This window comes from Maritimimonas rapanae (assembly GCF_057837205.1).
On record NZ_JBYQFI010000002.1, the window covers coordinates 634,386 to 689,235 of the forward strand.

Consider the following 54,850-nt stretch of genomic DNA (forward strand, 5'->3'; position numbering starts at 1 on the left):
AGGGTCTACATTATTAAAAGTACCCTGATTAGATACTGTGCCTCCAGAAACTAAAGTTTGTATATTACTTAAATAAATTTGATGTAATGCCGGAGCCCTAAAACCTGTACTGTACGAACCTCTAATGGCTCCATTGTCACCAAGTTTGTAACGACCATTAACTTTCCAAGATGTATTATCTCCAAAGTCACTAAAATCTTCATATCTAACAGCACCGCCAATTAAAAATTCATCTGAAACATCCCATGTTAGGTCAACATAAGCACCAATACTGCTTCTACCTTCACTTAAAGCATTTGAAGGCTGAAGACCAGGAAAAGATTGTGCTCCTCCTCCGAAATAAGATTCAGACTGCCCAGCATCAACTGTAAAGTTTTCATTTCTTGCCTCAAAACCAAATGCCAAGCCTAAGTCACCAAAACTTCTATTGATATCTAAATTACCAATTAAATTTCTAAAACCATATCCACCTGCATTAAAACGAGTAGGACTATCAGCTCCTAAATCAACATTTAAGGTATTTCCAATCGTATAATCAACAGTATTTATTCCAAAAGTTCCGCTTACATCAAAATTAAATTCACCCAATTGAAATTTTACACCCAAACCATCAATATTATCTACGATATCTGTCTCAAAAGTTGGTTGAAACCCTTGATAGGTTGAGCCAGCTTCATGTAAAAGATTAAATGGATCTGAAACCCAATATGGAGCTCTATATAAAGCAAAACTTTTACCATCTCTAATTGTAATTCCTGCAAAGGCATAAAATTCTCCTTTTCCATTTTTAAATGGAACACCAGCGTTAACCATAAAATCTACTTTTTGAAGATCTGGTTGACCAACTGTCATCCCTAAATTAGGATTTTGGCTTAACCATGTTCCCCAAGTAGGATCATTTGCTTGTACGCCAAACAAGCCATCAAAGCCAGGTTCACCTGCTCTATTGGTATGCTCTTGCTTATAAAAACCCAAAGTGTAATTCAAAAACCCTCCACCTTCAATATCAATTGAAGAATTAAAGTCCGCGCCAAAATTAAATCCGTCACCTTCGGTTGTAACTCCTGAATTCACATTAATTGTTGAATTCTCAACACCCTTTTTTAAAACGATATTGATTACACCTGCTATAGCATCAGAACCATATTGTGCAGATGCTCCATCACGTAAAACTTCTACACGCTCAATGGCGGCAGTTGGAATACTTTTCATATCTGTTCCCACTTCACCTTTACCTGGAGTATCATTAATATAAACTAATGAACTTAAGTTTTTTCGTTTTCCATTTACTAAAACTAATGTTCTACTTGGACCTAAGTTTCTTAAATCTGCAGGGTCAAAGTGAGCAGTTGCATCAGAAATTGTTTGATTTGATGAATTATAAGACGGTATTTTATAAGTCAACATTTGATCAACGGTTACTTGTCCACTGCTAACCAACTCTTTTGCACTTACATTATCAATGGGTACTGGTGAGTCTAAAATAGTTCTAGGTTTAGCTCTGTTACCAACTATAACAACTTCATCTAAACCTACACCACCCTCATCTAAAGAAATACTAACTTTACTTTCAGAAGTGACATTAATTTCTTTAGTAGTAAAGCCAAGAGATGATACTACAATCGTTACTGGTAATTGATTAACGACTAAACTGAAATCACCATTTTGATCAGTTGTAGTTCCATTAGAAGTTCCTTTTTCTATAACATTTGCAAAAGGAATAGGGTTACCGTTAGCATCAGTTACTGTTCCACTAACTGTTTGCGCAATAATCCCTAAGGGAAGCATAAACAGCAAGAAAAAAATTGCTTTTTTAAATAGTAATGTTAGTTTCATATATTTAAATTAATTAGTTAGAAGTATAACAAAGATTGTAAAAAAAAGTTATAAATCAATTTTTCAAGTGCTTTTTAAAATATAAAGTATTTAAAAAGATAAGCTCTTTTAACCTATTTTTAACAACAAAAACAAGGGTTTAGCACTATGTTTGCTTTCCTGTAAAAAATAATTTAGTATTGCATAAATTTTTTTAAAAGTATGGAAGAAACAGCTACAAGCGTTGATATTAGAGCGATTAATGAAAAAATAGAAAAAGAAAGTGCTTTTGTAGATTTATTAAACCTTGAAATGAACAAGGTAATTGTTGGCCAAAAGCATATGGTTGAACGATTATTAATAGGTCTTTTGGGCAATGGGCATATACTTTTAGAAGGTGTTCCTGGCTTAGCAAAGACGCTAGCAATTAATACATTATCTAAGGCCGTGAAAGGTTCTTTTAGTAGAATACAATTTACGCCTGACTTACTACCTGCCGATGTTGTTGGTACCATGATTTATAATATGAAAGAGAATGATTTCTCAATTAAGAAAGGGCCAATTTTTGCAAATTTTGTATTAGCTGATGAGATCAACCGTGCTCCTGCTAAGGTTCAATCGGCATTGTTAGAAGCTATGCAAGAACATCAGGTGACTATTGGAGATACATCATTTCAATTAGATCAACCATTCTTAGTTATGGCCACACAGAATCCAATTGAACAAGAAGGAACGTATCCTCTACCTGAAGCACAGGTTGATAGGTTTATGTTAAAAACGGTTATTGATTACCCTAAGCATGCCGAAGAACAATTAATTATGCGAAACAACTTAAGAGGAAGTTTCGAAAAAGTAAATGCTGTAGTTGATCTTAAGCAAATTTTAAGTGCTAGAAATGCTGTTCAAGAAGTATATATGGATGAAAAAATAGAGAAATATATACTTGATATCATTTTTGCAACACGCTACCCCGAAGATTTTAGATTACCTGAGTTAAGTCCACTAATCGGTTTTGGTGCTTCACCTCGTGGTAGTATCAATTTGGCAATGGCTTCAAAATGTTATGCATTTATTAAGCGTAGAGGTTACGTAATACCAGAGGATGTACGTGCTGTTGTTCATGATGTTTTACGTCACAGAATAGGTGTTACTTACGAGGCCGAAGCTGAAAATGTAACTTCAGTAGATATTATCAATAAAATTGTTAATCAAGTAGAAGTACCTTAATCTTTACTGTCATTCCTGCCAAAGTATCAGGAACCCTTTTAACTACTCAAATTTAAGATTTCGTAGATTCGAAATGACAATTAAAGAAAATGGATACCAAAGAAATACTTAAGAAAGTTCGTAAAATAGAAATTAAGACACGTCGCTTGTCTGATCACATATTTTCGGGTGAATATCATAGCTCTTTTAAAGGACGAGGTATGACCTTTTCTGAAGTTCGTCAGTATCAATATGGTGACGATATTAGAAGTATTGATTGGAATGTTACTGCTCGCTATAATGAACCTTATGTGAAAGTTTTTGAGGAAGAGCGTGAGTTAACAATGGTATTAATGGTAGATGTAAGTAGTTCTGAGCTATTTGGTACCACACAGCAATTTAAACGAGAAACTATTACAGAAATAAGCGCAACACTAGCTTTTTCTGCCATACAAAATAATGATAAAGTTGGCTTATTATTATTTTCTGATGACATTGAATTATTTATACCTCCTAAAAAAGGTAAAACTCATGTTTTAAGGATTATTAGAGAATTAATTGAGTTTAAACCGAAAAGTAAGAAAACAAATATTGAACAGGCTCTAAGGTATTTATCGAATGTAATGAAAAAGAAGGCAATAGTTTTTGTACTGTCTGATTTTATGGATGAAGGTTACGATAACGCTTTAAAAATAGTTGGTAGAAAGCATGATGTAACAGGTATTAGAGTCTATGACAAATATGAAGAAGAGATTCCAAAATTAGGAATGGTACCAATGTTAGACGCAGAAACTGGCAAAACTATTTTAGTAAATACAAATTCTAAGCAAGTAAGAACAAATTATAAAGCTCATTATTTAAAAACTGTTGACTATTATCAAAATACATTTACTAGGAGCGGTTCAGGAACAATTAGCACGAGAATTGATGAAAGCTATGTTAAAAAATTACTCAGTTATTTTAAACGTAAAGGAGCTTAGTTTCGACGAAGATTAAATGAAAATATTTTTACTACATATAACCTTCTTTTTCAGCTTTATAAGCTTTGCACAAGATTTACCTAAAGTCAAAGCCGAAGTAGACACTACAAAAATTAGAATTGGCGAGAGTATCAATTATCAAATTACTGTAGAAAATGCGGATAAAGGAGTTGTATTTCCGGAATTACAATTAGATAGTTTAGGTAGAGTAGAAGTAGTTGAATCTTTACCAATAGATACTTTAAAAGAAAAATTAATTAAAAAATATGTACTAACTAGTTTTGATAGTGGTAGATATAAAATACCGGAACAACGTATATTAATTTGGACACAAGAATATTTAACAGATTCTCTAATTATAGAGGTTACAACTGTGGCTGTTGATACAACAAAACAGGCTATGTTTCCTATAAAGGCAATTCAAAATGAACCTTATACTTTTGAGGACTTTAAAAAATATTTATGGTGGTTATTAGGAGCTTTACTACTTATAGCAATTATCTTATATTTTGTTTTCAGAAAGAAAGAAACTATTGAGGAAATCGAAGCTCGAATACCACCATATCAATTGGCATTACAAAGGTTGAATGAATTAGATGGCAAACAGTTATGGCAGAAGAATAAGATCAAACAGTATTATGTAGAGCTTACTGATATTGTAAGAACATATATAGAACGCGAATTGAAGATTCCAGCCTTAGAATCAACAACCGATGAATTAATGGAAACTATTGGAGATTTCAATACTTCAAGTTCATTAAACATTCCAAAAGAGACAGTAGATAAATTAAATAATTTATTAAAAGATGCTGATTTAGTGAAGTTTGCCAAGTTTAAACCACTTGCAAACGATATTGAATTACATAGAAATAGTGCAGGTGAAATAATAGACGAGTTACATCCTAAAGTAAATGTAGATGAAGATGAAGCTGTGGAATAATTTAGAATTTACAAATCCAGAATTATTATGGCTGTTATTGTTAATACCAGCTTTAGCGATGTGGTATTTTTTTAGCCGTAAAAAAGATGCTGCCAGGTTAACAATGGCAAGCACAAAAGGGTTTGCCCAGCAATCAATAATAGCAAAACTAAAACCACTACTATATGTATTGCGCTTATTAGCTTTAACAGGATTGATTCTTGCACTAGCAAGACCAAGAAATGTAGAGGTAAGTAAACGAACTAAAACCACACGAGGTATTGATATTGTCATGGCAATAGATGTTTCGGCAAGTATGCTAGCAAAAGACCTAAAGCCAAATCGTCTCGAAGCTCTAAAAGATGTTGCTAATAATTTCATCAATAAGCGTCCAAATGATAGAATTGGCATCGTGGTTTATGCAGGTGAAAGTTTTACGCAAACACCAATTACAAGCGATAAACGTATTGTAAAAAATACTGTTCGTAAAATTAAATGGGGAGACCTTGAAGGCGGAACTGCCATTGGCATGGGATTGGGTTCTGCAGTAAATCGATTGAAAGAAAGTAAAGCAAAGAGCAAGGTTATTATTTTATTAACGGACGGAGTAAATAATGCTGGATTTGTTGACCCCAAAACAGCAACCGAATTGGCAAAAGAACTTGGGATTAAGGTTTATACAATTGGACTCGGAACCAATGGTACTGCTCTTTTTCCTTATGCACGTGATGCCTCTGGCGGATTACTTTTTAGAAACGCACCTGTTGAGATAGATGAAGGTTTACTAAAGTTTATTGCAAATGAGACTGAGGGCGAATATTTTAGAGCTACAGATAATAAGAAACTAGCATCTATCTATGATGAAATCAACAAATTAGAAAAAACAGAAATAGAAGAATTTAAGTATTATAATTATCAAGAACGTTATAGACCTTTAGTGTTATTGGCTGGTTTTTTAGTATTGTTTGAAATGGCATTGCGTTTTACAATATTTAGAAGTTTTATATAATGTATCAATTAGAAGAACAAAAATATTTTATCTATTTCGTAGCTATTGCTGCGCTACTAGTTGCATTTTTGCTAGTTGCTTTATGGAAACGGAATAAACAAAAGAAATTTGCTGATATTTCTTTGTTAGAAAGATTGAGCCCTGAGACTTCTGCTTTTAAATCTGTTTTAAAAATTTTAACGATAGCTGCTGCATTATCTTTTTTAATTATCGCACTTGTCAATCCCAAAATGGGGACAAAATTGAAAACGGTAAAGCGCCAAGGGGTTGATATTGTTTTTGCTTTAGATGTTTCGAGAAGTATGCTAGCAGAAGATATAGCACCCAATAGATTGGAAAAATCTAAACAGTTAATTTCTAAAATTGTAGATAAACTTGGTAGTGATCGTGTTGGTATTATCATTTATGCTGGTAATGCTTATCCTCTATTGCCCATTACTACAGATCATGCTGCGGCTAAGATGTTTCTTCAAAACGCGAACCCAGATATGGTGTCTTCGCAAGGAACAGCCATTAACGAAGCATTGAAATTAGCAAAAAGCTATTTTGATGATGATGAACAAACTAACCGTTATCTGTTTGTAATTTCTGATGGCGAAGATCATGAAGAAAATGTTAAATATATTGCAGATGAAACTACCGAGGAGGGAATTAAAATTTATACAATTGGTGTAGGTACTGCTAAGGGAGATCCTATTCCGCTTAGAAGAGATGGTGTATTTATAGGCCATAAAAAAGATAGAGAAGGAGAGGTGGTGATTACCCAATTGAACGATAAAACCCTAAAAACCATTGCATCAGATGGTAAAGGTGAATATCTTTACGGAAATAATACAGCTAAAACGGTTGATTATATAGATGAATTATTGTTAGCTGCTGATAAAAAAGAATTTGAAACGAAGCAGTTTTCAGATTTCAAAGATCAGTTTCAATGGTTTATAGGTTTAGGGATTTTATTTTTAGTATTAGATACTTTAATGTTTAATAAAAAGACAAAATGGATTCAGCAATTGAATTTATTTAATGATAAAAAAATAGAATAATGAGATTACTTGCTATAATTTTTATGTTGATTTCATCAATAGGCTTTGCTCAACAGAAGAATAAAAAACCAGCAACTGAACAACCTGAAAAGAAAATTTTTAGGGATGGCAACGATTTCTACAATCAGAATAATTTTGTAGATGCAGAAGTTCAATATAAAAAAGCTTTAGAGCTAAATCCTAATTACGAAAAAGCTAATTATAATTTGGGTAACGCAATTTATCAGCAAAATAGATTTAAAGAAGCGGTACCAATATATGACCTGGTTACTAAAACTACCGAAGATAAGTTGACTAAAGCTGAGAATTATCATAACATTGGTAATTCGATGATGAAAGAAAAGGATTATGATAAAGCCATAGAGGCCTATAAAAATGCGTTGCGGAATAACTCTAAAGATGATGAAACACGTTATAATTTAGCATTGGCTCAAAAACTAAGAAAAAAGGAAGCTGATAATAAAAAAGACGATAAAAATAATAAAGACAAGAACAACAAGGATAAAGAAGATAAAGACAAAAAGGATAATAAAGACCAAAATAAAGATAAGAACGACCAAGGAGATAAGGATAAAGACAAAAAAGGAGACGACAACAAAGATCAAAACAAGAACGAAGGAGAAAAGGATAAGAAAAAACAAGAACAGCAGCAGAAGCCACAGCAAAATAAATTGTCTCAACAACAAATTAAGCAGTTGTTAGAGGCAATGAATAATGAAGAGAATAAAACGCAAAAGAAGATCAATGCCAAAAAGGCTAAGGGGCGAAAAATAAAACAAGAAAAAGACTGGTAATGAATTTAAATCAGGTAACAATACCATCATTAGATGTGTATAAATCAACTGAGTTTTACAAAACCTTGGGGTTAAAACTTATAGTTGATGCGTTGCCGCGCTATGTTCGTTTTGAATGTCCAGATGGAGATTCAACCTTTTCGATTCATTTAGTTGAAAATTTGCCCAAAGGTGAAGGACCATCTATTTATTTTGAAGATGAAGACTTAGATAAAACAGTTGAAAATTTGGTAGTTAAAGGATTGCAATTTGACGAATTACCAAATGACAAACCATGGGGTTGGCGAGAAGCAAGATTAAAAGACGCTGATAATAATCAAATAATTATTTTTAACGGTGGTACATATCGAAAAAACCCACCTTGGCGTGTTTAAAAAGAATAGATAATGAAGAATGTTTATGCAGTAATACTACTATTATTTTTTACTCCACTTATTTTTGCGCAAGACGTGGAATTTAATGCAAAGGTGAGCAAAAATAGACTTGGTCTAAACGAACGCTTGCGTATTACGTTTTCTATTAATAAGCAAGGTGTAGATGATTTTAAACCGCCAAATTTTAAAAATTTTAAAGTAATTGCAGGCCCAATGACATCTACCAATTTTTCGTATGTAAATGGCAAACAATCCTTTGAACAATCTTATAGCTATACTTTAGAACCAAAAAAACAAGGAACATATACTATACAATCGGCTACTGCTAAATATAACGGTAAAACATTAGGAACAAATCCTGTAAAAGTTACAGTAACTAAAGCTGTCGAAATTCCTAAAGATCCTAATGATCCACGTTACGTAGCGTCGCAAAATATTCACCTAGTTGCTGAAGTTTCTAATTCCAACCCATTCGTTGGCGAAAGTATTTCTTTGGTTTATAAATTGTATGTAGATGTAAACAGTGTCTCCGTGCGTAATACACGAGAAATCGAGTCACCAACATTTAATGGTTTTTGGAATCAGAATATAGAAGTTAATGGGTTAGGAGCTAAAGATGGTAGATATCAAGGGAAACAAGTTCGTTATGTTATAGTTAAGAAAACAGTATTAATTCCTCAAAAATCTGGAAAATTGACCATTGATCCTATGGAGATGGAAATTGCTGCTGGAGTACCGATTGGTCGTAGAGATCTTTTTGGTAACATGATCACTAAAAACACAAATTATACTGTTTCTACGGGGAAAAGAACGATTAATGTTAAATCACTTCCTTTAGACGGAAAACCTATAGATTTTTCTGGCGCAGTTGGTGATTTCGACTTTATGGTTACAACTAGCAAGGATCTTTTAAGAGCTAATGAATCTGCTCAAATTAAGGTACAAGTTTCAGGCAAAGGAAACCTTAAACTCATTGATTTACCCAGTATTGAAACGCCAAACGGATTGGAACGTTATGAGCCTGAGCATAAAGAAAGTATTAGAACTAACCTTAACGGATTGAGCGGTAAAGTTTATGACCAATATACTGTTGTGCCACAATTTAGAGGTAAATATAAAATTCCGCCAGTTTCATTCTCTTATTTTAGTATAAAAGACAAAATTTATAAGACCATTACATCAGATGCGATTGTCTTAGATGTTCCACAGGGTAAAACTCCAACAGCTGAAGAAAATACGACTTCTGTTAAAAGAGATGTTGTTAGTTCTGGTAATGATATAAGGTACATTAGTAACAACGCTACTTTTGAGTCTACCAAGAAGAAAGATGATTTTTTTGGATCTAACCTCTTTTATGCGTTATTGATTTTACCACTGTTTTCGATTCCTTTAGGAATTTTTATAGGAAAGAAAAAACGAGAACGCGATAGCGATATAGTAGGAAATAAGCGAAGGAAAGCTGATCGCTTGGCTCGAAAATATTTGTTTGAAGCAAAAAAGCAATTAGGTAATAAAGAAGAATTTTATGTGGCTTTAGAAAAAGCACTGCATAATTACTTAAAGGCAAAATTACAGGTTGAAACAACAGATATTAGTCAGGATAAGATTTCAGAAATACTAAGAGATAGATCCGTCGATCAATCTACAATCATAGAATTTTTAAAAGTTTTAGATAATTGCGATTACGCACGTTACACACCAACAACAAATGTAATGATGCAAGAAGACTATAATAAAGCAAAAGGAGTAATCACTAAAATTGATAAACAGTTATAAAGAGTATCGTTAGTTTAATATGAAGAACATCTTAATCATAACATTTCTGATTTTTTCTAGCTTTCTAAATGGACAAGAAGTAGATAGTTTGTTTACCCAAGCTAACAAATTATATCAGCAAGAAAAATATAGTGAAGCCTTAACAGTTTATAAGCAAATTGAAGAGAAAGAATTACAATCAGATGATTTGTATTATAATATGGCAAATGCATATTATAAGATGAATCAAGTTGCTCCAGCTATTTATTACTACGAAAAAGTCTTGAAATTAAACCCTATAAACTCCGATGCTAAATATAATCTTGGTTTTGCTAAAAGAATGGCAATAGATAATATTGAAGCTTTACCTAAAACCATTGGGCAGCGATTTTCTGAGGGAATTATTCAAAAGTTAACTTATAATACTTGGGCTTGGATCGCTGTTGTTTTATCTATTTTATTTGCTGTTTTATTTTTATTATATCATTTTTCTTACAGTTCAAATTATAAACGCTTTTACTTTGTTTCAAGTATTGTGAGTGCAGTATTGGTTTTAATATTTGTTGTCTTTGCTTATAGTAATTATGATTATGTACAGCGAGACAAGTCAGCTATTATTTTTGTTCAACAAACTGAAGTGAGGAGCGCACCTGCGAATTCTAGTGAAGTAAGTTTTGAATTACACGAAGGTACCAAAGTACAATTGCTAGAAGATTTAGACGATTGGAGAAAAATTAAAATTGCCGATGGTAAAGTTGGTTGGATTCACTCAGATGATTTGAAAGAACTATAACGAACTTACTTGAGGCAAACTGGTAAAATCTCATTTTTCATCAAACGATACTTGTCAATTTCTTTTTCAGATAATTCTTTAGAATAATTTACCTCATTTACTTTAAACCCAACTGATCGTAATCGATCAAAGTAATCATCGCCATATACACGTACATGATCATATTGCCCAAAATGTTTTGCGCGTTCTTCAGGAGATGTAATACTAAAATCTTCGTAAGTAGTTTCTCTTGAATAATCTTGCGGAATTTGAAATATACCAAAACCACCCTTTTTTAATACTCTATAAAGCTCTTGCATAGCTTTAGTATCATCTTCAATATGTTCTAAAACATGATTACAAAAGATAATATCAAACTCATTATCCTTAAAAGGAAGGTGACATATATCTGCTTTTACATCAACAATAGGCGAATAGAGATCTGCTGTAATTAGATCAATATGATTTAACTTTTTAAAACGATCTAAAAAACATTGCTCTGGAGCCATGTGTAATACTTTCTTTGAGTTAGAAGTATCAAAAAAATCTGTTTCATTTTTAAGATAAAGCCAAAGTAAACGATGCCTTTCTAAAGAAAGTGTACTAGGTGATAATACATTTGGTCGTTGAGTAGCATATCCGTAGGGTAAAAATTTTCGAAAACTTTTACCATCTATAGGATCTGTATAGTTTGATCCTTTTAAGTAAAATGCTAATAATGGACGTACCCAGTAACTAATTTTAATTAAAAAAGGGCGCGGAATAGTATTGAGTATGTATTTAAATAGTTTCAAAGAATACTATTTATAATCTTCACGAACAGGACAAAAAGTATCAGCTATTTTGCAATCGGTTAAAGCTTTAGCACTATGCTTCGCATTGCTCGGAATGATTGCGATCATACCAGGTTTTAAAATGGTTGTTTCGCCTTCAATGGTCATTTCTAGTTCACCTTCCATCACTTGACTAGTCTGTTCGTGTATATGAGAATGTTCTGGTAATACAGCACCTTCATCAAGTGAGACAAAGCCTAAAGTAAAGTTTTCAGCATGTACAAAGCGAGCTCTAATTCCTTTAATTATTTCTTTAGACGATATTGTGGTTATATCTTTAAACATTTTATAGCGCTAATTCTGTTTGACGAAATTCTTTCTCTTCATCACTTTTAATACCTAAAGCTTCATAGATATAAGCAAATGTAGAAAGAAGTTCAGGCTTTCCATTAACAATGGCCACATCGTGTTCAAAATGCGCTGATGGTTTCCCGTCAAGGGTTAATATCGTCCAACCATCTTTGAGTTGTTTGATTTTATGAGTACCTTGATTGATCATAGGCTCTATAGCAACGACCATTCCTTCTTTAAATTTTTTACCTTGTCCTCGCCTGCCATAATTAGGCATTTCTGGATCTTCGTGCATTTTTCTACCTAATCCGTGACCAACTAATTCACGAACTACACCATAACCGTGAGCTTCACAATAATTTTGAATTGCAAAGCCTACATCACCAACGCGATTACCAGCTTTATATTCACGAATGCCAACATATAAACTTTCTTTGGTAATTCTAAGTAATTTTTTAGTTTCTTCATCCACTTCGCCTACTTCAAAAGTATAAGCATGATCACCATAGAAATTATTCTTAATTGTACCACAATCTATTGAGATTATGTCACCATTTTCTAGTGGCTTATTATTTGGAATACCGTGAACTACCTGTGCATTTGGGCTCATACAAAGTGTATTCGGAAAATCATATAATCCTAAAAAACCTGGTACAGCATCATGATCTCGAATGAATTCTTCAGCTAATTTATCTAACCGTAAAGTAGTAACGCCAGGTTGAACTTCTTTAGCGAGCATACCCAATGTTTTAGAAACTATTAGAGCACTTTCGCGCATTAATTCTATTTCTTCTCTAGTCTTTGTTTTGATCATATTAGCTAATTAAAAACGCCAAAAACCCTTCTTTTTTTTGTTAGCACTAGCTGGAGCTGGGCTCCCTTTAATTTTCTGATAAATTTCTCCCCAACTTAGCATGCCACCTATGTTTCGATCATCTATAAAGATATCTGCATTGATTTTTCTACTAACCTTTCCTTCAAAATTTTCTTCAGGATAATTCTTATTTACTGCATAAAATTCAATGCCATTTTTTTTACAAAAATCTACAGCCTCTTGTAATTTAGAACCATTTCTGTAAGTCCAAAGTATAAGACGGTGACCGTCTTTTTTTAATTCTTTTAATGTTTCAAATGCAAATATTTTCGGATCACCAATTTCTGGGTAAGCATCTTCTACAATAGTTCCGTCAAAATCTACCGCAATAATCAAATGATCTTTTGGCAACATATTCCTTCCTTTTTTAATTTTTGCAAATTTAGTATTTTAAAGTTTATTCTACGGCGTATGAATGACTGTATGATTTTCCACTAAAAATCTTAAGTAAATCTTTCTCTAAACTTTTTTTAGGTTTTTCGACATAACGAGCAATTTCTTTACCGCCTTTATAGAAGATTAGAGTAGGTGTTCTTTTAATATTAAAACCTTCTTGTAGATTATTTGGGGTTTTCTTTACTCTGTTTAATGCTACTATTTCTAAATTATTTTCGTCAAAATTAATTGCTTCTAATATTTTATAAAGTTGAGGAATTTCTCTATGACTATCGTGACACCAAACAGACATAAAAGCTTTTATCTTAATACCTTCTTTATGTTTTTCTAATTTTTCTATTATTTTTTTATCTAGGTTGTAGGTATTATAACTTTCATTAAACCATTTAACATGAGGTTCAGCTATAAAATCCTTTTTGGTTTTAACACCTATATGATTAGCTCTATTTTGAGTTATCGTTTCTTTTTCTTGAGCTGAAATTGCTAAAGGCAATAAGAATATTATTAATAATAGTTTTTTCATAATAAAGAATCTTCATTCATTATTTTTGGTTTTTCAACACCTATCAATTCTAGAATAGTAGGAGCAATGTTTGCCAAAATACCACTTTTTACTGATTTTATATTTTTATCTATCAAGATTATAGGCACTGGATTGGTCGTATGTGCTGTGTTTGGTGAACCGTCCCCATTAATCATTACATCACTATTGCCATGATCAGCAATGATTATGCCAGTGTAATCATTTTTTAGAGAGGAGTTTATAATTTTTTCTATGCAAGAATCAACAGTCTCAGCAGCAATAACTGCGGCATCAAAATCACCTGTATGACCAACCATATCTGTATTTGCAAAGTTGAGACAAATAAAATCAGCTTCTTGTTTTTCTAATTCAGGTAAAATAGACTCAGTAATATCATTTGCACTCATCTCTGGTTGCATATCGTAAGTTGCAACTTTTGGAGAAGGACAGAGTAAACGTTTTTCACCATCGAACTCTTTTTCTCGACCCCCTGAAAAGAAAAATGTTACATGCGGATATTTCTCTGTTTCAGCAATTCTAATTTGTTTTTTACCGTGCCTGGATAGTACTTCACCTAATGTGTCACTTAGATCTTCTTTAGGAAAGATAACCTTTATATTTTTAAAACTATCATCATAATTAGTCATGGTTACATAATGCAACTTGAGTTTATGCATATTTTGCTCATGAAAATTTTCTTGAGATAATGCTTCGGTTAATTGACGTCCTCTATCTGTTCTAAAGTTGAAGAAAATAACAACATCGTCTTTTTTTATGGTTGTATAATTACCATTATCATCTAAGACTAGAATAGGTTTAATAAATTCGTCGGTAACACCATCACCATAGCTTTCTTGAATTGCTTTTACAGGGTCTAAGGACTCTTTACCAATTCCATTTACCAATAAATCATAAGCTAGTTTTACGCGTTCCCAACGCTTGTCTCTATCCATGGCATAATAACGACCAATAACAGTAGCTAATTTACTTTTATGCTTGGGCAGAAAACTTTGCAAATCTTTGATAAACTCTTTGCCAGATTTTGGATCTACATCTCTTCCATCTGTAAACGCGTGAACACAACTTTGTAAACCAGCTGAATTCGCAGCTTCTATTAAACCTTTTAAATGATTTATATGTGAATGTACACCCCCGTCAGAAACCAGCCCTAAAAAGTGAACATTTTTATTATTCTTTTTAGCGTAATTAAAAGCATCTAGCAAGACTTTTTCTTTTGCTAGGCTACCATTTTTTGTAGCAAGATTAATTTTTGCAAGCTCTTGATAAACAATTCGACCAGCTCCAAGATTCATGTGCCCAACTTCGCTATTACCCATTTGCCCTTCAGGAAGTCCAACATGTAAACCATCTGTTCTTAAAATAGCGTTAGGATATTTTTTATACAAAGAATCAATAAAAGGAGTATTAGCTTTGTCTATAGCTGAAACTTCAGGGTTTTCTGCAATACCCCATCCGTCAAGAATAATTAGAATAACTTTTTTTTGCATTAAATAGAACTTCAAAATAGTTTCGGATGTAAAAGTACTAAAGTTAAAAATTGTTCTTAGTTCGTAGACTAATTTATCTTCAATAAATATTCTTCTTTAACATAATTAACAATTTGTTTTGTTAAGGTTAAAGTTGGGTTAAACAGTGTTAAATCACGTAACATAAGTAGTATTATTCTCGTCTTTTACTATATAAACTTAAACACCTAATTATTATGAAAAAACTAATTTTATCATCAGCGTTAGCCTTAGGGTTAGTAACCGCTGTAAACGCAGCTCCATTAACTACTACTAATGATTTTGTATCAATAGAAGAGGTAACAACTTCTTATAATACAGAAGTAAGTACTTTTTGTAAATTGATTACTAAGGGAGATTTTGAAGCTGTAAAAAGCATGGTTGTGGCTGGAACGGACATTAATAGAAAATCTAAAGGCATGACTCCTTTAATGTATGCAGCTCGCTACAATAGAACAGAAATTGTTGAATTATTGATTGCTAATGGTGCAGACCTTAAAATAAGATCTGACAAAGGTTACACAGCTTTAAAATATGCAAAGATTTCTAAGGCACATGACACCTATAAATTAATTTCTGAAGCATTAGATGCTAAGAAGAAAAAGAGAAAGAAAAGAAAGTAATATTTAGTGTTGTTTTGAACAAAGTGGAGATTTAAAAATAATCTTCACTTTGTTCATCATAGCACATTATTTACGATACTTACGAATAGCTTCTCTAATTTTCTCAATTCGATTTTCAGGATCGGGATGTGTACTTTGAAACTCAGGTACTCGATTTGGACCTGCAGCTGCTTTTAAGATTTGCATTACGCCGACCATTTCTTCAGGCTGATAGCCAGCATCTATCATAAATTTTACACCAAGGTCATCACTTTCTAGCTCGTCACCTCGGCCATACTTCATATTAACTACATTAGCAATCATTGCTGCCATTTGCCCAGTTTCACCGCCGCCGCCGACCATAACGCCTGATAAGATTCCCTGAGTTAACCCCTGTTTTGCCATTCTAGCTGCTGAATGACGACCAACTACATGGCCAATTTCATGACCAAGAACTCCGGCTAACTGATCTTCATTTTCTAATTTAGAAAAAAGAGCATAAGTTATAAATATCTGTCCACCAGGTAATGCAAAAGCATTAATAGCTTTCGGGTCACGTAGCAAATGGAAATCATAGCGATAAGGTGTCTGCCTAGCAATACTATTATTTACCAATTTTTGTCCAATTTTATCTACTAAATCTTGTGCTGCTTGATCTGGATATAATCCACCATGTTGCTGTGCCATTTGAGGAGCACTTTTTAACCCTAAAGCAATCTCTTGTTCCTCAGTAATGTTAATACTCTGTTTTGCTCCAGTATAAGGGTTTGTCGTTCTATTAGAATAATATTTAAAAAGGGAAAATAAGACAATACCAGCCCCAATGAGTAATCTAATCTTAAAACCGCCGCTTCTTCTCATGATTTCAATTTTTTGTAATTAATGAATGCTAAAGATAAGAATATTTTGATTTCTAAAACTGAAGATAGAATCCTACATAACAATATCATTCTTCCATTCGTAAGGTTTAGGTATATCAGTATCGTTTATAAGTTGGCGGATATCAATTTCAATACCTCTACTCATATCTGTTATTGGAATATCGTTAGGACCACCTTCAAAAGGATTCTCAGTATTTTCTCCAATAGCCTCCATAGTATGGAATACCCATCCAATCAATGCACTAAAAGGGATAGAAAACCAAACAAAGTGCCTTCCGATAAATAACTCTATTTTCTGAGAAATTTCAAAATAAGCTGGATTTTCAGTTAAATATTCTACTATTTCTAAACCTATAGCTTGAAATTCACTCATAATGGCATAAGGGACTAAGAGAACAAAAACCCACATAAAAATATAATTAAGTGTAGCGAATTGCCTCGGGTAAGGGAAATTTTTAATACGTTCACTTTTGCCTTGCAACGTGTAAAATTCAGTAAGCATACTATTCATTTCCATATGGCGAAAATCTTCAATGTAACCTTGTTGTTTTAGTTCACGTAAACGACGAGATTGAATACCTAATATTTGAGAGGCCTGATTGCCTTTAGCAAACAGTTCTTTATATTCTTTTTCAGAAATATAGTCTTTGATGACGTTTTCAATTGGAATTTCATCTTCACAAACGAGAAATTGTGATTCTCTAAATTCTTTATTGGATTTACTATTTTTTAAATGTGACTCCCAAGGTTTATCCTTTCTCAATTGATAACGTAAAGCTGTTAACCAGGCTACATGTCGGTGAACTAATTCTTTATGAATATTTTGTAATTCTAAATCTGATATTTTTTTCTCAGCATGATCATTTGTTATAAAATCTTTCACCATAATTGTCCAAGAACGAGACGCGTTAACAATACCTCCCCAGATTTTTCTAGCCTCCCATAAACGATCGTACGATGCATTATTTTTAAAAGAAACAATAAAAGCTACGGCTGTACCAAGTACACCAAGAGGTAACCAAGGAATATGGAGCCATTTCCAACGAAAAATTTCGAATAAAAAAACTGGAATTGTAGCTAATAAAAGGAATAACCAAATGTATCGTCGGGTCCATCTTATGACTCCTCTAATAGGAAATATTCGTTTTGTATACATATGTTGATTTTAAATCGAAATATACAAAAAACTAAAATCAAAAAATTAGTAATTCAGTAGCTCATCTAATTTTGTCCTTACCTTTTCGGTTGAAGGAATCATCGTTTCCTCTAGCGTTGAATTTAAAGGAATAGCGGGCATATTTTCACTACCAATGGTCATAACGGGTGCATCTAAATATTTGAAGCATTCCTCTTGAATTTTTCCCGCTAAGGCCATAGCAAAACTATTATTAGAAGGTTCTTCAGTAACGACTAAACATTTTCCTGTTTTTTTGACGGACTTGATTATGGTATCTTCGTCTAATGGAAATAGCGTACGTAAATCGATAATTTCTATTTGATCTCGCATGTCTCTGGTTGCATTATACGCCCAGTGCACTCCCATGCCATAAGTCACAATAGTTGCAGTTTCTATAGCTTCTTGTTGCCAAATTTCTTGCAATAACCATGCTTTGCCAAAAGGGAGTATATAATCTTCACTTGGTTCTAAAGAAGTAGCACCACTAGTGCCCTTAACTTTACTCCAATACAAACCTTTGTGTTCGAGAATTACTACTGGATTCGGATCATAATATGCCGCTTTCATTAAACCTTTTAAATCAGCTCCATTACTTGGGTAAGCTATTTTAATTCCGCGAATATTAGTTACTACACTTTCTACCGATGAAGAATGATAAGGTCCACCACTACCATAAGCACCAATAGGCACACGTAAGATCATCGAAACTGGCCATTTACCGTTTGAAAGATAGCAACTACGACTTACCTCGGTAAATAACTGATTCAAACCTGGCCAGATATAATCAGCAAATTGCACTTCTACAATAGGTTTTAATCCTACTGCGCTCATACCCACAGTAGAGCCTACAATAAATGCTTCTTGAATAGGTGTATTAAACACACGGTCGTCACCAAACTTTTGTGCTAAAGTTGCTGCTTCTCTGAAAACTCCACCTAACCTACCACCTACATCTTGTCCGTATAGTAGACATTCTTTGTGTTTCGCCATTAATTCTTCAATAGCAAATAACGCACAATCTACCATTACTATTTTTTCTCCTCCTTCAGGTGATCGTACACCAACTTCTTCTGTAATTGGAGTAGTAGCGAAGTCATGTGTAAATAAGTCCTCAGGTTTCGGATCTTCTGCTTTTAAGGCTTTTTTGTAGTCCGAAGCTACTTTCGCTTTAGCGGAAGCTACTATTTTTTCTAATTCTTTGGCTGAAAATCCATTCTCAATAAGTAACGCTTTTAATTTAGGATAAGGATCACGAGATCGGGCTTCATCAAGATCATCGCGATACCATTCCATGCGAACACCCGAAGTATGATGATTCAGTAATGGTACCTTAGCGTGAACTAAGAAAGGACGACGCTCTCTTCGTATTGTTTCAATAACTGATTGTAAAGTATTGTAACTTTCTTCAAAATCAGTTCCGTCTATAGAAATTGCTTCTAATCCATGAAAACCTGCTGCATATTCAGTGGCATTTTGAGCTCGGGTTTCTTCTTCGTTTGCAGAAATATCCCAACCATTATCTTGAACCAGATATAGAATAGGCATTTGCTTTAATGCTGCCATTTGAAATGCTTCTGCAATTTCGCCTTCAGTTACTGATGCATCTCCTAAAGAACAAACCGTAATTGGTAAATCATCTGATATTGAAGCACCTTCTAAAACAGAATTTTTTAAGCCTTGTTTTTCTAAATATTGCATGCCCATAGCAACACCAGTTGCGGGAATGGCTTGCATGCCAGTTGCAGAAGATTGATGCGGTATTTTTGGCTTATCAGCGTCCTTAAGACTCGGATGCGAATAATAAGTACGCCCTCCAGAAAACGGATCATCTCGTTTTGCCAAAATCTGCAACATCAAATCATAAGGCTGCATCCCAATCGATAATAAAATGGAATCGTCACGATAGTAAGGAAAAACATAATCTTGAGGGAGTAATTGCATTCCTAAGGCTATCTGAATAACTTCGTGCCCCCTAGAAGTTGCATGCACATACTTTGAGACTACTTTAAAATTCTCTTCGTACAATTCAGTCATTGCCTTTGCTGTACAAAGATGTGAAAAGGCTTGTTTTAGTATTTTTTTATTCATAGTTGTCATTCCTGCGGAAGCAGGAATCTATTTTCTGGATTCCGCATCAAGTGCGGAATGACAGTTAATTAAATTTTTCTATCAATAGCAAACTGCTCTAAATAATCTGCAACACGACGCACAAAACTTCCACCTAAGAAACCATCTACTACGCGATGATCGAATGACAAAGACAAATACATCATACTTCTAATAGCTATCTCATCACCTTTTTTGGTTTCAATAACTTCAGGTCTCTTCTTTATAATTCCTAAGGCAAGAATAGCTACTTCTGGTTGATTGATAATTGGTGTTCCCATAACACTTCCAAAAGTTCCTACATTAGAAATGGTGAATGTACTGGCCTGAATATCATCTGCTTTCAATTTATTTTCTCTTGCCTTTAAAGATAGTTTATTAACGTCTTTAGCTAGTTTTAATAAATCCTTTTGGTCAGCATTTCGCACTACTGGAACAATCAAATTTCCACTTGGTAAAGCAGTAGCCATACCAATATTGATGTCTTCTTTTATGATGATATTCTTACCATCTACTGAAGCGTTAATATTAGGAAAATCTTTAACTGCTTTTGCAACAGCTTCTACAAATAGTGGTGTAAATGTTAGTCGTTCACCATACTTTTCTTGAAATGCTTTTTTATTAGCATTACGCCATGCTACCAAATTAGTTAAATCAGCTTCTACATAAGCAGTAACATGTGGCGATGTGTGTTTAGAATAGACCATATGATCTGCAATCATTTGGCGCATTCTGTCCATTTCTACAATCTTACCTTTTCCTTTATCGAAAGTTAATTGAGGAATGCGATAAGCAGTAGGATCTTGAACAACTGGTAGTGCAAACTTATACGGCCTACCATCATCTATATATTGAAAAACATCACTTTTGCGTAACCGACCTTCATTTCCTGTTGCTGGAATTCGAGCTAATTCTTCAAAACTTATATGGTGCTCTTTAGCGATTTTTATAATTAATGGAGAAAAGAACGTGTTAGAATTTGAAACACTAAATTTCTCTGAAGATACAACTGAAATAGGCTTTGACTTTTTAGTTTTAACGGAAGGTTTTTCTACCTTCTTTTCAAACTTTTTAAGTTCTTTTTTAGTTGTTGAAGCTTCACCATTAGCTTTAATGATCGCAATAGTTTCACCTATTTTTATAACTTCATTAGCTTTAAATAAAATTTCTTCAACAACACCAGATACATTTGAAGGCACTTCAGAATCTACTTTGTCAGTAGCTACCTCCAAAAACATTTCGTCTTCTTCAATAGTATCGCCAACATTTTTAAACCATGTTATGATGGCAGCTTCGGTGATACTTTCACCCAATTTTGGCATTTTAAATTCAACTTTCGACATTTCTATTTTTTCATAAAATCTCTTATGGTGTTGTAAACACCTTTTTGTAACTTCATACTTTTCGGTACTTCTCTCAAAGGCTCAACTTCTCTTAAAGTCCCATTACATTCTTTTGGTAATTGCTGATATAATTGTGTGCCTTTTGTTTTCCATGCAATCATTTCGTCTGTTACTTCTTTCACAATTTTCGCCGGATTACCAACAACTAAACTTCGTTTTGGTATTGTGGTTTCTGCTTTTACAAAAGCCATTGCTCCAATAATACATTCATCACCAATTTCGGCATCATCCATAATAACAGTGTTCATTCCTATTAGGCAATTTCGACCCAAATTAGCTCCATGGATAATAGCACCATGACCAATATGTGCACTTTTTTTTAGTGTGATGGATTTTCCTGGAAACATATGAATTGTACAATTTTCTTGCACATTCACTCCATCCTCTAATATGATCTGTCCCCAATCACCTCGAATAGCAGCTCCAGGACCTATGTAACAATCTTTACCAATTATAACATTACCAGTTACCGCAGCTAATGGATGTACAAAACTGCTTTCGTGAACTACTGGTATATATCCTTGGAACTCGTAGATCATTTATTTAAACCGCTTCAAAGTTTCTTTAGTAAAATCACTCAACACCAAACGACCACTTATAGCGGCACGTTCTGCTAATAAAGTATCCCAATCTTCTGTGCCTTTCCAGAACATTTGTTTCATCTCTTTCATGGCTTCTGTATTGTAATTGCAAAGATTCTCTGCAAAAGTCTTTACAGCCTCATCTAATTCTTCAGTACTTTCATAAACATGTGTAAATAGACCTTTTTGTTTTGCCCATTCGGCCGGATAAAAACTATTCGCGTCTATTGCTATTTGCGACATTCCGCTTAGTCCTAATTTACGTTGTACTGCTGGACCAACTACAAAAGGACCAATGCCAACATTTAATTCACTGAGCTTAATCGCAGCAAATTTAGTAGCCATACAATAATCGGTTGCTGAAGCTAAACCTACACCACCACCAACGGTTTTTCCTTGAGCACGACCAACTATGAATTTAGGACATTTACGCATCGCATTAATTACATTGGCAAAACCTGAAAAGAATACTTTTCCGGTGGTTTCATCATTAATATTGATCAACTCCTTGAAACTCGCGCCTGCACAGAAAGTTCTTTCTCCGCCACTTTTTAAAACAATTACTTTAATATCGTTATTGCTTCCAGCATCAGTAATCGTTCGTGCTAATTCTGCTAATATATCTCCAGGTAAGGAGTTGTGTGCAGGATGAAAAAACTCAATGTATCCTACTTCGTTTTCTATTTCTAATTTTACATAAGGGTCACTCATATATTTTCTTTTGTCATTCCTGCGAAGGCAGGAATCTATTTTTACATTTTACTTTTCTAATGATTCCGCATCAAGTGCGGAATGACAAACTAAATCAATCCAAATTGTTCGAAATGATGGTTGTAATGCTTTCTATGGAACAAATTCCACTCATATTTATTAAGGTCGCCAAAAACAATGTTTTTTAATGTTGCCTCAGGATTCTTTTTGAAATAAACTTCAAAATCATCGTATGCTTCTAATAATTTTTGTTTAGCAGTTTCTAAACTGTCATACTTTAGCTCTTGCAGCTCCTTTTCTAAAACTTCGGGTGCTGCATGATTTCTAGGCATTGGATTATAATTGTACAGGGTATTATGAACTTTCTCCATAATTTTTTCTGGCGTAGAAAACTCAAAACCCTGTATCTCGCCCGAAGATATTCTTGTAGAATATTCTAAATGTTCGACCATATGTTGTGGTGTCATACTTCCCCAAAGAGGTTTAGTTTCTACCGTCAAATTATTTAAATAAGTTTTAATAGTTTGCCTATTAATATCAACAAAAGTCTCTTGCTTTTTCTGAACCATAGTTAATACAGTTGCTAGTGCTACCAATTCATCTTCAGCATCAAAAATTTCTGCAAACCATTTTACAATACCGCTTGGATGTTCTGCAGAAGCGACATCACGATCTATCTTTTGTTTACATGTCAATCGAACATAAATGGTATCATTATGATACAATGGTCGTAAGAAACGACATTCTTCTAAACCGTAATTTGCAGATACCGGTCCTTTATTCGGATACACAAATAATCCTGCTGCTGCTGATATAATAAAATATCCATGTGCAGTTCGTTTTTCAAAAATACTTCCATCTAAAGATGTGATATCTGTATGTGCATAGAAGTGATCCCAAGTCACATTAGCGAAACTGATAATATCCGCATCTGTAATGGTACGCTTATGCGTTTTCATTGACATTCCTGGCTCAATATCTTCCCAATGATATTTAAATGGATGCTGTTCTGCCTCTTTATAGTTGGCATTAGGCTGATAAATGCCTGTGATTTCTGTTAAGGTAGTTGGTGTGCCTTGAATTGCGGTTCGTTGTAAATAGTGCTTGATTCCACGCATACCTCCCATTTCTTCTCCGCCGCCAGCACGTCCCGGACCGCCATGTACCAAACTAGGCAAAGGCGAACCATGACCTGTACTTTCTTTGGCCATCTCACGATTTATCACCAAAATACGCCCATGATGACTAGCTGCATTCACTACATAATCTTTAGCAATTTTATCATCAAATGTTGCAATAGAAGACACTAAAGATCCTTTTCCCATTTGCGCTAATTGTACAGCTTCATCAAGGCTTTTATAAGGCATGATGGTACTTACTGGTCCGAAAGCTTCACGTTCATGAACAGCTGTACTTTTAAAAGGATTGTCAGCTCTCAATAAAATCGGGCTTATAAATGCACCTTTTGTAGCATCAGCGCCAATGGTATCTATTTTATCTAAATTACCGTAAACAATTTGAGCTTCTTTAGCAATATCTTGAACGGATTTTTTAACTTCATCAACTTGCTGTTTACTAATTAGTGAACCCATTCGCACTTCTTTCAATCGAGGATCACCAATGGTTACTTTATCCAAGGCTTTTCCTAAAGCGATTTGCACATCTTCGACTAAGCTTTCAGGAACAATAATTCTTCTAATGGCTGTACACTTCTGACCACATTTTACTGTCATTTCCTTGCGGACTTCTTTGATAAACAAGTCAAATTCTGGTGTTCCAGGTACTGCGTCTTCTCCTAAAATAGAAGCATTTAACGAATCAGCTTCCATGGTAAAAGGCACAGCTTCTTGTATAATTCTCGGATGTGCCTTTAATAAGCGACCTGTAGCAGCTGATCCTGTAAAGGTTACTACATCTTGAGATTCAACAGTATCCAAAATAGTTTTTACAGTACCGTTAATGATTTGCAAAGCCCCTTCTGGTATAATACCAGAATTAATAATCTCTTTTGCAACAACTTCTGCTAAATAAGATGATGATGGTGCTGGCAAAACAACTGCCGGAACGCCCGCCATCCAGTTAACTGCACATTTTTCTAACATTCCCCAAACGGGGAAATTAAAAGCGTTAATATGCACAGCAACACCTTTTTTAGGTACCATAATATGATGCGCCATGAAGCGACCGCCTCTTGATAAATCAATTGCGTCACCCTCAACATGAAAAGGTTGATTTGGGAATAGTTTTCTTAATGAAGCATTGGCAAAAAGATTACCAAAACCACCTTCAATATCGATCCAACTATCAATTTTGGTGGCTCCAGTTCTATAACTTAGCTCATAAAAGGCATCTTTTCTTTTTGTAAGGTATAATGCCAATTTTTTAAGCATATTACCACGCTCTTGATAGGTCATTTTTCGAAGTATTTCACCGCCCTTTGTCCTTCCATATTGAAGTATTTCTGGAATATCTAACCCTTCAATTGCTACACTAGTAAAAGGCTCGCCAGTAACAGCATCAAATACTGGAATGCCTTCTTCTTTACCTTCTGTCCAATTGCCTTGAACGTAATGTTGTATTTTTTTCATAATGTCTTTTTATGCCATTATTCGTAATATTCTTCCATTAATTTTTCCTTCTACACTTTTAACATACGCATCAACAATTTTACGCATAGGCACTGGTGTATTTCCAGGAAAATAATCTTTATATTTTTCGAAAGAGTCCTCAACCAAGTCAGAACACACTACGTTGACTCTTATTTTGTCTAACTCCAAAACAACCGCTTTTACAAAACTATGAATAGCACCATTAACCATTGCGGCACTTGTTGTCATATCTACAGGATCATCGGCTAATATTCCCGTCGATAAGGTTATTGAACCTCCCGGACTCAAATAGTTTCTACCAATTCTAACAGTATTGACTTGCCCCATTAATTTACTCTTAATACCTATATAGAAATCATCTTCAGAGAGATTTTTAAACTTATCCCACTTAGCATCACCGGCAATTGCAATTATAGCGTCCACTTTTCCAACCGTTTCAAACATGGATTTAATAGAGTTTGAATCAGAAAAGTCAACTTGTATATCGCCAGAATTTCTTCCAGCTATAAGCACTTCATGTTTTGCTGAAAGGCGTTCTGTAACTTTTTTACCTATGGTTCCGTTTCCTCCTATGATTAGTATCTTCATCTTTTAATTATTTATGGATTCCTGCCTACGCAGGAATGACGAATCGTTATAAATTTATATTTTCTATAATAGCCGCGTAACCTTGTCCAACTCCTACACACATTGTTATGAGAGCATACTTTTTGTTTTGTTCTTGTAATTCTAAAGCCGCTGAATAGGCTATTCTTGCTCCAGTAACACCTAACGGATGACCAATAGCAATTGATCCTCCATTTGGATTTAACCTTGAGTCGTGATCCGCTAATCCCCAAGCTCTTGTGCATGCTAAAGCTTGCGCTGCAAATGCTTCGTTAAGCTCAATAACATCCATATCGTCCATGGTCAGTCCGGCTTTAGCTAAAGCCTTGTTAGAGGCTTCAACCGGGCCAATACCCATAATTCTTGGCTCTACACCTACTACTGCAGAACTTACAATTCTTGCTAATGGATTTAGATTGTATTTTTTTACTGCATCTTCTGAAGCAACAATCGTTGCCGCAGCGCCATCATTGAGCCCTGATGAATTCCCTGCAGTGACGCTACCACCTTCTTTTTTAAAGGCAGCTCTTAATTTTGCTAACACTTCAATTGAAGTATTTGGCTTTACAAATTCATCTTTTGAAAAGATAATGGAATCTTTCTTGCGTTGAGGTATTTCAACAGTTACAATTTCTTTTGCTAAGCGTCCATTCTCTTGTGCTTTTGTTGCTTTCATTTGGCTCCAATGGGCAAATTTATCCTGATCTTCACGAGAAATATTGTATTTCTCTACCAAATTTTCTGCTGTATTCCCCATGCCGTCCGTGCCATATAATTCGTGCATTTTCGGGTTGATAAACCGCCACCCAAAACTCGAATCGTACATTTTAGAATCGTTACCAAAAGCACTTGATGGTTTTGCAATTACATATGGTCCGCGCGTCATATTCTCAACACCACCAGAAATAAAAAGATCACCATCACCAGCTTTAATCGCACGATTGGCATGTATAATTGCTGACAGTCCTGAACTACATAAACGATTCACTGTTTCACCTGGAACTGTAAAAGGTAAACCAGCCAGTAACGATGACATTCTAGCAACATTACGATTATCTTCACCAGCTTGATTGGCACAACCCATAAAGACATCATCATATGCCTCTTTAGGAATGTTAGAATTTCGCTCTACCAATTCCTTAATAACAATTGCTCCTAAGTCATCTGTACGAATAGCTGATAATGTGCCTTTATAATTTCCTATAGGTGTTCTAATTCCGTCTATTATATATGCTTCTTTCATATTAAAAATTGATTAATCAATTATTAATCATATTATCTATTTCTTTACTAATTTTAAGCCCAATGCTTCTCGCCTTAATGTATTTTTCGATAATGCTGCCATCTTGATGAGCCGCTTGACTTACAACATTTCTAAAAGCAACTGTATTATGTAGCTCTTCGAAAAACCTATTTATTTCTTCTTGACTTGTTTTTGTGTCTGCCAAAACCTGCCTATCTACAAATAAATTAGCTATCATTAAACTTCTATCTATATCGTAGGCCATTTTAGCTTCTAAAGTCTTTAAAAACTCATTATAACTTTTTTCATTCTCCTGTATCTGGTGAATTTTTCCGTAATAATTTATAAGAACTTTGTTTAATTTTGTACCGTTTAATTTTCCTAAATAAGGAGAACTCTTTAAAGCATCATATCCACTTGTATTTGGTTTAAAATAGAAATCGACGTATGCTGTTAACGCATAATTTGTGTCATAAAAATTATACTCCTTATTTAAGAAATTCAGTTGTTCTTTTTTACAATATTTTACTACTAATTCTCTTCTTTTCACCAAAGAATCTAGTACCACAATATCACTTTCTACATTCTCTTTTAAACTCAATAAATATTGATTTAACTCTGCTTTTCCTTTCTTTTCTTCGTTCCAGTTATTAATCTGTAAAGCAATGAGAATACCAATAACCACAAGGATAATTTCACCTATGGCATACTTGAGGTACTTACCTGTTTTGCCTTCAGAGAGCAATGATTTTCTAATATTTCGAAAGAACTTTAGCATTTATTCTTCCCAATCTTTTTGTGTTCTATAGACAACGCCTTTGAACAAGGCCACTAACTTATCGCCTCGTTTTACTTCAATAATATTAAACCCTAACTTGTTATTTACTTTTTCAATGATACTTTCAGCCACTAAATAATCGCCTTCCTCTAATGCTTCAATATGGTTGATACTAGTTTCTATAGAAACTGCATATTTACCATGTGTATTGGCTGCAAAACCGAATGCCGTATCTGCTAATGAATAGCTAATTCCACCATGAGCTTTGTTCATGCTATTTAACATCTCCTTTCTTATCGTCATAGCCACTTTACAGCGACCTATTTCGCATTCTAAAATCTCAATACCTAACCATTGGCTGAAAGCATCTTGACTTAACATCTTATATGGAATTTTAGTGCCTTCCATTAAAAGAACGTTTTATTTTCTCTATTCATTTTACGCAATAGTGGACTGCAACGATACCTGTCTTCATGGTACTCATCATATAATACATCTAATGTATTTACACACCAATCAATTCCTTTTTCGTCAGCCCAAGCCAATAAACCTTTTGGGTAATTAACCCCTTTAGTCATGGCGCTATCAATATCTTCTGCCGAAGCAATATTTAAGAACAATGCATCAGCAGCTTCATTGATTAACATTACCAACACACGATCAAAAATATATTGTGCTAATTCTTTGTCTTCTTTAGGATTTGGTTTCTCAGCATCTTCGGCATAATTATAATATCCTTTACCAGATTTTCGACCTAAGTAACCTGCTTCAGATAATCTTTTTTGGGTAAAGGATGGTTTATATCTTGGATCAAAATAGAATGCTGAAAATACAGTTTCGGTTACTGTGTAATTCACATCATTCCCTATAAAATCCATTAACTCAAAAGGACCCATTCTAAAACCTCCTAAGATTTTTAAACTCCAGTCAATCGTTGCAAAATCAGCTAAGCCTTCTTCATAAATTCGTAAGGACTCACCATAAAATGGTCGTGCCACACGATTCACAATAAATCCGGGAGTGTCTTTAGCTACAGCTACTACTTTTTTCCAATCATAAATGGTTGCCACAGATTTATCTAAAACTTCTTGAGAAGTTTGAATCGCAGGAATTACCTCTACCAATTTCATTAAAGGTGCTGGGTTGAAAAAGTGAATCCCAATACATCGCTCAGGTTTCTGTAATGATGAAGCAATGGATGCAATTGATAACGATGAGGTATTAGATGCAATAATGCAATCGACAGATACATAGCTTTCTAATTCTGAAAATACCTTTTGTTTAATCTCAAGATTTTCGATAATTGCTTCAATAGTCAAGTTGGAATCTGCTAGATCTTTTAATTTATCTACATAAGAAATATTGGACTGGATTCTGGTTTTTTCATCAGCATCAATTCTGCCCTTTTCAATAAGACGATTTAGTATTTTTTCAAGGCTAGTTTTAGCTTTGTCTAGAGCTACTTGGTTAGTATCATATAATTTTACCTGACATCCAGCGGTTGCTGCGACTTGTGCAATACCGCTTCCCATAGTTCCAGAACCAATAATTCCTACATTCATAATTATCTGCCTTTGAATTCTGGTTTGCGTTTTTGAATAAAAGCGGCTACTCCTTCAGCATAGTCTTCACTTTGTGCTGCTTCTATTTGATATTTTGATTCCATATCTAATTGTGCATCTAAAGTATTAGTCATTGATGCATTAAATAATTGTTTAATCATCCCCAAAGCTTTCGTGGGCATATTGGCCAATTTTATTGCTAATTCTTGAACTTCTTTTTCAAAATTTTCTAAAGAAGTAACTCTGTAGATCATCCCTATTCGTTCTGCTTCTTCAGCTGACACTTTATCACCTAACATCGCCAATGCTTGCGCTTTTTGAAATCCGATTAAACGTGGTAAAAAGAAGGTGCCAGCACTATCTGGAATCAGCCCTATTAAACTAAATGCCTGAATAAAACTCACTTTTTCATGAGCAATTACAATATCGCAAGCTAAGGCGATATTCGCTCCAGCCCCAGCTGCAACACCGTTTATGGCTCCAATAATTGGCTTTTTAATTGAACGGATTCTTTTGATGATTGGATTGTAATGCTCTTCTAAGATTTTTTTGAAACCAGGATTCAATTCTGGAGAAGTTACTTCTTTTAAATCCTGACCTGCGCAGAATGCTTTTCCATTTCCAGTAAGAACAATCGCTCGAACGTCATCATTTGTTTCACAATCATCAAAAACAGCTTGTAATCGTAAAGCCATTTCGCGATTGAAACTATTAAATACTTCTGGGCGGTTAAGCGTTATGTACGCTATTTTACTTTCAATTTTTAAATCAATTGAATTATTACTCATACCTATGTTTCATTTTGCCTATTTAAGGCATTTAAAATAATCAAATGGCTCTTGACAATCTTCGCACTGAAATTGCGCTTTACAAGCTGTTGACCCAAACTGACTTACCAATCGTGTATTTTGCGAACCGCAATTAGTGCATGTTACCAATCGCTTTCCTTCCAACAGCACACTTTTATCTGCTTCAGCATCTAAAGGTGCTGCAATACCATAATCCTCTAAAGCTTTTCTACCTTTCGGAGTTATCCAATCGGTTGTCCAAGCTGGAGCAAGAATTAATTCGACTTGCGAACTATAACCTACATCTTGTAATGCTTTTTTAATATCATCTCCTATAACATCCATAGCTGGGCAACCACTATACGTAGGTGTAATTTCTACTTTTACAATATCATTTTCAACAATAGCAGAACGTACAACTCCCATGTCCATAATTGATAATACAGGAATTTCTGGATCTGAAACCTGCTCTAAAATTGGAATCAATTTTTTATCGATATGTTGTTCTACTTTAATCATTATTTGAGATGCTTCGACAAGCTCAGCATGACATTTCGTTTTGTTTTATGAGATTCCTGCTTTTGCAGGAATTTTACCAGTCCATATTAGGATAGGTACGTTGCATATACTGCAAATCGGCCAATAAATATCCCAAATGCTCTGTGTGAACCCCTTGTTTACCACCTTTTTGAAACCATTTAGATTCAGGAATCTTTAAGTTAGCTTCTTCAAGTACTTCTGACACCTGATTGTAATAGGCTTCTTTTAGAGCCGTTACATCAACTCCAATATCTTCTGAAACCATAGCCTTATCTGCTTTAGTTTGATGAAATAATTCATCGGTATATGTCCATAAATCATCAATGGCTTCTTGCATTTTTTGATTACTTTCTTCAGTTCCATCTCCTAATCTCCTAATCCAATCTGAAGAAAAACGCACATGATAACTCACTTCTTTGATACATTTTTTTGCAATAGCAGAAAGTGTTAGGTCATTACTTCTCTGTAACTCCGTTAAGAATGCTAGATGGTAGATATCAAATAAAAACTGACGCCCAATTGTGTAGGCAAAATTTGTATTTGGTTGTTCAGCTAAGAGCACGTTTTTATACTCTCTTTCTTTGCGTAGCATTGCAATATCATCTTCAGCTCTTTCGTCTCTAGCTATTTTTGCTGCATACTGATAGTAGCTACGTACTTGTCCGAATAAATCTAAAGAGATATTTGTGCAAGCAATATCTGTTTCTAGGCTTGGACCATGACCACATAATTCTCCCATGCGTTGCCCAAGTATAAGACTATTGTCTGCGATACCAAGAATGTAGTTGTATAAATTTTCGTTTTTCATTCATTTACTGTTTTATGAGATCCTGAATCAAGTTCAGGATGACAGATCGATGTCACATATGTTTTACTTCGTCAGGTAAATCGTAAAATGTCGGATGACGATATACTTTGTCTTGAGCTGGCTCAAATAATTCTCCATTATTTTCTGGATTCGACGCAGTAATATGCTTTGATTCTACCACCCAAATACTCACACCTTCATTTCGCCTCGTATATACGTCACGAGCATTTTCTAAAGCCATTTCAGCATCAGCGGCATGGAGGCTACCAAAGTGTCTATGTTCTAATCCGTTTTTACTTCTTACGAAGATTTCCCAAAGTGGCCAATCTTTTGTTGCCATATTATCTCTTTTAAACTGCTTGTTTTCTTTTATTTTTCTTCTCTGCATAAGCCATGGCGGCGTCACGAACCCATTCGCCACGCTCCCATGCGCCAACTCTTGCTTTCATTCGTTCTTTATTCATTGGTCCATGACCTTTGACTACCTGCCAGAATTCATCCCAATTAATTTCTCCGAAATCATAACTACCGCGTTCTTCGTTCCATTTTAAATCTGGGTCAGGAATTGTTAATCCTATTAAATTTGCTTGAGGAACCGTTTGGTCAATGAACTGCTGACGTAATTCATCATTAGTTTTACGCTTTAATTTCCATTTCATGGATTGTGCCGTGTGAACAGATTTATCATCAGTTGGTCCGAGCATCATTAAACTTGGCCACCACCATCTGTTTAATGCATCTTGAGCCATTTCTTTTTGCTCAGGCGTGCCATTGGCCAACTTTATCATAATCTCATAGCCTTGACGTTGGTGAAAACTTTCTTCTTTACAAACACGAATCATTGCTCTTGCGTATGGTCCGTATGATGTGTTACATAATGGCACTTGGTTAATAATGGCAGCACCATCCACTAACCAGCCTATAGCTCCCATATCTGCCCATGTTAACGTTGGGTAATTAAAAATACTAGAGTATTTTGCTTTCCCAGTATGTAATTGTTCATAAAGCTCTTCTCTTGAAATCCCCAGGGTTTCTGTAGCAGAATATAAGTATAAACCATGACCGGCTTCATCTTGAACTTTTGCCAATAAAGCCACTTTACGGCGTAATGATGGAGCACGAGTAATCCAATTACCTTCAGGTAGCATCCCAATAATTTCTGAATGCGCATGTTGAGACATCTGCCTAATATGCGTTTTGCGATACTTTTCTGGCATCCAATCTTTAGGCTCAATTTTTTCATCACGTGCAATACGTGCTTCAAAATGTTCTTCTAAGGTTTTTATTTGTTCTTCACTCATAATATTGAGTTTTATTTTATACATCGAAATCGACTATTACTTTTTCTGAAGTTGGCACTGCTTGACAACTTAGCACAAAATTTTGAGCAACTTCTTTATCTTCAAGAGCATAGTTGATTTTCATTTCAACATCACCTTCCACAATCTGACATTTGCAAGTACTACAAACACCGCCTTTGCAAGCAAATGGTAAGTCAGCTCCAGCGCTTAAAGCTGCATCGAGAATATTATCATATTCCTTTGTCATTGTGAATTCAAACTCCTTTCCACCATCAACAATAGTAACTTCTACTCCTTCTATATTTTGTTTAGCTAGCCGCTCTGCTCTCTTTATATCTTCTTCAGAAAGCCCTGTGACAAATAGTTCGAAATGTACCAATTCTTTAGGTAAACCGTCATTAACTAAATACTCACTTACATAATTAACCATCTGTTCTGGACCGCAAAGAAAAACTTCACTCGTATCAGGAATGTCAATAAAGGTCTTTGTAAGAACTTTCATTTTTTCATCATCAAATCGTCCATTAAACAAATCAATATCTCTACGTTCTTTAGTTAAAAAGTAATAGATTTCTAGCCTACCGAAATACTTATTTCTTAATTGTTCTAACGCTTCTTTAAAGATAATGGATTTTGCTGTTTTATTGACATAAAACAATTTACATGTTGAATTAGGCTCAATGGCTAAGTGCGTTTTAATCATCGAAAGAATTGGTGTAATACCACTTCCCGCTGCAAAAAACAGATAATTTTTTGGTTTTTCTGGATTGCAGTTTACGCCAAATGTACCACTCGGAGCCATTACTTCTAGTTCATCACCAACTTTTAAATCTTGATTAACAAAAGTTGAAAATTTACCCCCTGGAATTTGTTTTACAGCTACTTTCCATTGATTGTCTATAGGGCTAGAGCATAAAGAGTAAGAGCGACGCACATCTTCTCCGTTAATATTTGTTTTGAGAGTTAGATGCTGCCCATGCCTAAACTTAAAATTTTCTTGTAATTTTAAAGGAATTTCGAAAGTAACCACAGAAGTATCCTCAGTTTCTTTATATATATCTGCAACTTTTAAGTTGTAAAATTCTGCCATATTTATCCTGTAAACATTAAACTAACATTTGTTAGTTTAATTGACAAATTTACGAAATATTTAGCAATTATTTGTTAATGCCGTTGATAAGGATTTGACTTAGGTTTTGCGCTAATTCTTCTGGGTTGAGGTCTTCTTTCTTGGGAATCCATAAATATAAAGACCTAAGTGTTGTTAGTATAGAAAACAGTATTGTTTCGGGGTTTTCATTTTTTAGATCACCCAATTCAATACCGTCCTTAATTATAGCTCTAAAATTATCTTCGTAATTATGACGAAGTTCTAAATAGTAATCTAGTTGTTCCTCTAAATGCATCCAATCGTTATTTAAAGATGCCATTCCAAAAGTATTATTAGAGGTAATATCAACATGTAGTTTAATAATTTGCTTTAGCTTTTCGATGCTACTTTTATCTGAATTTTTGATAACATCCATGCCTTTTGTAAATTCTTCTGCAATGGAAATGATAATACTTTTTAGAATATCTTGCTTCGAGTTAATATGATTGTAAAGGCTTGCCGCTTTAATGCCCATTTCACCTGCTAAATCACGCATAGTTACAGCGCTGTAGCCCTTTTCTTTAAACAAACTTGCAGCAGTTTGAATGATCTCTTGTTTGCGCGTTTCTATTTTCAAACTCAAGGTTTTATTTTTTCAAAATCAGAAATTTGATCAATTGTAGTTTCGTTATAGATTAGCTTCCATCCTAGAGAATTAGTGAGTATATAAAATTTTCCTAATTCACTAATAAGCCTGCTTTTTGCGTTTGTTTTTAGTGAAGAATTTTCTATTTTTTTGGAGAGGGATTTCTTTACAGTTTCCTTTATATCATTATAATCTTTTGCTTTAAAAGGGTTAAAAAAATCGGCCTGAACATCATAATATTCAAAATCAGGATTAATTTTTATTTCCTCCTCAGGAATTGACAAAATATGTAACACTTTATTTTCTTCGTCTAAGCGATAATCTATTTTGCCAAGATCATAAGATACTGTTACATCTGCATTAACAACAATTAGTGCTTTTTTTTCTGCAGTAAAATAATTACCAAATAAATCTTTAGAATTTTTATAATTAAAAACTTCACTAAAATGGCCTTCGGTAACAACAAGTTTTCCAACATTTTTGAGTTGCTGTTGTATTAAAGCTGAATTTTCTTTTAGGATTATTTTATCTTCATTTCTGTTTTCGCAGTATCTAAAAACAAAAAGAATAATTAAAGTAATTACAACTCCGAAAAGGACTTTACGCATATATTTGATTAAAATGTAAATTTAATCAATTTGACTTATACGTAATGTATTTACCATACCTTGTGCTTGTACAGGCATAGAAGTTAAATTAATTACGTAATCATTTTCTTTAGCATATCCTTTTTCTTTTGCAATTAAATTGATGTCTTCTACTGTATCATCAGTACTCACTAGCTTGTCATAATATAAAGCTTTAACACCCCAAAGTAAATTTAACATGGCTAATATTCTGCGGTTATTAGAAAATGCAAGAATATGAGTCTTTGGTCGCCATGCCGAAATTTGAAAAGCCGTATAACCACTGTTGGTCAATGTTGAAATAACTGTAGCACCTATTTGATCAGCCATCATTGCTGCTTGATGACAAACAGTTTTTGATATAAAGCGGTCATTAACACTTTGAATGAAAGATTCAGGTTTTATTATTAATGGTGAATCCTCAACACTTTCAATAATTCTTCTAATCTTTCTAATAACTTCAATTGGAAATTCACCAACTGAGGTTTCACCTGAAAGCATTACTGCATCTGCACCATCCATAATTGAATTAGCAACATCATTTACCTCAGCACGAGTTGGAACCTGACTTGTTATCATACTTTCCATCATTTGAGTTGCGATAATAACTGGTATTCTAGATTTTTTTGCTTGAAGCACTAATTTTTTCTGAATTAGCGGAACGCGTTCCATGTCAACTTCTACTCCTAAATCCCCTCGAGCCACCATTAAACCATCACAATGTGCTGTAATCTTTTTTATATTATCTATAGCTTCAGGTTTTTCAATTTTGGCTATTATAGGAATTTTATGATCTGAATGCTTATCTATTAACTCTCTTAGGTCGATAACATCTTGAGTGTTTCGTACAAAAGATAAAGCAATCCAATCAACCTCCATTTTAATTGCAAAAAGAGCATCTTTTACATCTTTTTCAGTCAATGCAGGAAGGGAAATGTTGGTATTAGGTAGATTAACACCTTTTTTAGATTTTAACTTTCCGCCTCGTAAAACTTTAGTTTTTACATTTTTTTCTCCATCTGTTTCTAAAACCTCAAATAATAATTTACCATCATCAACTAAAATTTGTTCACCCGGGTTTACATCATTAGGAAAATTTTGGTAAGTCATATAAGCTTTGTCTTTTGTTCCTTCACATTCTTCTGTAGTAAATGTAAAATCATCACCTTTTTTAAGCTTTATTTTTTCACCCATCACACCAACACGAAGTTTTGGCCCTTGTAAATCTGCTAATACAGCTACGTTATAACCTCTACGTTTATTGATTTCTCTTATTTCTTTTATTTTTTGCTCAACATTTTCATGAATAGCATGTGAAAAATTTATTCTAAAAACATTCACACCAACGGTCATCATTTCTTCCATGATATCCTTATCGTTACAGGCAGGACCTAGCGTGGCTACTATTTTTGTTTTTTTACGATTACGCATATTTAGAAAATTAAAAAATCTTTCGATTTTAAGGTTTGTGGGTTAATTGAATATGATGTAATAATGTTTTTAATGCTATTAATTTTTGAAATTATTTTTTCAAGTTGGAGATTATTCATATCTCCCTCAATTTTTAAAAAATAATCAACCTGCTTTTTTTCTTGGATTAATGATGATGTTTGATACCCATTTTCAAAAAGAGGATTTGTAGAAGTATTTTCTGATATAAAATCATGCTTATTTGAAATTAAAGACCAATAATTGAATGTTTGCTGACAATCAAATGTGTACAGTGAAAAAGAATTAGAATTCGAACCAAAATCTAGATCTTGATGATATCGTTCTAAACAAGTACTTAAAGAATTATTCAGAAAAAAAGCTAGTCTATAATCTTCTAAAGAAGTATGTATACCTATTAGGTTATAATCATGATCATCTTCATAATTTAATACTACTACTTTAGACATACTACTATTTTATGCTAAAATAAGTATTGTTTTTTTACGATCAGATAATTTTAACGAAAACGTTATAGCATCAATTAAGACAGAGAAATTATATTCTGTAGCTTATAATATGCTCGCTTAGAGGCAATTTCTTCAGCCTTTTTCTTTGAAGTTGCTCGCCCTTTTGAGACAACATCTTCGTCTAAATAAAGCTTTACGCTAAAATGCTTAAGAGAATCGTTACCGGTATCTTCATAAACATCATATTTTACACGTCTTTTTTGTTTCTGAGACCATTCGATTAATAAACTCTTGTAGCTGGTAATTTTCCCTTCGAGGCGTTCAATATCTACATAAGGTTCGATCACTACTCTGTAGATAAATCGTACAGCATATTTATAACCTTTATCAAGAAAAATAGCCCCTACAAGCGCTTCAAAGATATTACCATGAACATTGTCTCCAAAATTTTGTTTAGGTACATTACTAATAACAAACCTTATTAATCCAAGATCTCGTCCAATTTCGTTTAAGTGCTCTCTACTAACAATTTTTGAACGCATTTGTGTTAAATAGCCTTCAGTACCTTGAGGAATTTTTTTAAATAAGAAATGAGCAATTACAGCACCTAGTATAGCATCACCTAAAAATTCTAATCGTTCATAATTAAGAGGCTTGCCATCTGAGGCGGTTTTTTTTAATGAACTATGTGTAAAGGCCTTTTTGTAGTGGCGTAATTTATTAGGTTTAAAACCAATAATATTTTGAATTTCTGCAAAAAAAATCTCGTCTTGTTTAGAGCGAGATTGTATTATTTTTTTTATAAAATTCATTTATTAGTTCTATCCATCAATTTTTTTAAATAAAACACAAGCATTATGGCCTCCAAAACCAAAAGTATTACTCATAGCAATTTTTACATCGCGTTTTTGAGCTTTATTTAGCGTTAGATTTAATTCTGGATCAATGTTTTCATCTACAGTGGTGTGATTAATTGTTGGTGGAACAATTCCGTTTTCTATTGATAAAATAGAAGCAATAGCTTCAATAGCACCAGCAGCACCCAATAGATGACCTGTCATTGATTTTGTTGAATTGATATTGATGTTTTTAGCATGATCACCAAAAACTTCTTTGATTGCTTTTAATTCGGCTACGTCGCCAAGCGGGGTAGATGTACCATGTGTATTAATATGGTCTACTTCTTTTGGGCTTATACCAGCATTCTCTAAACAATTTCGCATTACAGCCATAACACCAATTCCTTCAGGATGCGGAGCTGTCATATGATAAGCATCTGAAGATAATCCGCCACCTAAAACTTCGGCATAAATTTTTGCACCTCGAGCTTTGGCATATTCATATTCCTCAAGAATAATTGCGCCAGCACCTTCACCTAAGACAAAACCATCTCTAGTAGCATCAAAAGGTCTCGATGCAGTTTCAGGACTTTCATTTCTTGTTGATAAAGCATGCATAGCATTAAACCCTCCCATGCCGGCAATAGTAACAGCGGCTTCGCTACCTCCAGTTACAACTACATCACAATGACCTAAACGAATATAATTTAGGGCATCTATCATAGAATTTGCTGAAGACGCACATGCCGAAACTGTTGTATAATTTGGCCCCATAAATCCATGTTTGATAGAGATATTACCAGGAGCAATATCTGCAATCATTTTAGGAATAAAGAAAGGATTAAATCTTGGGGTTCCGTCTCCTTTAGAATAATTTAAAACTTCATCTTGAAAAGTTTCGAGACCACCTATACCAGCGCCCCAAATTACCCCTACACGAAGTTTATTAATAGTATCTAAATCGAGACCAGCATCTTTAATAGCTTCGTCTGATGAAACCATGGCATACTGTGTGAATTTATCCATTTTACGAGCTTCTTTTCTATCAAGAAAGTCAGTAGCGGTAAAATTTTTGACCTCACAAGCAAAACGAGTTTTGAATTTTTCTGTATCGAAATAAGTAATTGGTGCAGCTCCGCTTTTTCCATTAATCAAGCTGTTCCAGTACTCTTCAATATTATTTCCTATTGGCGTTAAGGCTCCAAGCCCAGTTACAACCACTCGTTTTAATGCCATATTAAATATGTAAATTAGTTAGGTTAGTTGTTATAAAGAACTACGAGCATATCACCGTGGTGATGCTCGTAGTTTGATAAGTATCGTTAGATTACTTCTTAGCTTCTTCTATATAGCTTATTGCTTGACCAACAGTTCCAATATTTTCTGCTTGGTCATCTGGAATTTGAATATCGAATTCTTTTTCGAATTCCATAATTAACTCAACAGTGTCTAATGAATCTGCTCCTAAATCGTTCGTAAAGTTAGCTTCAGTAGTTACTTCATTTTCGTCAACTCCTAATTTATCAACGATAATCGCCTTTACTCTTGATGCAATGTCTGACATAATTTTCTAATTTTTAAATTTAAAATCGGGGCAAAAATATAAAACTTTGGTTTAATACAACCTTTTACCGCGAAAATATGAGGTCTAATTTATAAAAAAATGTTCAAATTTTTACTTTAATTAAACTTCAATTGTTAATAATAATTCTTTTTTTTGCGAAAACAATTTTATAGCACTTTTTTATGAAACGTATTGTGATTTTTGCTTCTGGTTCTGGCACTAATGCAGAGAACATCATAAAGCATTTTAAAGATAGTGCTATTGCAACCGTTGTTCGAGTGCTTTCTAACAATGAACATGCCAAAGTTTTGAAAAGAGCTAAAAATCATAATGTCAGTATATTAACATTTACAAAAGATGATTTTTTGTCAGAAAATTCTATATTAAACCTGTTGAAAGAAAAAGCAGATTTTATTATTCTTGCCGGATTCTTATGGCGTGTTCCAAAAAAGATCGTTGAAGCTTTTCCTAATAAAATCATTAATATTCATCCAGCTCTATTACCAAAATATGGTGGAAAAGGAATGTATGGGATGAATGTTCATAAAGCTGTAGTTGAAAATAATGAAGCTGAAACGGGTATTACAATACATTATGTGAATGAAAATTATGATGACGGAGCTATTATTTTTCAAGCATCTGTTAAGTTGGATGAAAATGACACACCAGAAAATGTAGCGAACAAAGTACATGAATTAGAATATGAGTATTTTCCTAAAATAATTGAAGAAGTTATAAAAAACACTAATGGCTAAGAATAAATTTTATGTGGTTTGGCGAGGCCATAAAACGGGTATATTTAAAACTTGGGTAGATTGTAAAGAGCAAATAGATGGCTTTAAAGGCGCGCAGTATAAGTCTTTTTTAAGTGAGTCAGAAGCTAAGGAGGCATTTAGCAGAAATTATGAGGATTATAAAGGAAAGAACACAAAAAAAGTAAAATTAACAGAAGCAGAAAAAAGAGCTTATGGTAATCCGATTTTAAATAGTATTTCTGTAGATGGCGCTTGTAATAAAAAAGGAGATTCAGAGTATCAAGGAGTTTATACTGATACAAAAACCGAACTTTTTTTAGAAGGCCCTTTTAAAAAAGGAAGTAATAATATCATGGAATTTTTAGCCTTGGTTCATGCATTAGCCTATTGTAAAAAACATCGTTTAGACCTTCCAATTTACTCAGATAGTAAGATTGCAATAAACTGGGTTCAGAAAAAATATATTAATACTAAGGTTGAAAAAAATAAAGAGAATAAAAAGTTGTTTGAATTAATTGATAGAGCTTTAAAATGGTTAAAATCAAACTCGTATAATAATAAGATATTAAAATGGCAAACCAAGGCATGGGGTGAAATTCCTGCAGATTTTGGTAGAAAGTAAAATTATTCAGTTACTAAATTACAAGCTAGAAGTTCTTCATTATCCTCAGCATAAATAATAAGTTTTTCACCATCAATTTTATAAGACTTCGCTTTTTGTAAACAATTAAAAAAAGCTTTTTCTACATTCATATTCGTACAATACATCTTGGTAGCCATAGCCAATCCAATAGAAATGGTATTATCTTTTATAGTATAACTTGCTCCATAAGAATTACACCCAGCGTTTCCAGAAACTTTTCCATCTTTAAATGTTAAGGTAGGTGTTACTGCTAGAGAATCCATATCTATCATTTGGTTTACTTTCCATGCACCAGACAACCCTTGAACATTTTTTGCTTTTTGTTCGTTAGGTTCTTGATAAATAACTTTAACTAACTTGTACTTTAAGCTTGAACCATCTGCTGGTGGATTATCAACTTTACTTATATTTACTTCGAGCTTGTAAGTAAAACCTTCTTTATAATCAAACCCCTCTATTTCATCATAAAATAGCGTCCAATCTTCTTCTTTATTTTCTTTTATTTTCATGCATTTTTGAGAAGCCACACCATCACAATCAGTAAGGTGATCAGCAACGTAAATAACTTTTTTTTCATCACAAGATGTGATAAGAAATATTAGAAATAATAAAGAAAATAATTTGTACATAATTTTAATTTAACATTTGTTTTGCCTTTTTAACAGCGTCTACTAATTTAAGAATTTCTTCTTTGGTATTGTAAAAAGCAAAAGATGCACGTACTGTGCCAGAAATTTGATAGAAATCCATAATAGGTTGCGCGCAGTGATGACCTGTACGAACGGCTATCCCTATTTTATCTACTATAGAACCAATATCGTAAGGATGAATTTCTTCAATATTAAAAGAAATGACAGAAGTTTTATTTGGTGAAGTTCCATAAATCTTCAATCCTTCTATTTCGAGCAATTTCTCGGTGCCAAATTCAAGTAGTTCTTCTTCATAAGCAGCTATATTTTCGAAACCAATACTATTCATATAATCGATTGCTGCACCGAAAGCAATACCTCCACAGATATTAGGTGTGCCGGCTTCAAATTTATGAGGTAATCCCGCATAAGTGGTTTTTTCAAAAGTTACTTCTTCTATCATTTCGCCACCACCTTGATATGGAGGTAATTTATTTAACCATTTTTCCTTTCCGTAAAGGATTCCAACACCAGTTGGACCACACATTTTATGAGCTGAAGCTACATAAAAATCAACATCAAGCGACTGAACATCGGGCTTAATGTGAGGGCAAGCTTGAGCTCCATCAACTAAAACAGCTGCATCTACTTGATGCGCTTTTTGTATAATTTCTTCTAAAGGGTTAATAGTGCCTAAAGCATTTGAAATATGATTTACAAAAACCAATTTAGTTTTTTCAGAAAGTAATTTATCATAAACATCCATTAGTAATTCACCTTCATGATTTATAGGGATTACTTTAAGTATAGCACCAGTTCGCTCACATAACATTTGCCAAGGCACAATATTAGAATGATGCTCTAGAGCAGAAACGATTACTTCATCGCCCTTTTTAAGAAATTCTGTAAACCCTGTGGCAACTAAATTTATACTATGTGTAGTGCCCGAAGTAAAAATAATTTCATGTGTTTTTTTAGCATTAAAATGCTGCTGGATTTTCTTTCGAGCATCTTCGTATTTATCAGTAGCTTCTTGACTCAGTGAATGCACGCCACGATGTATATTTGCATTATAATTTGAATAATAGCCTACAATACTATCAATAACAACTTTAGGAGTTTGTGAGGTTGCTGCATTGTCAAAATAAACCAATGGTTGCCCATTCACTTTACGTTGTAAAATTGGAAAATCAGCCCTTATTTTCTCAATATCTAACATCTATCTTTTTTAGAATCATTCTAAATACAAACTTACAAAACAAAGTAGATTTTTCTTAGATTAATATATATTTGTTTTCAATTGAATTTATCTTTTAAAGAATGATTAAAAAGGGTTTTAAATATCTGTTATTATTAGCTGTTTTAGGGTTGATTTATTTTGTTTATAATCAATATCCACGATTAAATATTTTAGCTGGATATTCTGCTAAAAACATGAGTTCTTCTGTTTATCTTGCTGAAAGAAGTTTTGAATTTACTGACTCGCACGATAATAATTTTTCACCAGTTAATTTAGCCTCAGATGAAGTTAATACCGAAGATAAATCTACAACAGCTTCAGTTTACGGATTACTTACTAGAAAAGCAATTTATAGAGAAGGTTTGGGGAGTGTTTTGGTGCCAAAAGGTTATAACGAGAATGAAACTTTTTTGGCTCCAAATAGAACCAAAATTAAAACTAACTTATCCTATCCTTATGGAGATCTCCCTCAAAAGGATACTGTTTTTGCTAACATCAATTATCAAGAACTTAATAACATAGTAAATAAAGCATTTGATAGTTTAAATAAAACACGAGCTGTTTTAGTAATATATAAAGATCAAATTATAGCTGAAAAATATGCTGATGGGTTTGATAAAAATTCTAAAATATTGGGTTGGTCTATGACCAAAAGTTTAACAAGTACCATTTTTGGAATTCTACAAAGCCAAGGAAAGTTAAGTATTAGTGATAAAGCCCCAATTGAAATTTGGAAGAATGATGATCGCTCTGAAATTACCATAAATAATCTATTGCAAATGAATAGCGGTTTAGAATGGATTGAGGATTATAATAATATTTCTGATATTACTAAAATGCTTTTTTTAGCAACTAATATGGGAAAAGTACAAGAAGGCAAAGAGTTTGTTGGTAAACCAAATGAAACATGGAATTACTCTTCTGGAACAACGAATTTGCTTTCTAATATTTCACGATCCTATTTTAATTCACATCAAGCATATTTAGATTTTTGGTATGCTGATTTTATTGATAAGATTGGTATGCATTCTATGACGGTTGAAACTGATTTAGATGGTAATTATGTAGGCTCTTCTTATGGTTGGGCAACACCAAGAGATTGGGCTAAATTTGGTCTTCTCTATTTGCATAAAGGGAATTGGAATGAGCAACAACTATTTGATGAATCTTGGGTTGATTATGTTACTACACCAACCAATACTTCTGAAAGCAGGTATGGAGGGCATTTCTGGCTAAATGCAGGTAGTTACTACCCAAATGCGCCTAGAGACTTGTATTCTGCGAACGGTTACCAAGGACAACGTGTTTTTATTGTACCATCTAAAGATTTGGTAATCGTAAGAATGGGCTTAAGTTCTATGGATTTTAATGGATTTTTGAAAGGTATTACCTCAACAATTAATTAAAGATCAAACCCTAAATCAACTCCTAACTTTTTTGCAATTAGTTTAGTGATTCTTGCTTTAAGTTCAGGTATTTTAATCTTTTCTAATGCATCATTTGCAAAAGCATATAGTAACAATCCTTTCGCCTCTTTTTTAGGAATTCCACGTGAGCGCATGTAAAATAAAGATTCTTCATCTAATTGACCAATAGTACAACCGTGAGAGCACTTAACATCGTCAGCAAAGATCTCTAATTGTGGTTTCGAATTGATAGTCGCTCCATCATCCATTAGAATGTTGTTATTCTGCTGAAAAGCATTGATTTTTTGAGCTATTTTGTCAACTATCACTTTTCCATTAAAAACACCAGTAGCTTTATCGGCATAAATACCTTTGTACAATTCATTACTCTCGCAATTTGGAGATTTATGATGTACTAGTGTATGATTATCTACGTGTTGCTTATCACCAATAATTGTAATTCCGTTAAGGTTAGAAGTTATATGTTCACCTTCTTGATGAAATTCTAAATTATTGCGTGTAAGATTTCCACCAAACGAAAACGTATTTATCGAAACAATGCTATTTTGCTGTTGTTTAACATAGGTGTTGTCAATTAGAGAAGCAGATTTATGATCATTCTGAATCTTGTAATAATCAACTATTGCACGTTTGTTTGCAAATATTTCGGTAACCGAATTCGTTAAAATAACATTTTCACTCAAACTTTGATGACGTTCTATAATTTGCACATGCGAATTTTCGCCAACAACTACTAAATTACGAGGTTGTAATAAGGTTTCTGACTCATTACCAGTAGAAAAATGAACGATCTGTATCGGTTTTGGTAGTACAGTATTTTTTGGAATATGAATGTAAGCACCTTCTTTTGAAAATGCAGTATTTAATGATGTTATACTGTCTTTTTTGCAGGCAATGGTATTGAAATAATGATCAATAACCATTTTATATTTTGGCTTTTTTAAGGCGGCAGAAATTAAACAAATATCATAGCCATCATGAGTTGTTTCAGATAAAAAAGAACTGTAAACGCCATCAATAAAAACAATTTTATACGATTCTATTTCGTGTAGGAAAAACTTTTTTACAGCTGCATATTCTAGAGCTGTTTCAGCCTCAGGAAATACATTATAATCATGCTTTAGAACAGAACGTAGTGAAGTATATTTCCATTCTTCATCTTTTTTAGTCGGAAATCCGTTTTCTTCAAAATGTGCAAAAGCTTCTGTGCGAATATCGTGAACAGAACTATCTGTGTCTGTACTTACTTTATTTTCAAAAGCTAAGAATGATGCTTCTAATTTTTCCTTTAAATCCATCTTCAATTATTTCAACCAGTCGTACCCTTTTTCTTCTAACTCAAGCGCCAATTCTTTACCGCCAGATTTTACAATTTTACCATCATGCAAAACATGTACAAAATCAGGTACGATATATTCGAGTAGACGCTGATAATGTGTGATAACAATCACAGCATTATCTTCACTTTTTAATTTATTAACGCCGTTGGCTACAACTTTTAACGCATCTATGTCTAAACCAGAATCTGTCTCATCTAAGATTGCCAACTTCGGTTCTAACATTGCCATTTGAAAGATCTCATTACGTTTCTTTTCGCCGCCAGAAAATCCTTCGTTTAATGAACGAGATAAAAACTTACGATCTATTTCTAATAGTTCTGCTGTTTCACGAATTTTCTTTAACATATCCTTAGCGGGAAGCTCATCTTTTCCGTTTGCCTTACGAGTTTCGTTTATAGCAGTTTTAATAAAGTTGGTAACAGTAACACCAGGAATTTCAACAGGATATTGAAATGACATAAAAACACCTTTATGCGCACGTTCTTCTGGAGCTAAATCTTCTAGATCTTCTCCGTTAAGAGAAATTTCACCTTCAGTAACCTCATAATCCTCTCTTCCTGCAATTACTGCTGATAACGTACTTTTTCCAGAGCCATTAGGGCCCATTATAGCATGTACCTCACCTGGATTAACGCTAAGATTAATTCCTTTTAGAATACTTTTATCTTCTATACTTGCATGTAAATTCTTTACTTCTAACATATCATAAATAATTAAGCTATTGCTTGCTTAAAAGTTCTTTTAATCGTTTAAAATCTTTTGGAGAATGTTGTATAAAAACAGTAGCGTTTTTTTCTTTAGCTAAGATTTCAAAATCCTCCATACTTTTTAAAGTCTGTTCAACATTATAATTAAATGATGGTACTCCTTTAGTTGCTCTATTTTCTTCAAAATGGTATAGATCGCCAGTTAATAAAATAGGTTGCTCTAAGCCTAGATCAAGATATAATACTTGATGACCAATGGTATGGCCTGGCATAGATTTTATAACAACGGTACTATCACCAAACACATCATAATCCCCATTCAATAGTTTAGTATTTGTTAGCTCTTTTATAGAATTATAAATACCAGCTTGTTTAACTTTAGCGGAATCGTTTGTTATGAAATTATATTCATTTTCTTGAACTAACCAAGTAGCATTTTTTAAGTAATTAGCATGTCCAGTATGATCGAAATGATGATGTGATAATGCTATATAATCAATACTGTCTATTGACATGTTAATAGCTTTCAGTTGATTGTTTAGCGAATCTTTTCTAGAAATTGTAAATGCGCCACTTGGATCAGTAAATGGTTCCTCTAGACCAATCAAATTTTCAGGCAAACCAGCATCCCACATTAAATTCCCTTTAGGATGAGAAATCACGTAATAAGCATCGGTAAATTGTTTAGATTGACCTTGGTAAGTGGTATCTTGAGAAAATAATTCTAATTTATTTACTAAGATATCACCGCCATCTAGAATATGTAAAGTTACTTTAGGTTTAGAAGCTTCTACTAAATTTGCATGGTCTTCTTTTTTAGAATTTTTACAAGAAATAAATGCGAAAGCAGCAAATAAAATGATGATGTTTTTCATGATGATAGGTTTTAGATTAACCAACAGATCCTTCAAGGCTTATTTCCAATAGTTTTTGTGCTTCTACAGCGAATTCCATTGGTAATTTGTTTAGTACTTCTTTACTAAATCCGTTTACAATTAAAGCAATGGCTTTATCAGTATCAATACCACGTTGATTACAATAAAATAATTGGTCTTCGCCAATTTTTGAAGTAGTAGCTTCGTGCTCAACTTGAGCAGATTTATTTTTAGTTTCGATATACGGAAATGTATGCGCGCCACATTCATTACCCATTAATAGAGAATCACATTGCGAAAAATTGCGAGCATTTTCTGCACGCTGATTTATTTGTACCAATCCTCTATACGAATTTTGTGATTTACCAGCCGAAATACCTTTAGAAATAATCGTCGATTTGGTGTTTTTACCCAAATGAATCATTTTAGTGCCAGTGTCAGCTTGTTGATAGTTATTAGTAACAGCAATAGAATAAAATTCACCTACCGAATTATTGCCTTTTAAGATACAACTTGGATATTTCCAGGTAACTGCAGATCCAGTTTCAACTTGTGTCCAAGAAATTTTAGAATTTGTTTCGCACAACCCACGTTTTGTAACGAAATTGAAAACACCACCTTTTCCTTCTTTATCTCCAGGAAACCAGTTTTGAACGGTAGAATATTTTATTTCAGCGTCGTCTAAAGCTATTAGCTCAACTACGGCTGCATGTAATTGATTTTCATCACGGGCAGGGGCAGTACATCCTTCTAAATAACTAACGTAACTGCTCTTGTCGGCAACTACCAATGTACGTTCAAATTGACCAGTGCCACCTTCGTTAATACGGAAATAAGTAGATAGCTCCATTGGGCATTTTACTCCTTTTGGGATATAGCAGAATGAACCATCGCTAAATACAGCACTATTTAATGCAGCATAAAAATTATCGGTTTTTGGCACGACAGAGCCAATGTATTTTTTTACTAGTTCAGGATGTTCTTGAATAGCTTCTGAAATTGGGCAGAAAATAATACCTTTTTCTGCTAATGTCTCTTTAAAAGTTGTAGCTACAGAAACAGAGTCCATTACTATATCCACAGCTACGTTAGACAAACGTTTTTGTTCATCTACAGAAATTCCTAATTTTTCGAATGTTTTTAATAATTCAGGATCTACTTGGTCTAAACTTTCTAATTCTGGTTTTTGTTTTGGGGCAGAATAATAAGAGATGTTTTGAAAGTCAGGTTTAGGGTAGTTTACATTCGCCCAATTAGGCTCCTTCATTTCTTGCCAGATACGAAAAGCATCCAAGCGCCATTCGGTCATCCATTCTGGCTCGTTCTTTTTCTTAGAAATCGCTCGAACAATATCTTCGTTTAAACCAATAGGAAACTTGTCAGCTTCTATATCTGTATAAAAACCATATTCATACTCTTTGGTTTCGAGTTCTTTCTTTAAATCATCCTCGGTATACTTACTCATGCTATCAAAAAATTAAAGTGCAAAACTCTCACCACAACCACAAGTTCTATTGGCATTTGGGTTGTTAAAGACAAATCCTTTTCCGTTAAGACCACCTGAATATTCTAAAGTGGTTCCTACTAAATATAAAAAGCTTTTTTTGTCTACTATTATTTTAATATTGTTATCTTCAAAAACCTTATCGGTTTCTGTTTTACTTTTATCAAAATTCAATTCATAAGATAATCCAGAACATCCACCACTCTTAACACCAACGCGAACAAAATCGGTTTGTGCATTAAAACCATCTTCTTGCATTAACTGAACTACCTTTTTTTTCGCTGTTTCTGAAACTTGTATCATACCTGATTTGTTACAAATTTTATAGAATGCAAAGTTACACTAATAGAATGTAATTTAGAAATATTTTAAATAAGAAATCAATTTAAATGTTGTTAATAGTGATGGCGAGCATTAACTATCAATAATTCAATACTATAATAGAATTTAAAACGTTATTTTATATAGTGTGAAAAACAAGTTATCAACATTTTTTTTAGGTTATTAACATAATGTTAACAGAGTAAAATCTGAAATATATATTTGTGTAATTTATCAATAAGGAGTTAAAGCCAAATTTCATTGATAGAATAACATAAAAAGCTAAAGAAAAAGTGTTAATCACTTAAAAGATAAACAGTAATACATTTCCCTTCAATATTACTAAGTAATATTTTATGGGATTTTTGGTTTTAAGGGTGTTCTAATTTAGTATAGGAGTAACTATTTAGAATATTAAGAAAAAGAAATATTAAAAATGTGACTTGTAAAAATATTTAAGAGTCTAACATTCTTAAGTAGTGTATGGTAAAAACAATACTCAGTAAACCAAATTGTAAACTAACCTTGGGTAATTTTCAAAATATAAGAGCTCTTATATTTGTTTTTGTATTATTTCTATTTTCTTCAAATATATTTGGACAAACACAGTGTGCTTTTGGAGGTACTAATTCTGGCATAACAGTAAACCCAACAGCTACTACACAAACAACAGGAAATATTGGTGCAGGCGATTATTTTTTGATGAATGTTGTAAGTGGAGGCACATATACAGTAAGCACATGTGCCAATGGCACATTCGACACACAACTTTCAGTTTTTAATAATGCAACTAGCGCTGGTATAGGAGGAAATGATGATTTTTGTGGTACTAGATCTCAAGTAACATTTATCCCTACTTTTACTGGCCAAGTTAGGGTGTTATTAAATAGATTTGATTGTAATACTAATAATCAAGGTAATTCTGATTTTGGAGTAGAATATTCGGGTTTTTTACCAACTCCAACAATGACAATAAATGATATATCTGTTAATGAAAATGCGGGCACTGCTTCATTTACCGTAACTCATACAGGTGTAAATGCATCTGGATCTTTCACAGTAAACTTTACTACAGTAGATGGAACCGGTGTAGCAGGTACTGACTATACAACTACAACAGGAACATTAAGTTTTAATGGAACGGTTGGTGATACAGAAACTATTAATGTACCTATTATAGATAATACACTATATGATGGTGATACCAATTTCACTATTCAATTTACTTCAGTTTCAGATGGTTCTGTTGATATTACTGATACTGCTACGGGTACAATTGTAGATGACGAAGTTATTCTAAATGATGTTCCGCTAACGTTATACGAACAATTTAGTGGTTATTTTGATTATGGAGTGACAGGAGGAACATTTAGAACTAATGATAATGCAACTAATCCTTGTAGTATAAATACTACTTCGACTGCTGTGGGTCTTACTACAACTATTCCTGCAGGAGCGACTATTCGAAGAGCTTACTTAGCTTGGGCACACTCTAATCAAACGGCAGATACGCAAGTCACTTTTGAAGGGCAAACAGTCAATGCAATAGAGGCTAATAGTTACACAGCTTCAAACAATCGGCTTTTTTATGGAATGCTTGCTGATGTAACTTCAATAATATTATCAACCCCTAATCCTTCAACCGAAACATATACGCTTACAGGGCTTACAATCGATAATACTGATAATGTTGGTACTTATTGTAGTCAAGCTACAGTATTAGGTGGCTGGTCTTTAATGGTTTTTTATGAAGAACCAACGTTGCCTGCCGTATCTATTAATTTTTATAATGGTTTTGATGGAGGGCAGTTTGCTACAACAAATTTTACACTATCTGGCTTTTATGCAATTGGTTCTTCGGGAGCAAAAACTTCAGTATTGTCTTGGGAAGGAGATTTAGATTTAGCAAATAATGAATTACTTACTTTTACTACACCTTCTTCAGGAGGGGCACAAGTTTTAAGTGGTGATGGCGACAATAATGGTACAACAGTCAATAATCCATTTAATTCTACAATCTACGACAATACTGCCGCCCCAGTTGTAAATAATACGACCTCTTACGGAGTAGACTTAGATACTTATGATGTTTCTACTTTTATACAACAGGGTGATAATACAGCAACTACGTCTGTTCAAGTTGGTCAAGATTTAGTAATTGTAAACTCTGTATTATTAAAAGTGCCTTCAAACCTTATTGGTGGAGTAGTTTTTGAAGATGTTAATTATGGTGGAGGTGCTGGAAGAAATCAAACAACTTCAAGTGGAGTGCCAATACAAGGAGTAACTGTTGAACTATATGATAATTCGGGAACACTAATTGACACCGACGTAACAGATGTGAATGGAGAATACCTTTTTGGAGGTATGGCAGACGGAACATATAGTGTAAGAGTTGTCAATAATACCATACAATCTACAAGAACAGGTGGCTCAAGCTGCACTACTTGTTGGCCAGTACAAACCTATAGAGCAGATTTTTCATCTAGTACGCTTAATCCTGTAACAAATGAAGTTGGTGGCGCTAATCCAAGTAGTCAAGATATAGCAGCTGGCACTCTTACCGGAGCTCAATCTGTTGCAACCGTATCTATTTCTAGTGAAGGAGCAGTTGATTTAGATTTTGGATTTAATTTCAATACCATAGTAAATACAAATGCTACTGGACAAGGATCTTTAGGGCAATTTATTGAAAACTCTAATAATTTAGGAAATACAGCTTTAGATATAGTAGCTAACAGTATTTTTAATCCGGCAGCTGGCGAAGATACTTCGATTTTCATGATCCCAACTTCAGATTCTAATTTCTCAGGAGGAATCTTCACCATTACACAATCGACACAATTGCCAGCTATAACAGATACAAATACTTTTATCGATGGCAGAACACAAACTGCAAATATAGGAGATACAAATACTGGAACAATTGTAGGAGTAAATGAACCCGAAGTTCAAATTAATGGCGCATCTTCAGGTGATGTTTTTAGAGTTCAAGCAAACGATGTTACCATACGGAATTTGGCTATTTATGGAAATGGTAATGATGGTGTAAGTGTAGAATCAGGTACGAGTTCGAATCCTGTAATAATTACAGAGAATTACATTGGTGTAAATGCAGACGGTAATTTTGTAACTGCTTTAGAAGATGGGGTTGAAGTAACAAGTGCCGGTGTAGGACAGATTTCAAACAATTATATAACTCAGAATTCAGATAATGGTATCGAATTGCTGGGCAGTAATTCTTCCGTAAGTTTAAATACCATAAATAATAATGGTGATGCTGGAGTAGTCGTAGGCGGAGGAACTACTTCAGGTAACTTAATCTCTCAGAACTCAATTTATGCTAATGGAACCAGTGGAGATGCTTTAGGAATAGATATTTCTGATAATGGCGTATCGCTAAATGATTCAGGTGATGGAGACACCGGACCAAACGGAACGATTAATTTTCCTGTTTTTGATGGTTCACCAATTATTCAAGGAGGAAATCTTATTCTTAGAGGATGGTCAAGACCAGGGGCGACAATAGAGTTTTTTATATCAGATATATCTGAAGGCAGTGCAGCTCGCGGAGATAATCAAATAGGTCAAACTCAAGATTATGGCGAGGGGCAAACATATTTAACAACATTAGTTGAGGGGAATGGTTCAGATCTTAGCGGAGCTTCATCATCTTATACAGACCCAGACGGCAATACTGATAATACAAACTATTTTGAATTCAGTATTCCATTACCTGGAGGTGTTTCATTAGGAACTATTATTACTGCAACCGCAACTATTAGTAATTCTACTTCAGAATTTTCTCCAAATACATTTATAGATGCTGATAATGATAATGATGGTATTGCAGATGTTACTGATGAAGACGATGATAATGATGGAATTTTAGATATAGCAGAATCAAATGGTGTTGACCCAAGCGCAGATTTTGATAATGATGGTATTCCAAATTATCTAGATCCAGATTATTGTACACTTAATGGATTTGGAATCTGCACAAACCTTGATCCAGACAATGACGGAATACCAAATCACTTTGATCTAGATAGTGATGGAGACGGATGCCTAGATGTAGATGAAAGATACATTACTGTAATAAGTAACCCAGATCCAGATAATGATGGTATTTATGGTTCAGGCGCCCCAACGGTTACTGCTACAGGTCGTGTAACTACAGCAAGTTATGCTGATACAAGTCTAATTTTTTTAAGCGCAGCAATAAATCTTTGTGATGATAATGATAATGATGGTGTAGTAGATGTTGCTGATTTAGATGATGATAATGATGGAATTTTAGACATAGACGAATGTGAGTTTGAAGAATTTGGTACAACAGGATTTATTACGTCTGCAACATTTAACACTACAGGTAGTGCTGGTGGCCCGATCGTATTAAATAGCATAACAGTAAGTGGTACTGTTTATACAGAATTTAAGTTTCCTGATTCTTATACATCAAATTTTGCCTCTCAAGGCATGACAGTAAGTGATGCTGAAAATTTACAGCATGGTAATTCCCTTCATGATTATGTAACAACTCCAGACTGGAACAATCAAATTTTGCAAGCATTTCAATCCAATGATATCAATTGGATGCAAGAACTCAATGGAGCAGGCTTGGCTGGAACAACAGCATTCTGGGAACTTCACTATAATACCCCCATTTATGTTAATGGAGAGAGTATTATTTGGCTTTCAGAAAGACATGTTAATAACGGTTATGTTCTTGAAGCATATGATGTTTCTGGCAATTTAATTGGAACACAAACAGTTAATGTTTCAGATTTAATTAACTCAGGAATTCAGGCAAACCATACTCCTGGAGGTACTGGAGAATTAGGAATTGCACTATTACCTTTAGACCAACTCGCGCCATTAGGATCAAATGTTGCTTCTATAAGAGTGTATGATAACATAGGTAGTAATGATGCAGGTGATGGAAAATTAATTATTGTCGGTTCAGACCCAAGTAGTTTTCTAGTTTGTAATACGGATACGGATGGAGATGGAGAAATAAACATTTTTGATTTAGATTCTGATGGAGATGGTTGTGATGATGTTATTGAAGCAGGTTTTACAGATCAGAATGGAGATGGTATTTTAGGAGATGTAACTACAGTTGTAAATTCAGACGGGCTAGTAATAGATGATAATGTCGTAGATGGATATACAACCCCAGCAGATGGAGATTCGAATGGAACTCCAGATTTTCTTGAAGGTGGTTCGGTTCCAACAATTAGTAACCCACAACCGTCAAGTCAAACAGTTTGTGTAGGTGATAATGCTAGTTTTACTGTTAATGCTTCGGGCTCAAACCTAACGTATCAATGGCAGGTAGATACTGGAGGAGGTTTTACTGATTTATCTAACGGAGGTTTTTATTCAGGTGTAGATGGAACAACATTAACAGTTACTGGAGTTACCGAAAGTTTAGATGGTTATCAATATCAAGTTATAGTTACTAATACTGCTTTTTCTTGTAATAATGCAATTTCTATTCCTGCCACTTTAACAGTGCCAGATGTTACTTATACTATTGGAAGCTCAAACCCATCGACTTGTGGAGGGTTTGGTTCAATAACTTTATCAGGTTTAACAGCAGGTGAAACATATACAATTAATTATTTAGATGATGGGGCTCCAGTATCGGTAAATATTGTAGCTACTGTTGGAGGACAAGTAATTATTGATAATCTAAATGCTGGTAGCTATACAAATATAATTCCTTCTTTATCAGGATGCTCAGGATCTTCATCAGATATTACGCTTTCTGATCCCGCTTTACCATCCGCACCTACGGTAACGACACCAGTAGAATATTGTGTTGGAGATACGGCGAGTGCATTAACAGCAACAGGTACGAATTTATTATGGTATACGGTATCTACGGGAGGTACTGGTAGTGCTACAGCACCTACTCCAAGTACGTCTACAGCG

General features: G+C 33.9%; 53 protein-coding genes (1 of these 53 running past the window's edge). 14 read left to right on the top strand and 39 right to left on the bottom strand.

Translation table 11 applies throughout. The features are described from left to right. Positions 1–1,836, bottom strand: partial view of a TonB-dependent receptor gene (locus AC3IF2_RS12930; RefSeq protein ID WP_489167923.1) — the 5' portion only. It extends 795 nt beyond the left edge of the window; the window shows 1,836 of its 2,631 coding nt (coding positions 1–1,836); the start codon lies at positions 1,834–1,836; the stop codon falls past the left edge of the window. A gap of 201 nt (positions 1,837–2,037) precedes the next feature. Between AC3IF2_RS12930 and AC3IF2_RS12935 the strand changes: the two genes are divergently transcribed. From AC3IF2_RS12935 to AC3IF2_RS12975, 9 genes are all read left to right on the top strand, one after another. After that, a complete protein-coding gene (locus AC3IF2_RS12935; protein WP_489167925.1) occupies positions 2,038–3,042 on the top strand; it encodes an AAA family ATPase in 1,005 nt (334 codons plus the stop codon). 89 nt (positions 3,043–3,131) lie between these two features. After that, entirely contained in the window at positions 3,132–4,001 is an 870-nt protein-coding gene (locus AC3IF2_RS12940) for a DUF58 domain-containing protein (RefSeq protein ID WP_489167926.1), read from the top strand. A 16-nt stretch (positions 4,002–4,017) separates the two neighbouring features. Next, on the top strand, positions 4,018–4,941 hold the full coding sequence (locus AC3IF2_RS12945; RefSeq protein ID WP_489167927.1) for a hypothetical protein: 924 nt from the start codon (positions 4,018–4,020) through the stop codon (positions 4,939–4,941). Further along, entirely contained in the window at positions 4,925–5,929 is a 1,005-nt protein-coding gene (locus tag AC3IF2_RS12950) for a vWA domain-containing protein (RefSeq protein ID WP_489168013.1), read from the top strand. The genes AC3IF2_RS12945 and AC3IF2_RS12950 overlap by 17 nt, the downstream gene beginning before the upstream one ends. After that, positions 5,929–6,972: a VWA domain-containing protein gene (locus AC3IF2_RS12955; protein ID WP_489167929.1), complete on the top strand. Its 1,044-nt coding sequence runs from the start codon at positions 5,929–5,931 to the stop codon at positions 6,970–6,972. The genes AC3IF2_RS12950 and AC3IF2_RS12955 overlap by 1 nt, the downstream gene beginning before the upstream one ends. Continuing rightward, positions 6,972–7,766: a tetratricopeptide repeat protein gene (locus AC3IF2_RS12960; RefSeq protein WP_489167930.1), complete on the top strand. Its 795-nt coding sequence runs from the start codon at positions 6,972–6,974 to the stop codon at positions 7,764–7,766. The genes AC3IF2_RS12955 and AC3IF2_RS12960 overlap by 1 nt, the downstream gene beginning before the upstream one ends. Beyond that, on the top strand, positions 7,766–8,140 hold the full coding sequence (locus AC3IF2_RS12965) for a VOC family protein (RefSeq protein WP_489167932.1): 375 nt from the start codon (positions 7,766–7,768) through the stop codon (positions 8,138–8,140). The genes AC3IF2_RS12960 and AC3IF2_RS12965 overlap by 1 nt, the downstream gene beginning before the upstream one ends. A 12-nt stretch (positions 8,141–8,152) precedes the next feature. Beyond that, a complete protein-coding gene (locus tag AC3IF2_RS12970) occupies positions 8,153–9,916 on the top strand; it encodes a BatD family protein (RefSeq protein WP_489167934.1) in 1,764 nt (587 codons plus the stop codon). Between the two features lie 19 nt (positions 9,917–9,935). Then, complete coding sequence (locus AC3IF2_RS12975) at positions 9,936–10,688, top strand: tetratricopeptide repeat protein (protein WP_489167936.1); 753 nt, start codon at positions 9,936–9,938, stop codon at positions 10,686–10,688. Positions 10,689–10,693: 5 nt separating this feature from the next. Here AC3IF2_RS12975 and AC3IF2_RS12980 read toward each other — a convergent pair whose 3' ends face one another. The 6 genes from AC3IF2_RS12980 to gpmI are packed head-to-tail and all read right to left on the bottom strand — an operon-like array spanning position 10,694 to position 15,092. Further along, positions 10,694–11,461: a class I SAM-dependent methyltransferase gene (locus AC3IF2_RS12980; RefSeq protein WP_489167938.1), complete on the bottom strand. Its 768-nt coding sequence runs from the start codon at positions 11,459–11,461 to the stop codon at positions 10,694–10,696. 6 nt (positions 11,462–11,467) lie between these two features. Beyond that, positions 11,468–11,785, bottom strand: a complete 318-nt coding sequence (locus tag AC3IF2_RS12985; protein WP_489167940.1) for a cupin domain-containing protein — start codon at positions 11,783–11,785, stop codon at positions 11,468–11,470. Position 11,786: 1 nt separating this feature from the next. Continuing rightward, positions 11,787–12,605, bottom strand: coding sequence for a type I methionyl aminopeptidase (gene map / locus AC3IF2_RS12990; RefSeq protein ID WP_489167941.1), 819 nt, complete (start codon positions 12,603–12,605; stop codon positions 11,787–11,789). 9 nt (positions 12,606–12,614) lie between these two features. Continuing rightward, entirely contained in the window at positions 12,615–13,037 is a 423-nt protein-coding gene (locus tag AC3IF2_RS12995; RefSeq protein WP_489168014.1) for a BT0820 family HAD-type phosphatase, read from the bottom strand. Positions 13,038–13,062: 25 nt separating this feature from the next. Next, entirely contained in the window at positions 13,063–13,584 is a 522-nt protein-coding gene (locus AC3IF2_RS13000) for a thioredoxin family protein (protein WP_489167942.1), read from the bottom strand. Next, positions 13,581–15,092, bottom strand: a complete 1,512-nt coding sequence (gene gpmI, locus AC3IF2_RS13005; RefSeq protein WP_489167944.1) for a 2,3-bisphosphoglycerate-independent phosphoglycerate mutase — start codon at positions 15,090–15,092, stop codon at positions 13,581–13,583. The genes AC3IF2_RS13000 and gpmI overlap by 4 nt, the downstream gene beginning before the upstream one ends. Positions 15,093–15,307: 215 nt before the next feature. Between gpmI and AC3IF2_RS13010 the strand changes: the two genes are divergently transcribed. Beyond that, positions 15,308–15,733 carry an ankyrin repeat domain-containing protein gene (locus AC3IF2_RS13010; protein WP_489167946.1) on the top strand — a complete coding sequence of 142 codons (426 nt, stop codon included), beginning with the start codon at positions 15,308–15,310 and terminating at the stop codon, positions 15,731–15,733. Positions 15,734–15,799: 66 nt separating this feature from the next. Here AC3IF2_RS13010 and AC3IF2_RS13015 read toward each other — a convergent pair whose 3' ends face one another. The 25 genes from AC3IF2_RS13015 to AC3IF2_RS13135 all read right to left on the bottom strand — a co-directional run bounded on the left by AC3IF2_RS13015 (position 15,800) and on the right by AC3IF2_RS13135 (position 39,469). Continuing rightward, positions 15,800–16,573 (bottom strand): M48 family metalloprotease, encoded by a 774-nt coding sequence (locus tag AC3IF2_RS13015; RefSeq protein WP_489167948.1) that lies wholly within the window; start codon positions 16,571–16,573, stop codon positions 15,800–15,802. A 72-nt stretch (positions 16,574–16,645) separates the two neighbouring features. After that, entirely contained in the window at positions 16,646–17,749 is a 1,104-nt protein-coding gene (locus tag AC3IF2_RS13020; protein ID WP_489167950.1) for a bestrophin family protein, read from the bottom strand. A 45-nt stretch (positions 17,750–17,794) separates the two neighbouring features. Beyond that, on the bottom strand, positions 17,795–19,858 hold the full coding sequence (locus AC3IF2_RS13025) for an alpha-ketoacid dehydrogenase subunit alpha/beta (protein WP_489167952.1): 2,064 nt from the start codon (positions 19,856–19,858) through the stop codon (positions 17,795–17,797). 68 nt (positions 19,859–19,926) lie between these two features. Further along, positions 19,927–21,219 carry a dihydrolipoamide acetyltransferase family protein gene (locus tag AC3IF2_RS13030; protein WP_489167954.1) on the bottom strand — a complete coding sequence of 431 codons (1,293 nt, stop codon included), beginning with the start codon at positions 21,217–21,219 and terminating at the stop codon, positions 19,927–19,929. Between the two features lie 2 nt (positions 21,220–21,221). Next, positions 21,222–21,818, bottom strand: coding sequence for an acyltransferase (locus AC3IF2_RS13035; RefSeq protein WP_489167955.1), 597 nt, complete (start codon positions 21,816–21,818; stop codon positions 21,222–21,224). Continuing rightward, entirely contained in the window at positions 21,819–22,571 is a 753-nt protein-coding gene (locus tag AC3IF2_RS13040; RefSeq protein WP_489167957.1) for an enoyl-CoA hydratase/isomerase family protein, read from the bottom strand. An 89-nt stretch (positions 22,572–22,660) separates the two neighbouring features. Further along, the gene (gene paaZ, locus AC3IF2_RS13045) at positions 22,661–25,159 is read right to left on the bottom strand and encodes a phenylacetic acid degradation bifunctional protein PaaZ (protein WP_489167959.1); all 2,499 of its coding nucleotides are present in this window, start codon (positions 25,157–25,159) and stop codon (positions 22,661–22,663) included. A 9-nt stretch (positions 25,160–25,168) separates the two neighbouring features. After that, positions 25,169–25,768: a short chain dehydrogenase gene (locus tag AC3IF2_RS13050; protein WP_489167961.1), complete on the bottom strand. Its 600-nt coding sequence runs from the start codon at positions 25,766–25,768 to the stop codon at positions 25,169–25,171. A gap of 46 nt (positions 25,769–25,814) precedes the next feature. Beyond that, a complete protein-coding gene (gene pcaF / locus AC3IF2_RS13055; RefSeq protein ID WP_489167963.1) occupies positions 25,815–27,029 on the bottom strand; it encodes a 3-oxoadipyl-CoA thiolase in 1,215 nt (404 codons plus the stop codon). A 16-nt stretch (positions 27,030–27,045) separates the two neighbouring features. Beyond that, the gene (locus AC3IF2_RS13060) at positions 27,046–27,807 is read right to left on the bottom strand and encodes a DUF6090 family protein (protein ID WP_489167964.1); all 762 of its coding nucleotides are present in this window, start codon (positions 27,805–27,807) and stop codon (positions 27,046–27,048) included. Further along, complete coding sequence (locus tag AC3IF2_RS13065; protein WP_489167966.1) at positions 27,808–28,215, bottom strand: PaaI family thioesterase; 408 nt, start codon at positions 28,213–28,215, stop codon at positions 27,808–27,810. Then, a complete protein-coding gene (locus AC3IF2_RS13070) occupies positions 28,215–29,369 on the bottom strand; it encodes a 3-hydroxyacyl-CoA dehydrogenase NAD-binding domain-containing protein (protein WP_489167967.1) in 1,155 nt (384 codons plus the stop codon). The genes AC3IF2_RS13065 and AC3IF2_RS13070 overlap by 1 nt, the downstream gene beginning before the upstream one ends. Before the next feature lie 2 nt (positions 29,370–29,371). Then, a complete protein-coding gene (locus tag AC3IF2_RS13075) occupies positions 29,372–30,157 on the bottom strand; it encodes an enoyl-CoA hydratase-related protein (protein ID WP_489167969.1) in 786 nt (261 codons plus the stop codon). Between the two features lie 18 nt (positions 30,158–30,175). Beyond that, positions 30,176–30,676: a 1,2-phenylacetyl-CoA epoxidase subunit PaaD gene (gene paaD / locus AC3IF2_RS13080; RefSeq protein ID WP_489167970.1), complete on the bottom strand. Its 501-nt coding sequence runs from the start codon at positions 30,674–30,676 to the stop codon at positions 30,176–30,178. 73 nt (positions 30,677–30,749) lie between these two features. Further along, positions 30,750–31,505: a 1,2-phenylacetyl-CoA epoxidase subunit PaaC gene (gene paaC / locus AC3IF2_RS13085; protein ID WP_489167971.1), complete on the bottom strand. Its 756-nt coding sequence runs from the start codon at positions 31,503–31,505 to the stop codon at positions 30,750–30,752. A 52-nt stretch (positions 31,506–31,557) separates the two neighbouring features. Then, complete coding sequence (gene paaB, locus AC3IF2_RS13090; RefSeq protein ID WP_480201821.1) at positions 31,558–31,845, bottom strand: 1,2-phenylacetyl-CoA epoxidase subunit PaaB; 288 nt, start codon at positions 31,843–31,845, stop codon at positions 31,558–31,560. Between the two features lie 10 nt (positions 31,846–31,855). Further along, complete coding sequence (gene paaA / locus AC3IF2_RS13095) at positions 31,856–32,806, bottom strand: 1,2-phenylacetyl-CoA epoxidase subunit PaaA (protein ID WP_489167973.1); 951 nt, start codon at positions 32,804–32,806, stop codon at positions 31,856–31,858. Between the two features lie 16 nt (positions 32,807–32,822). Further along, positions 32,823–33,896 carry a 1,2-phenylacetyl-CoA epoxidase subunit PaaE gene (paaE, locus tag AC3IF2_RS13100; protein WP_489167975.1) on the bottom strand — a complete coding sequence of 358 codons (1,074 nt, stop codon included), beginning with the start codon at positions 33,894–33,896 and terminating at the stop codon, positions 32,823–32,825. Between the two features lie 67 nt (positions 33,897–33,963). Then, entirely contained in the window at positions 33,964–34,533 is a 570-nt protein-coding gene (locus AC3IF2_RS13105) for a TetR/AcrR family transcriptional regulator (protein ID WP_489167977.1), read from the bottom strand. Between the two features lie 2 nt (positions 34,534–34,535). Then, entirely contained in the window at positions 34,536–35,150 is a 615-nt protein-coding gene (locus tag AC3IF2_RS13110; protein WP_489167979.1) for a DUF4230 domain-containing protein, read from the bottom strand. A 21-nt stretch (positions 35,151–35,171) separates the two neighbouring features. Then, entirely contained in the window at positions 35,172–36,599 is a 1,428-nt protein-coding gene (gene pyk / locus AC3IF2_RS13115) for a pyruvate kinase (RefSeq protein WP_489167980.1), read from the bottom strand. A gap of 2 nt (positions 36,600–36,601) precedes the next feature. Further along, positions 36,602–37,066 (bottom strand): IPExxxVDY family protein, encoded by a 465-nt coding sequence (locus AC3IF2_RS13120; protein ID WP_489167981.1) that lies wholly within the window; start codon positions 37,064–37,066, stop codon positions 36,602–36,604. Between the two features lie 74 nt (positions 37,067–37,140). Then, positions 37,141–37,878: a ribonuclease III gene (rnc, locus tag AC3IF2_RS13125; RefSeq protein WP_489167982.1), complete on the bottom strand. Its 738-nt coding sequence runs from the start codon at positions 37,876–37,878 to the stop codon at positions 37,141–37,143. Positions 37,879–37,887: 9 nt separating this feature from the next. Continuing rightward, positions 37,888–39,141 carry a beta-ketoacyl-ACP synthase II gene (gene fabF, locus AC3IF2_RS13130; RefSeq protein WP_489167983.1) on the bottom strand — a complete coding sequence of 418 codons (1,254 nt, stop codon included), beginning with the start codon at positions 39,139–39,141 and terminating at the stop codon, positions 37,888–37,890. A 91-nt stretch (positions 39,142–39,232) separates the two neighbouring features. After that, a complete protein-coding gene (locus AC3IF2_RS13135; RefSeq protein ID WP_480195612.1) occupies positions 39,233–39,469 on the bottom strand; it encodes an acyl carrier protein in 237 nt (78 codons plus the stop codon). Between the two features lie 182 nt (positions 39,470–39,651). Between AC3IF2_RS13135 and purN the strand changes: the two genes are divergently transcribed. Beyond that, complete coding sequence (purN, locus tag AC3IF2_RS13140; protein WP_489167985.1) at positions 39,652–40,224, top strand: phosphoribosylglycinamide formyltransferase; 573 nt, start codon at positions 39,652–39,654, stop codon at positions 40,222–40,224. After that, a complete protein-coding gene (locus tag AC3IF2_RS13145) occupies positions 40,217–40,846 on the top strand; it encodes a ribonuclease H1 domain-containing protein (RefSeq protein WP_489167987.1) in 630 nt (209 codons plus the stop codon). The genes purN and AC3IF2_RS13145 overlap by 8 nt, the downstream gene beginning before the upstream one ends. Positions 40,847–40,848: 2 nt before the next feature. Here AC3IF2_RS13145 and AC3IF2_RS13150 read toward each other — a convergent pair whose 3' ends face one another. Both AC3IF2_RS13150 and AC3IF2_RS13155 read right to left on the bottom strand, forming a co-directional pair. Beyond that, the gene (locus tag AC3IF2_RS13150; RefSeq protein WP_489167988.1) at positions 40,849–41,496 is read right to left on the bottom strand and encodes a DUF4377 domain-containing protein; all 648 of its coding nucleotides are present in this window, start codon (positions 41,494–41,496) and stop codon (positions 40,849–40,851) included. Between the two features lie 4 nt (positions 41,497–41,500). Then, a complete protein-coding gene (locus tag AC3IF2_RS13155) occupies positions 41,501–42,715 on the bottom strand; it encodes an aminotransferase class V-fold PLP-dependent enzyme (RefSeq protein ID WP_489167989.1) in 1,215 nt (404 codons plus the stop codon). A 101-nt stretch (positions 42,716–42,816) separates the two neighbouring features. On the opposite strand from AC3IF2_RS13155, the gene AC3IF2_RS13160 reads away from it, so the two are divergent. Further along, positions 42,817–44,142, top strand: coding sequence for a serine hydrolase domain-containing protein (locus AC3IF2_RS13160; RefSeq protein ID WP_489167991.1), 1,326 nt, complete (start codon positions 42,817–42,819; stop codon positions 44,140–44,142). On the opposite strand, the gene sufD is transcribed toward AC3IF2_RS13160, so the two are convergent. The 5 genes from sufD to AC3IF2_RS13185 are packed head-to-tail and all read right to left on the bottom strand — an operon-like array spanning position 44,139 to position 48,892. Next, a complete protein-coding gene (gene sufD, locus AC3IF2_RS13165) occupies positions 44,139–45,461 on the bottom strand; it encodes a Fe-S cluster assembly protein SufD (RefSeq protein ID WP_489167993.1) in 1,323 nt (440 codons plus the stop codon). The two genes, AC3IF2_RS13160 and sufD, sit on opposite strands and share 4 nt — an antisense overlap. A 6-nt stretch (positions 45,462–45,467) precedes the next feature. Further along, positions 45,468–46,205, bottom strand: a complete 738-nt coding sequence (sufC, locus tag AC3IF2_RS13170; RefSeq protein ID WP_489167995.1) for a Fe-S cluster assembly ATPase SufC — start codon at positions 46,203–46,205, stop codon at positions 45,468–45,470. A gap of 16 nt (positions 46,206–46,221) precedes the next feature. Continuing rightward, positions 46,222–47,085 carry an N-acyl homoserine lactonase family protein gene (locus tag AC3IF2_RS13175; protein ID WP_489167997.1) on the bottom strand — a complete coding sequence of 288 codons (864 nt, stop codon included), beginning with the start codon at positions 47,083–47,085 and terminating at the stop codon, positions 46,222–46,224. A gap of 16 nt (positions 47,086–47,101) precedes the next feature. Beyond that, complete coding sequence (gene sufB / locus AC3IF2_RS13180; RefSeq protein ID WP_489167999.1) at positions 47,102–48,550, bottom strand: Fe-S cluster assembly protein SufB; 1,449 nt, start codon at positions 48,548–48,550, stop codon at positions 47,102–47,104. 12 nt (positions 48,551–48,562) lie between these two features. Further along, positions 48,563–48,892: a HesB/IscA family protein gene (locus tag AC3IF2_RS13185; RefSeq protein WP_489168001.1), complete on the bottom strand. Its 330-nt coding sequence runs from the start codon at positions 48,890–48,892 to the stop codon at positions 48,563–48,565. Between the two features lie 501 nt (positions 48,893–49,393). Here AC3IF2_RS13185 and AC3IF2_RS13190 point away from each other — a divergent pair. Further along, positions 49,394–54,850: Calx-beta domain-containing protein (locus AC3IF2_RS13190; protein ID WP_489168002.1), on the top strand; the 5,457-nt coding region annotated here is incomplete at its 3' end.

Bases quoted from the DNA above. Each gene is read 5' to 3' on its own strand.
- AC3IF2_RS12935 (WP_489167925.1), top strand. From the start codon at position 2,038: ATGGAAGAAACAGCTACAAGCGTTGATATTAGAGCGATTAATGAAAAA.
- AC3IF2_RS12940 (WP_489167926.1), top strand. From the start codon at position 3,132: ATGGATACCAAAGAAATACTTAAGAAAGTTCGTAAAATAGAAATTAAG.
- AC3IF2_RS12945 (WP_489167927.1), top strand. From the start codon at position 4,018: ATGAAAATATTTTTACTACATATAACCTTCTTTTTCAGCTTTATAAGC.
- AC3IF2_RS12950 (WP_489168013.1), top strand. From the start codon at position 4,925: ATGAAGCTGTGGAATAATTTAGAATTTACAAATCCAGAATTATTATGG.
- AC3IF2_RS12955 (WP_489167929.1), top strand. From the start codon at position 5,929: ATGTATCAATTAGAAGAACAAAAATATTTTATCTATTTCGTAGCTATT.
- AC3IF2_RS12960 (WP_489167930.1), top strand. From the start codon at position 6,972: ATGAGATTACTTGCTATAATTTTTATGTTGATTTCATCAATAGGCTTT.
- AC3IF2_RS12965 (WP_489167932.1), top strand. From the start codon at position 7,766: ATGAATTTAAATCAGGTAACAATACCATCATTAGATGTGTATAAATCA.
- AC3IF2_RS12970 (WP_489167934.1), top strand. From the start codon at position 8,153: ATGAAGAATGTTTATGCAGTAATACTACTATTATTTTTTACTCCACTT.
- AC3IF2_RS12975 (WP_489167936.1), top strand. From the start codon at position 9,936: ATGAAGAACATCTTAATCATAACATTTCTGATTTTTTCTAGCTTTCTA.
- AC3IF2_RS12985 (WP_489167940.1), bottom strand. From the start codon at position 11,785: ATGTTTAAAGATATAACCACAATATCGTCTAAAGAAATAATTAAAGGA.
- map (WP_489167941.1), bottom strand. From the start codon at position 12,605: ATGATCAAAACAAAGACTAGAGAAGAAATAGAATTAATGCGCGAAAGT.
- AC3IF2_RS13000 (WP_489167942.1), bottom strand. From the start codon at position 13,584: ATGAAAAAACTATTATTAATAATATTCTTATTGCCTTTAGCAATTTCA.
- gpmI (WP_489167944.1), bottom strand. From the start codon at position 15,092: ATGCAAAAAAAAGTTATTCTAATTATTCTTGACGGATGGGGTATTGCA.
- AC3IF2_RS13010 (WP_489167946.1), top strand. From the start codon at position 15,308: ATGAAAAAACTAATTTTATCATCAGCGTTAGCCTTAGGGTTAGTAACC.
- AC3IF2_RS13015 (WP_489167948.1), bottom strand. From the start codon at position 16,573: ATGAGAAGAAGCGGCGGTTTTAAGATTAGATTACTCATTGGGGCTGGT.
- AC3IF2_RS13020 (WP_489167950.1), bottom strand. From the start codon at position 17,749: ATGTATACAAAACGAATATTTCCTATTAGAGGAGTCATAAGATGGACC.
- AC3IF2_RS13025 (WP_489167952.1), bottom strand. From the start codon at position 19,858: ATGAATAAAAAAATACTAAAACAAGCCTTTTCACATCTTTGTACAGCA.
- AC3IF2_RS13030 (WP_489167954.1), bottom strand. From the start codon at position 21,219: ATGTCGAAAGTTGAATTTAAAATGCCAAAATTGGGTGAAAGTATCACC.
- AC3IF2_RS13035 (WP_489167955.1), bottom strand. From the start codon at position 21,818: ATGATCTACGAGTTCCAAGGATATATACCAGTAGTTCACGAAAGCAGT.
- AC3IF2_RS13040 (WP_489167957.1), bottom strand. From the start codon at position 22,571: ATGAGTGACCCTTATGTAAAATTAGAAATAGAAAACGAAGTAGGATAC.
- paaZ (WP_489167959.1), bottom strand. From the start codon at position 25,159: ATGAAAAAAATACAACATTACGTTCAAGGCAATTGGACAGAAGGTAAA.
- AC3IF2_RS13050 (WP_489167961.1), bottom strand. From the start codon at position 25,768: ATGAAGATACTAATCATAGGAGGAAACGGAACCATAGGTAAAAAAGTT.
- pcaF (WP_489167963.1), bottom strand. From the start codon at position 27,029: ATGAAAGAAGCATATATAATAGACGGAATTAGAACACCTATAGGAAAT.
- AC3IF2_RS13060 (WP_489167964.1), bottom strand. From the start codon at position 27,807: ATGCTAAAGTTCTTTCGAAATATTAGAAAATCATTGCTCTCTGAAGGC.
- AC3IF2_RS13065 (WP_489167966.1), bottom strand. From the start codon at position 28,215: ATGGAAGGCACTAAAATTCCATATAAGATGTTAAGTCAAGATGCTTTC.
- AC3IF2_RS13070 (WP_489167967.1), bottom strand. From the start codon at position 29,369: ATGAATGTAGGAATTATTGGTTCTGGAACTATGGGAAGCGGTATTGCA.
- AC3IF2_RS13075 (WP_489167969.1), bottom strand. From the start codon at position 30,157: ATGAGTAATAATTCAATTGATTTAAAAATTGAAAGTAAAATAGCGTAC.
- paaD (WP_489167970.1), bottom strand. From the start codon at position 30,676: ATGATTAAAGTAGAACAACATATCGATAAAAAATTGATTCCAATTTTA.
- paaC (WP_489167971.1), bottom strand. From the start codon at position 31,505: ATGAAAAACGAAAATTTATACAACTACATTCTTGGTATCGCAGACAAT.
- paaB (WP_480201821.1), bottom strand. From the start codon at position 31,845: ATGGCAACAAAAGATTGGCCACTTTGGGAAATCTTCGTAAGAAGTAAA.
- paaA (WP_489167973.1), bottom strand. From the start codon at position 32,806: ATGAGTGAAGAACAAATAAAAACCTTAGAAGAACATTTTGAAGCACGT.
- paaE (WP_489167975.1), bottom strand. From the start codon at position 33,896: ATGGCAGAATTTTACAACTTAAAAGTTGCAGATATATATAAAGAAACT.
- AC3IF2_RS13110 (WP_489167979.1), bottom strand. From the start codon at position 35,150: ATGCGTAAAGTCCTTTTCGGAGTTGTAATTACTTTAATTATTCTTTTT.
- pyk (WP_489167980.1), bottom strand. From the start codon at position 36,599: ATGCGTAATCGTAAAAAAACAAAAATAGTAGCCACGCTAGGTCCTGCC.
- AC3IF2_RS13120 (WP_489167981.1), bottom strand. From the start codon at position 37,066: ATGTCTAAAGTAGTAGTATTAAATTATGAAGATGATCATGATTATAAC.
- rnc (WP_489167982.1), bottom strand. From the start codon at position 37,878: ATGAATTTTATAAAAAAAATAATACAATCTCGCTCTAAACAAGACGAG.
- fabF (WP_489167983.1), bottom strand. From the start codon at position 39,141: ATGGCATTAAAACGAGTGGTTGTAACTGGGCTTGGAGCCTTAACGCCA.
- AC3IF2_RS13135 (WP_480195612.1), bottom strand. From the start codon at position 39,469: ATGTCAGACATTGCATCAAGAGTAAAGGCGATTATCGTTGATAAATTA.
- purN (WP_489167985.1), top strand. From the start codon at position 39,652: ATGAAACGTATTGTGATTTTTGCTTCTGGTTCTGGCACTAATGCAGAG.
- AC3IF2_RS13145 (WP_489167987.1), top strand. From the start codon at position 40,217: ATGGCTAAGAATAAATTTTATGTGGTTTGGCGAGGCCATAAAACGGGT.
- AC3IF2_RS13150 (WP_489167988.1), bottom strand. From the start codon at position 41,496: ATGTACAAATTATTTTCTTTATTATTTCTAATATTTCTTATCACATCT.
- AC3IF2_RS13155 (WP_489167989.1), bottom strand. From the start codon at position 42,715: ATGTTAGATATTGAGAAAATAAGGGCTGATTTTCCAATTTTACAACGT.
- AC3IF2_RS13160 (WP_489167991.1), top strand. From the start codon at position 42,817: ATGATTAAAAAGGGTTTTAAATATCTGTTATTATTAGCTGTTTTAGGG.
- sufD (WP_489167993.1), bottom strand. From the start codon at position 45,461: ATGGATTTAAAGGAAAAATTAGAAGCATCATTCTTAGCTTTTGAAAAT.
- sufC (WP_489167995.1), bottom strand. From the start codon at position 46,205: ATGTTAGAAGTAAAGAATTTACATGCAAGTATAGAAGATAAAAGTATT.
- AC3IF2_RS13175 (WP_489167997.1), bottom strand. From the start codon at position 47,085: ATGAAAAACATCATCATTTTATTTGCTGCTTTCGCATTTATTTCTTGT.
- sufB (WP_489167999.1), bottom strand. From the start codon at position 48,550: ATGAGTAAGTATACCGAGGATGATTTAAAGAAAGAACTCGAAACCAAA.
- AC3IF2_RS13185 (WP_489168001.1), bottom strand. From the start codon at position 48,892: ATGATACAAGTTTCAGAAACAGCGAAAAAAAAGGTAGTTCAGTTAATG.